53 protein-coding genes (2 of these 53 cut by a window edge) are annotated in these 56,723 nt (G+C 71.5%); 27 read left to right on the top strand and 26 right to left on the bottom strand.

Annotated features, from left to right (window positions below; all coding sequences use genetic code 11):
• Positions 1-78 carry the beginning of a 5-(carboxyamino)imidazole ribonucleotide synthase gene (locus ASG53_RS18255; protein ID WP_442983377.1) on the bottom strand. Its footprint begins 1,059 nt before the window's first position, so the window shows 78 of its 1,137 coding nt (coding positions 1-78); its start codon is at positions 76-78; the stop codon falls past the left edge of the window.
• Between the two features lie 132 nt (positions 79-210).
• Between ASG53_RS18255 and ASG53_RS18250 the strand changes: the two genes are divergently transcribed.
• On the top strand, positions 211-840 hold the full coding sequence (locus ASG53_RS18250) for a GtrA family protein (RefSeq protein ID WP_082544211.1): 630 nt from the start codon (positions 211-213) through the stop codon (positions 838-840).
• Here ASG53_RS18250 and ASG53_RS18245 read toward each other — a convergent pair.
• Together ASG53_RS18245 and ASG53_RS18240 are read right to left on the bottom strand one after the other, a co-directional pair.
• Complete coding sequence (locus ASG53_RS18245; protein ID WP_056136731.1) at positions 818-2,143, bottom strand: ATP-binding protein; 1,326 nt, start codon at positions 2,141-2,143, stop codon at positions 818-820. The two genes, ASG53_RS18250 and ASG53_RS18245, sit on opposite strands and share 23 nt — an antisense overlap.
• Positions 2,144-2,222: 79 nt before the next feature.
• Positions 2,223-2,906: a response regulator transcription factor gene (locus ASG53_RS18240; protein WP_012865871.1), complete on the bottom strand. Its 684-nt coding sequence runs from the start codon at positions 2,904-2,906 to the stop codon at positions 2,223-2,225.
• Between the two features lie 257 nt (positions 2,907-3,163).
• Here ASG53_RS18240 and ASG53_RS18235 point away from each other — a divergent pair, with 257 nt between their 5' ends.
• From ASG53_RS18235 to ASG53_RS18220, 4 genes are all read left to right on the top strand, one after another.
• Complete coding sequence (locus ASG53_RS18235; RefSeq protein WP_056136729.1) at positions 3,164-4,423, top strand: sensor histidine kinase; 1,260 nt, start codon at positions 3,164-3,166, stop codon at positions 4,421-4,423.
• Positions 4,420-5,133 (top strand): response regulator, encoded by a 714-nt coding sequence (locus tag ASG53_RS18230; RefSeq protein WP_056136728.1) that lies wholly within the window; start codon positions 4,420-4,422, stop codon positions 5,131-5,133. The genes ASG53_RS18235 and ASG53_RS18230 overlap by 4 nt, the downstream gene beginning before the upstream one ends.
• A gap of 213 nt (positions 5,134-5,346) precedes the next feature.
• Positions 5,347-6,174: an ABC transporter ATP-binding protein gene (locus ASG53_RS18225; protein ID WP_056136725.1), complete on the top strand. Its 828-nt coding sequence runs from the start codon at positions 5,347-5,349 to the stop codon at positions 6,172-6,174.
• Positions 6,174-8,786: an FtsX-like permease family protein gene (locus ASG53_RS18220; RefSeq protein WP_082544209.1), complete on the top strand. Its 2,613-nt coding sequence runs from the start codon at positions 6,174-6,176 to the stop codon at positions 8,784-8,786. Before ASG53_RS18225 ends, ASG53_RS18220 begins: the two co-directional genes overlap by 1 nt.
• Before the next feature lie 115 nt (positions 8,787-8,901).
• Here ASG53_RS18220 and ASG53_RS18215 read toward each other — a convergent pair whose 3' ends face one another.
• A complete protein-coding gene (locus ASG53_RS18215) occupies positions 8,902-9,372 on the bottom strand; it encodes a hypothetical protein (RefSeq protein ID WP_056136722.1) in 471 nt (156 codons plus the stop codon).
• A 331-nt stretch (positions 9,373-9,703) separates the two neighbouring features.
• Here ASG53_RS18215 and ASG53_RS18210 point away from each other — a divergent pair, with 331 nt between their 5' ends.
• A complete protein-coding gene (locus ASG53_RS18210) occupies positions 9,704-9,952 on the top strand; it encodes a WhiB family transcriptional regulator (RefSeq protein ID WP_012865865.1) in 249 nt (82 codons plus the stop codon).
• Between the two features lie 392 nt (positions 9,953-10,344).
• On the opposite strand, the gene ASG53_RS18205 is transcribed toward ASG53_RS18210, so the two are convergent.
• Positions 10,345-11,817 carry a sensor histidine kinase gene (locus ASG53_RS18205; protein WP_056137130.1) on the bottom strand — a complete coding sequence of 491 codons (1,473 nt, stop codon included), beginning with the start codon at positions 11,815-11,817 and terminating at the stop codon, positions 10,345-10,347.
• Positions 11,818-11,969: 152 nt separating this feature from the next.
• On the opposite strand from ASG53_RS18205, the gene ASG53_RS18200 reads away from it, so the two are divergent.
• From ASG53_RS18200 to ASG53_RS18170, 7 genes are all read left to right on the top strand, one after another.
• The gene (locus ASG53_RS18200; protein ID WP_056136720.1) at positions 11,970-12,482 is read left to right on the top strand and encodes a DUF2505 domain-containing protein; all 513 of its coding nucleotides are present in this window, start codon (positions 11,970-11,972) and stop codon (positions 12,480-12,482) included.
• Between the two features lie 372 nt (positions 12,483-12,854).
• On the top strand, positions 12,855-14,171 hold the full coding sequence (locus ASG53_RS18195; RefSeq protein WP_056136718.1) for an ABC transporter substrate-binding protein: 1,317 nt from the start codon (positions 12,855-12,857) through the stop codon (positions 14,169-14,171).
• 128 nt (positions 14,172-14,299) lie between these two features.
• Positions 14,300-15,436 carry a carbohydrate ABC transporter permease gene (locus tag ASG53_RS18190; protein ID WP_056136716.1) on the top strand — a complete coding sequence of 379 codons (1,137 nt, stop codon included), beginning with the start codon at positions 14,300-14,302 and terminating at the stop codon, positions 15,434-15,436.
• The gene (locus tag ASG53_RS18185; RefSeq protein WP_056136714.1) at positions 15,433-16,344 is read left to right on the top strand and encodes a carbohydrate ABC transporter permease; all 912 of its coding nucleotides are present in this window, start codon (positions 15,433-15,435) and stop codon (positions 16,342-16,344) included. Before ASG53_RS18190 ends, ASG53_RS18185 begins: the two co-directional genes overlap by 4 nt.
• Entirely contained in the window at positions 16,341-17,828 is a 1,488-nt protein-coding gene (locus tag ASG53_RS18180; RefSeq protein ID WP_056136712.1) for a GH1 family beta-glucosidase, read from the top strand. Before ASG53_RS18185 ends, ASG53_RS18180 begins: the two co-directional genes overlap by 4 nt.
• 48 nt (positions 17,829-17,876) lie before the next feature.
• Positions 17,877-18,935 (top strand): LacI family DNA-binding transcriptional regulator, encoded by a 1,059-nt coding sequence (locus tag ASG53_RS18175; RefSeq protein ID WP_056136710.1) that lies wholly within the window; start codon positions 17,877-17,879, stop codon positions 18,933-18,935.
• Between the two features lie 219 nt (positions 18,936-19,154).
• Complete coding sequence (locus ASG53_RS18170) at positions 19,155-20,540, top strand: Glu/Leu/Phe/Val family dehydrogenase (protein WP_082544208.1); 1,386 nt, start codon at positions 19,155-19,157, stop codon at positions 20,538-20,540.
• A gap of 157 nt (positions 20,541-20,697) precedes the next feature.
• Here the strand turns inward: ASG53_RS18170 and hemQ are convergent, their stop codons facing one another.
• The 3 genes from hemQ to ASG53_RS18155 form a co-directional block, all read right to left on the bottom strand.
• Complete coding sequence (gene hemQ, locus ASG53_RS18165) at positions 20,698-21,450, bottom strand: hydrogen peroxide-dependent heme synthase (RefSeq protein ID WP_056137127.1); 753 nt, start codon at positions 21,448-21,450, stop codon at positions 20,698-20,700.
• A 26-nt stretch (positions 21,451-21,476) separates the two neighbouring features.
• Entirely contained in the window at positions 21,477-22,664 is a 1,188-nt protein-coding gene (locus ASG53_RS18160; protein ID WP_082544253.1) for a ferrochelatase, read from the bottom strand.
• A gap of 80 nt (positions 22,665-22,744) precedes the next feature.
• Positions 22,745-23,515, bottom strand: a complete 771-nt coding sequence (locus tag ASG53_RS18155) for a hypothetical protein (RefSeq protein WP_056136708.1) — start codon at positions 23,513-23,515, stop codon at positions 22,745-22,747.
• 286 nt (positions 23,516-23,801) lie between these two features.
• Between ASG53_RS18155 and ASG53_RS18150 the strand changes: the two genes are divergently transcribed.
• From ASG53_RS18150 to ASG53_RS18135, 4 genes are all read left to right on the top strand, one after another.
• Positions 23,802-25,682, top strand: coding sequence for a beta-N-acetylhexosaminidase (locus ASG53_RS18150; protein WP_082544207.1), 1,881 nt, complete (start codon positions 23,802-23,804; stop codon positions 25,680-25,682).
• Complete coding sequence (locus ASG53_RS18145) at positions 25,679-27,430, top strand: N-acyl-D-amino-acid deacylase family protein (protein ID WP_082544206.1); 1,752 nt, start codon at positions 25,679-25,681, stop codon at positions 27,428-27,430. The genes ASG53_RS18150 and ASG53_RS18145 overlap by 4 nt, the downstream gene beginning before the upstream one ends.
• Entirely contained in the window at positions 27,427-28,848 is a 1,422-nt protein-coding gene (locus ASG53_RS18140) for an alanine racemase (protein WP_082544205.1), read from the top strand. Before ASG53_RS18145 ends, ASG53_RS18140 begins: the two co-directional genes overlap by 4 nt.
• 162 nt (positions 28,849-29,010) lie before the next feature.
• A complete protein-coding gene (locus ASG53_RS18135) occupies positions 29,011-29,424 on the top strand; it encodes a RidA family protein (protein WP_056136706.1) in 414 nt (137 codons plus the stop codon).
• Positions 29,425-29,622: 198 nt separating this feature from the next.
• Here ASG53_RS18135 and ASG53_RS18130 read toward each other — a convergent pair whose 3' ends face one another.
• On the bottom strand, positions 29,623-30,801 hold the full coding sequence (locus ASG53_RS18130) for an AAA family ATPase (protein WP_056136704.1): 1,179 nt from the start codon (positions 30,799-30,801) through the stop codon (positions 29,623-29,625).
• 171 nt (positions 30,802-30,972) lie between these two features.
• Positions 30,973-31,734 carry an isoprenyl transferase gene (locus ASG53_RS18125; RefSeq protein ID WP_056136702.1) on the bottom strand — a complete coding sequence of 254 codons (762 nt, stop codon included), beginning with the start codon at positions 31,732-31,734 and terminating at the stop codon, positions 30,973-30,975.
• A gap of 271 nt (positions 31,735-32,005) precedes the next feature.
• Between ASG53_RS18125 and trhA the strand changes: the two genes are divergently transcribed.
• The gene (gene trhA, locus ASG53_RS18120; protein WP_056136699.1) at positions 32,006-32,737 is read left to right on the top strand and encodes a PAQR family membrane homeostasis protein TrhA; all 732 of its coding nucleotides are present in this window, start codon (positions 32,006-32,008) and stop codon (positions 32,735-32,737) included.
• Between the two features lie 294 nt (positions 32,738-33,031).
• Here the strand turns inward: trhA and ASG53_RS18115 are convergent, their stop codons facing one another.
• The 3 genes from ASG53_RS18115 to mca are packed head-to-tail and all read right to left on the bottom strand — an operon-like array spanning position 33,032 to position 35,146.
• Positions 33,032-33,901: a nitrilase-related carbon-nitrogen hydrolase gene (locus ASG53_RS18115; protein ID WP_056136697.1), complete on the bottom strand. Its 870-nt coding sequence runs from the start codon at positions 33,899-33,901 to the stop codon at positions 33,032-33,034.
• Between the two features lies 1 nt (position 33,902).
• Entirely contained in the window at positions 33,903-34,259 is a 357-nt protein-coding gene (locus tag ASG53_RS18110) for a hypothetical protein (protein WP_056136695.1), read from the bottom strand.
• Entirely contained in the window at positions 34,259-35,146 is an 888-nt protein-coding gene (gene mca, locus ASG53_RS18105) for a mycothiol conjugate amidase Mca (protein WP_056136693.1), read from the bottom strand. Before mca ends, ASG53_RS18110 begins: the two co-directional genes overlap by 1 nt.
• A 223-nt stretch (positions 35,147-35,369) precedes the next feature.
• Between mca and ASG53_RS20465 the strand changes: the two genes are divergently transcribed.
• Both ASG53_RS20465 and greA read left to right on the top strand, forming a co-directional pair.
• Positions 35,370-36,008 (top strand): DUF4307 domain-containing protein, encoded by a 639-nt coding sequence (locus ASG53_RS20465; protein WP_056136690.1) that lies wholly within the window; start codon positions 35,370-35,372, stop codon positions 36,006-36,008.
• Between the two features lie 307 nt (positions 36,009-36,315).
• Positions 36,316-36,798: a transcription elongation factor GreA gene (gene greA / locus ASG53_RS18095; RefSeq protein ID WP_056136687.1), complete on the top strand. Its 483-nt coding sequence runs from the start codon at positions 36,316-36,318 to the stop codon at positions 36,796-36,798.
• 223 nt (positions 36,799-37,021) lie between these two features.
• Here greA and ilvA read toward each other — a convergent pair whose 3' ends face one another.
• Positions 37,022-38,272 (bottom strand): threonine ammonia-lyase, encoded by a 1,251-nt coding sequence (ilvA, locus tag ASG53_RS18085; protein WP_235533995.1) that lies wholly within the window; start codon positions 38,270-38,272, stop codon positions 37,022-37,024.
• Positions 38,259-39,647: an AI-2E family transporter gene (locus ASG53_RS18080; protein WP_056136683.1), complete on the bottom strand. Its 1,389-nt coding sequence runs from the start codon at positions 39,645-39,647 to the stop codon at positions 38,259-38,261. The genes ilvA and ASG53_RS18080 overlap by 14 nt, the downstream gene beginning before the upstream one ends.
• Positions 39,648-39,882: 235 nt before the next feature.
• Between ASG53_RS18080 and msrA the strand changes: the two genes are divergently transcribed.
• Positions 39,883-40,551, top strand: coding sequence for a peptide-methionine (S)-S-oxide reductase MsrA (msrA, locus tag ASG53_RS18075; protein WP_056136680.1), 669 nt, complete (start codon positions 39,883-39,885; stop codon positions 40,549-40,551).
• Between the two features lie 203 nt (positions 40,552-40,754).
• Here msrA and ASG53_RS18070 read toward each other — a convergent pair whose 3' ends face one another.
• Positions 40,755-41,615 carry a LysR substrate-binding domain-containing protein gene (locus tag ASG53_RS18070; protein WP_235533994.1) on the bottom strand — a complete coding sequence of 287 codons (861 nt, stop codon included), beginning with the start codon at positions 41,613-41,615 and terminating at the stop codon, positions 40,755-40,757.
• Between the two features lie 40 nt (positions 41,616-41,655).
• Here ASG53_RS18070 and ASG53_RS18065 point away from each other — a divergent pair, with 40 nt between their 5' ends.
• Complete coding sequence (locus ASG53_RS18065) at positions 41,656-42,063, top strand: DUF5997 family protein (RefSeq protein WP_056136679.1); 408 nt, start codon at positions 41,656-41,658, stop codon at positions 42,061-42,063.
• A 62-nt stretch (positions 42,064-42,125) separates the two neighbouring features.
• On the opposite strand, the gene ASG53_RS18060 is transcribed toward ASG53_RS18065, so the two are convergent.
• The 3 genes from ASG53_RS18060 to ASG53_RS18050 all read right to left on the bottom strand — a co-directional run bounded on the left by ASG53_RS18060 (position 42,126) and on the right by ASG53_RS18050 (position 44,614).
• Positions 42,126-43,103: a hypothetical protein gene (locus tag ASG53_RS18060; protein ID WP_056136677.1), complete on the bottom strand. Its 978-nt coding sequence runs from the start codon at positions 43,101-43,103 to the stop codon at positions 42,126-42,128.
• Between the two features lie 215 nt (positions 43,104-43,318).
• Complete coding sequence (locus ASG53_RS18055; protein ID WP_056136675.1) at positions 43,319-43,723, bottom strand: FKBP-type peptidyl-prolyl cis-trans isomerase; 405 nt, start codon at positions 43,721-43,723, stop codon at positions 43,319-43,321.
• Positions 43,724-43,768: 45 nt separating this feature from the next.
• Positions 43,769-44,614 (bottom strand): Bax inhibitor-1/YccA family protein, encoded by an 846-nt coding sequence (locus ASG53_RS18050; protein ID WP_056136673.1) that lies wholly within the window; start codon positions 44,612-44,614, stop codon positions 43,769-43,771.
• A gap of 351 nt (positions 44,615-44,965) precedes the next feature.
• On the opposite strand from ASG53_RS18050, the gene ASG53_RS18045 reads away from it, so the two are divergent.
• The 3 genes from ASG53_RS18045 (at position 44,966) to ASG53_RS18035 (ending at position 48,701) form a co-directional block, all read left to right on the top strand.
• The gene (locus tag ASG53_RS18045; RefSeq protein WP_056137116.1) at positions 44,966-45,922 is read left to right on the top strand and encodes an ABC transporter ATP-binding protein; all 957 of its coding nucleotides are present in this window, start codon (positions 44,966-44,968) and stop codon (positions 45,920-45,922) included.
• A complete protein-coding gene (locus ASG53_RS18040; protein ID WP_056136671.1) occupies positions 45,919-46,737 on the top strand; it encodes an ABC transporter permease subunit in 819 nt (272 codons plus the stop codon). Before ASG53_RS18045 ends, ASG53_RS18040 begins: the two co-directional genes overlap by 4 nt.
• A 266-nt stretch (positions 46,738-47,003) precedes the next feature.
• Entirely contained in the window at positions 47,004-48,701 is a 1,698-nt protein-coding gene (locus tag ASG53_RS18035; protein ID WP_162246169.1) for a sensor histidine kinase, read from the top strand.
• Between the two features lie 54 nt (positions 48,702-48,755).
• Here ASG53_RS18035 and ASG53_RS18030 read toward each other — a convergent pair whose 3' ends face one another.
• Both ASG53_RS18030 and ASG53_RS18025 read right to left on the bottom strand, forming a co-directional pair.
• A complete protein-coding gene (locus tag ASG53_RS18030) occupies positions 48,756-49,154 on the bottom strand; it encodes a biopolymer transporter Tol (RefSeq protein ID WP_235533993.1) in 399 nt (132 codons plus the stop codon).
• 59 nt (positions 49,155-49,213) lie between these two features.
• On the bottom strand, positions 49,214-49,675 hold the full coding sequence (locus tag ASG53_RS18025) for a hypothetical protein (RefSeq protein ID WP_056136667.1): 462 nt from the start codon (positions 49,673-49,675) through the stop codon (positions 49,214-49,216).
• A 171-nt stretch (positions 49,676-49,846) separates the two neighbouring features.
• On the opposite strand from ASG53_RS18025, the gene ASG53_RS18020 reads away from it, so the two are divergent.
• Both ASG53_RS18020 and ASG53_RS18015 read left to right on the top strand, forming a co-directional pair.
• Positions 49,847-50,509: a helix-turn-helix domain-containing protein gene (locus ASG53_RS18020; protein ID WP_056136664.1), complete on the top strand. Its 663-nt coding sequence runs from the start codon at positions 49,847-49,849 to the stop codon at positions 50,507-50,509.
• Entirely contained in the window at positions 50,506-50,799 is a 294-nt protein-coding gene (locus tag ASG53_RS18015) for a hypothetical protein (RefSeq protein WP_056136662.1), read from the top strand. Before ASG53_RS18020 ends, ASG53_RS18015 begins: the two co-directional genes overlap by 4 nt.
• A 36-nt stretch (positions 50,800-50,835) precedes the next feature.
• Here ASG53_RS18015 and ASG53_RS18010 read toward each other — a convergent pair whose 3' ends face one another.
• The 5 genes from ASG53_RS18010 to ASG53_RS17990 form a co-directional block, all read right to left on the bottom strand.
• Positions 50,836-52,764 (bottom strand): heavy metal translocating P-type ATPase, encoded by a 1,929-nt coding sequence (locus tag ASG53_RS18010; protein ID WP_082544203.1) that lies wholly within the window; start codon positions 52,762-52,764, stop codon positions 50,836-50,838.
• 117 nt (positions 52,765-52,881) lie between these two features.
• The gene (locus tag ASG53_RS18005) at positions 52,882-53,685 is read right to left on the bottom strand and encodes an energy-coupling factor transporter transmembrane component T family protein (protein WP_056136660.1); all 804 of its coding nucleotides are present in this window, start codon (positions 53,683-53,685) and stop codon (positions 52,882-52,884) included.
• Positions 53,682-55,439, bottom strand: a complete 1,758-nt coding sequence (locus ASG53_RS18000) for an ABC transporter ATP-binding protein (protein WP_056136658.1) — start codon at positions 55,437-55,439, stop codon at positions 53,682-53,684. Before ASG53_RS18000 ends, ASG53_RS18005 begins: the two co-directional genes overlap by 4 nt.
• Positions 55,436-56,077, bottom strand: coding sequence for an ECF transporter S component (locus ASG53_RS17995; protein ID WP_082544202.1), 642 nt, complete (start codon positions 56,075-56,077; stop codon positions 55,436-55,438). The genes ASG53_RS18000 and ASG53_RS17995 overlap by 4 nt, the downstream gene beginning before the upstream one ends.
• Positions 56,074-56,723, bottom strand: the 3' portion of a protein-coding gene (locus tag ASG53_RS17990) for a Ykof family thiamine-binding protein (protein WP_235533992.1). 250 nt of this gene lie beyond the right edge of the window; only the last 650 of its 900 coding nucleotides appear in the window; the start codon falls outside the window, past its right edge; its stop codon occupies positions 56,074-56,076. Before ASG53_RS17990 ends, ASG53_RS17995 begins: the two co-directional genes overlap by 4 nt.

The following is a 56,723-nucleotide window of genomic DNA, read 5'->3' as shown; positions in this document are numbered from 1 at the left end:
CTGGGCCGCGCTCGACGCAGGGTCCTCGACGAGCACCCGCAGGTGCACCCCGAGCTCTGCCGCCGCAGGGGCCATCATCCGGGCAAGCTGCCCGCCACCAACTACTGAGATCACCGGAGCTGCCACGAGAGACCACCCTAGTCGACACCGGCACCCGAGTCCTCGGCCGTCGCACAGGTGGACGGCAGGCTTCCGGGATACTCTTCCACGATGACCTCGCACGTCCGTCAGGCCACGTCGCCGGCGGGATCCCCGGACCCGGACGGACCAGCCGCCGCGCCCGAGGGCCGCGCGCCCTCGGCTCCCCCCGCGGGGCGCACCGAGCCGTCCGCCCCCCAGACAGCGTCAGCCCAGGTCCCCGCCGTCGAGCCTCGCAGGTCACGGCGCAGCGCGCTCGTCGCGCGGGCCGCAGAGCTGCTGCGCTTCGGGACCGTCGGCGGGGTCGCCTTCGTCGTCGACACGGGACTGTTCAACCTCTTGCGCTTCGGCCCGGGCGACCTGCTCGCCGACAAGCCGCTGACCGCGAAGGTGCTCTCGGTCGCTGTCGCCACGATCGTCGCGTGGCTCGGCAACAGGTACTGGACCTTCTCAGACCGCAAGACCCAGACGCAGCTCCGCGAGTTCATCGGCTTCGTGGTCGTCAACATCGGTGGCATGGGGATCGCCCTGGGCTGCCTGTGGTTCTCCCACTACGTGCTCGACCTGCGCTCCCCGCTCGCGGACAACATCTCCGCCAACGGCGTCGGGCTGGTCCTCGGCATGGTGTTCCGCTACCTGGCGTACAGGACCTTCGTCTTCACGGCGAAGCCCGCGGGGGCTACCAAGACCGCCGGCGCTTAGAGCTGCTCGAGATCGCGACACCCCGCGGGATGACGACGTCGGGGTTCATGGTCCGCGGGACCCCGGCGAGGAACACCGAGAAGATCGGCGGCTGACGCTGCGTGAGCTCGAGGCGTCCGCCGTCGGCCGCCGCGAGGTCGCGGGCGAGCGCCAGACCGAGCCCGGTTCCCTTGCCTGACGTGACCTCGCGCTCGAAGATCCGTGGTGCGAGGTCGTCGGGCACACCGGGGCCCTCGTCGGTCACCGTGATGACCATCGCCTTGCTCGGGCCCGACTGCTTGGCGCGGACCGTCGTGGTCCCGCCACCGTGCTTGAGCGAGTTCTCGATGAGGGTGGCGAGCACCTGGGCGAGAGCCCCGGGGGTCGCGAGGACGTGGATCTCGTCCGACACGTCGATGACGAGCCTGCGGCCCTGCGCCTCGAAGGTCGGACCCCACTCCTCCTCCTGCTGCTGGAGGACCTCGACGAGGTGCACGGCCTCGGTCGTCCCGCCCGAGGTGCGCGAGCGGGAGAGCAGGTCGTCGACGACCCGGACGAGGCGCTCGACCTGCTCGAGGGAGATCCGTGCTTCTTCCTGCACCTCGGGGTTCTCGGGGGCCGCCATGGCGATCTCCTCGAGGCGCATCGACAGCGCTGTGAGGGGCGTCCGGAGCTGGTGGGAGGCGTCCGAGGCGAACTGCCGCTCGGCGGCGAGCCGACCGGCCATGCGGTCGGAGCTGCGGCCGAGCTCGGCGGCGACGAGGTCGATCTCCTCGACCCCCGAGGGCTCGATCCGCGGGCGGACCTGACCAGAGCCGAGCTGCTCGGCGGAGGCCGCGAGGTACACGAGGGGCGCGGAGAGCCGGTTCGCCTGCCAGACGGCCATGACGATCCCGGCACCGAAGGCCACGACCGCCGCGGCGACCACGAGGACCACCACCTGCGCGCTGCGCAGGTAGAGCGCCCAGGTCGACACCTCGATCTGCACGATCCAGTTGGACTGCGTGCGGATCGGCCGCGACTCGGTGCGACCCTCGATGGGTTCGCCCGCGGTGATCTTGTCGCCCACGCCGAACACCTGCACGTAGCCCGTGAGGTTGCCGTCGTCCCCGCCGACGTAGCGCTCGAGGAGGTCGGGGGTGATCTGCTCGTCGCGCGCCAGACGGTTCTCGATCGAGCGTCCGAGCTCGGAGGTGCGGGCCTGGAGCGAGCGGATCTCGTTGTCGCGCACGAGGGTCGCGCCGATGAGCGCGAGCGGGAGCCCGAGCAGGATGACGGCGACAGCCACGGCAGACACCGTGGCCATCAGTACTCGACGTCGCATGTCAGTCCTCGCTCATGGGGTCCGTCGGCGCACCGGGGTGGCCGGGCGCTGACGGACCCGCGTCAACCAGCGGGAGGGCTCAGCCCTCGCCGTTCTCGAACCTGAAGCCGAGGCCGCGCACCGTGGTGATGTAGCGCGGCGAGTTGGCGTCGTCACCGAGCTTGCGGCGCAGCCAGGACACGTGCATGTCGAGGGTCTTGGTCGAGCCGATCGGCTCGGAGCCCCAGACCTCGCGCATGAGCGCGTCGCGGACGACGACGGTGCCGGCACCCTGGACGAGCACGCGGAGCAGCTCGAACTCCTTGGTGGTCAGGTGGAGCTCGCGCTCGCCCTGGAAAGCACGGTGCGCGGCGACGTCGACCTTGACGTCCTGCGCGTGGAGCTCTTCGGCCTCGGTCGGGTCGCCGTGGGTGCGACGCAGCAGCGCGCGGACGCGGGCGAGCAGCTCGGCGAGCCTGAAGGGCTTGGTGACGTAGTCGTCGGCACCGGCGTCGAGACCGACCACGAGGTCGACCTCGTCGGCACGGGCGGTGAGGACGAGCACGGGGGTGGTCAGGCCGAGACCGCGGATCGCACGGGCGACCTCGAGTCCGTCCATGTCCGGGAGCCCGAGGTCGAGCACGACCAGGTCGGCGACAGACGCGTTGTCGATCGCGCCTTGACCTGTTCCTTGCACGACCACGTTGTATCCCTCACGTGAGAGGGCGCGCGCCAAAGGTTCGGCAATGGCCGGGTCGTCCTCAGCCAGAAGTACGTGGGTCATTCGCCCATGCTAGGTCATGAAAGCCCCCTGCGGGTGATGAAGTTCGCGCGTCCCCCGGGCGAGTGCATCACACATCGCGTCGGCCGTCGCGGCTCCGGCACCAGGGGCCGCCGGGTCAGAGCGCCGCAGGTCAGGCGTGCCGCCGCGAGACCGGCCGTGCCCCGCGGACGCCGTCAGCCCGCAGGGGCGCTGACGACGCCGGGGCTCCGCCCTGGGGCTGACGCCGCTCCCCCCGAGGCGTCTCTAGGCTGTCCCCCATGAACTGGTACGACAAGGCAGGCCGCTGGGCCGAAGAGCACCGCGCGCAGGTCGACGTCGTCGGGACCCTGCTCACGCTGCTCGTCGTCGTGCCGCTGTCGACGGCCATGTCCTCCGGGTACATCGACTACGGGCTCGGCACCGTGGGGACCGCGCCCGTCCTCGCGCTCTTCGCGCTGCTGACCGTCGGGCCGCTGGCTGTGCGCCGTACCCGGCCGGTGCTCTCCGTGACCCTCGTCTACGCCGCCACCCTCGTCCAGATGCTGCTCGGCATGCCTCTCGTGCTGCCGGCCAACTTCTTCGTCCTCGTGGCCCTGTTCTCCGTCACCGTCTACGGCCCGCGCTGGGCGCACCTCGTCGCGATCGCGACAGGTCTCCTCGGCTCGGCGCTGCTGGGGGCCATGCTCGGCCTGCAGAGCGGCGCCGGGAACACGATCTTCGGCATGATCCTGTCGGTCGTCTTCGTCGGGCTGCTCTTCGTCGCGACCTGGGCCTTCGGGCTCGTGCGCCGCGCCCGGAGGGAGACCCTCATCGCGCTGCGTGACAGGACCCGCAGCCTCGAGGTCGAGCGCGACCAGCAGGCCCGCATCGCGACAGCCGCCGAGCGCTCGCGCATCGCCCGCGAGATGCACGACATCGTCGCCCACTCCCTCTCGGTGATGATCGCCCAGGCCGACGGCGGGCGCTACGCCGCCAAGGCCGACCCCGAGGCCGCGGCCCGCACCCTCGGGACCATCTCCGAGACCGGTCGCGCAGCCCTCGCCGACATGCGCAGGCTCCTCGGCGTGCTCCGCGACGAGCCCGACGACGAGCGGGGCAACGGCGGGGCCGCCGAGCGCACACCACAACCTGCTGCAGGAGACGTCACAGCCCTCGTCGAGCAGGTGCGCGCCTCGGGGATGCGGGTCTCGCTCGTCCGCATGGGCGTCGCCAGGACGCTGCCCCCGGGCACAGGCCTGACGCTGTACAGGATCTGCCAGGAAGCGCTGACGAACATCCTCAAGCACGCAGGCCCGGACCCCTCGGTGACCGTCGTGGTCACGTGGGAGCGCCGCAGCGTCAAGGTCGAGATCGACGACGACGGGCGCGGCGCCTCGGCCGACAGCGACGGCGCCGGTCAGGGTCTGCTCGGCATGCGCGAGCGCGCCGCGATGTTCGGCGGGACCGTGACCTCGGGACCACGCCCAGGCGGCGGCTTCCGTGTGATGCTTGACCTTCCGCTGCCCGAGCCACGTACCGAGGAGCTCTCCGCACCATGACGACCGCCCTGCCCGACGCCTCACCGCACATCCGCGTCGCGATCGTCGACGACCAGCAGCTCCTCCGGGCCGGCTTCCGCATGGTGATCGACTCTCAGCCCGACCTCGAGGTCGTGGTCGAGGCCGGTGACGGCGCCCAGGCGGTCCGCCTGCTGACCGACCACCCCGTCGACGTGGTGCTCATGGACATCCGGATGCCGACCATGGACGGGCTCGTCGCGACGGCCCAGCTGACAGCGCTGTGGGCCGCGCACCCCGACACGGCTCCGCGCATCATCGTGCTGACGACCTTCGACCTCGACGAGTACGCCCTCGAGGCGATCCGCTCGGGGGCGAGCGGGTTCTTGCTCAAGGACGCCCCGCCCGAGGAGATGCTCGCGGCCATCCGCACCGTCCACTCGGGCGACGCCGTCATCGCCCCCTCGACGACGCGCCGGCTGCTCGACAGGCTCGTGACGACCCTCCCGGCAGAGCAGCTCGCGGACTCGGGCAAGGCCTCGGCCGTCGACAGCCTCACCGACCGCGAGCGCGAGGTGCTCGTGCTCATGGCGCGGGGCCGAGCGAACCAGGAGATCGCCTCGGACCTGTTCGTCGCCGAGGCGACGGTCAAGACCCACGTCGGCAGGATCTTGGCCAAGCTGGGCGCCCGCGACAGGGTGCAGGCCGTCGTCACCGCCTACGAGACCGGTCTGGTCCGCCCCGGCGAGTAGCCCGGTCCGTCCGCGGACGGCTCGGACGTCGTCACAGGTCAGCCCGGGGGATGACAGCGGGCAGGGCAAGACCAGCCCTCGGCCCGACGCAGCGCGCGAGGCCCCAGAACTAGCGTGGTGATCACGTCGGGGGCGGGTTCCCCAGCTCGTGTGCTCCTCGGAGCGCGTCCGCCCCCGACGTCCATCGTTCCCCCCGCCACCAGGAGACATCTCGTGGACTCGTCCGCAGCACCCCACCCCCGCCCGACGTCCGGCGCGCCCGTACAGCCTGCGGTCCGCGCCAGGTCCCTCACCAAGCTCTACGGCAAGGGTGCCGGGACCGTGCACGCGCTCGACGGGGTCGACGTGGACTTCGCGGCCGGCCAGTTCACCGCGATCATGGGCCCGTCGGGCTCCGGCAAGTCCACGCTCATGCACCTGCTCGCGGGGCTCGACTCGGCGTCGTCGGGGCAGGCCTTCATCGGTGACACCGAGGTCACGAGCCTCGACGACAACCACCTGACTTCGCTGCGCCGCGACAGGGTCGGCTTCGTCTTCCAGTCCTTCAACCTGCTGCCGATGTTCACGGCCGAGCAGAACATCCTGCTGCCGCTGACCCTCGCAGGGTCGCCCGGGGCCGCCGAGGTGAAGGAGTGGCTGAGCACGCTCGCCGTCACCCTGGGCATCCAGGACAGGCTCTCGCACCGTCCCTCGGAGCTGTCGGGCGGGCAGCAGCAGCGCGTGGCGATCGCCCGGGCGCTCATCGCCCGTCCCGAGGTCGTCTTCGCCGACGAGCCCACCGGGAACCTCGACTCGCGCTCGGGCGCCGAGGTGCTGAGCTTCTTGCGACGCTCTGTGCGTGAGCTGGGCCGCACGATCATCATGGTCACCCACGACCCGGCGGCCGCCGCCTACGCCGACCGCGTGGTGCTCATCGCCGACGGCGCGATCGCCGGGGACATCGCCAACCCGACCCCGGAGTCTGTCCTCGCAGGGCTCGACGCGCTGCGCACCTTCGAGACGACCGCTGACACCGGCTCGACCCGGCAGGTGGCCTCCTGATGTTCGCCCTCACCTTCGCCCAGATGCGACGCAGCATCGGGCGGCTCGCTGCCGCCGGTGTCGCGATCGCGATCGGCACAGCCTTCGTGGCCGCCACCCTCCTCGCCTCCGACGTGCTCAAGCGCGCCAGCTACGACTCGGTCGCCGCCCAGTACGGGCAGGCCGAGCTCGTGGTCCGCGCGGCGAGCGGGGCAGGCGGCTACGGCGACGCGACGTCGTTCGCGGCCGACGAGGCCCAGCTCGACCAGATGCGCCAGATCGACGGCGTCGAGGCTGCAGACCCGGTCGAGTCGACCTACCTCCAGCTCCAGAACGGCGCCCGGAGCCTCTACCAGGCCACCATCGCCGTGCCCTCGTCGCCGAAGCTCCAGCCCCTCACTCTCGTGTCCGGCACCTTCCCGGCGTCGAGCGACGAGATCGCGCTCCCCGCGGACGCCGCCGAGCTCCTCGGCGTGGCTCCCGGCGACACGCTCACGGACCTCTCGTGGGGGCCCTCGGCCGTCGAGAGCACGTCAGCCGTCGACGGCGAGAGCACGACCGCGTCCGACGAGCCTGTCGAGACGACGCTCACCGTCAGCGGGATCGTCGACGACCCCTTCAAGGCCTACGCGATGCAGGGCGGGGCTGCTGTGGTGACCGCGGACACCTTCACGGACCGTCGTTGGCCCGACTCCGACCCCATGCACGTCGACATCGCCGTGCTGCTCGAGGCAGGCGCCGACGAGTCGGCGGTGAGCAGCGCGATCCAGTCCGTCGTCGCCGACCAGGGCATGACGGTGGAGACCAAGGACGCTGCCGCCGAGAGCTCGATCAACGCCGTCACCGGGGACCAGCAGGTCTTCACCCTGACGATCCTCTCCTTCGCGGCGATCGCGCTGCTCGTCGCGGCCCTCGTCATCTCGAACACCTTCCAGGTGATCGTCGCCCAGCGGACCCGCACGCTCGCGCTGCTGCGCTGCGTCGGCGCCAAGAAGTCCCAGCTGCGTCAGTCCGTCGTCCTCGAGGCCGCGACCCTCGGTCTGGTCTCGTCGGCGATCGGGCTGGCCGTCGGGTCTGCCTTCGTGCAGATCGCGGTCATGGTGCTCGGTCGGGTCGACCTCGACATCCCGGTCCCCAGCCGTATCTCCTTCTCAGTCGCCGCTGTGGTCTGGCCGCTCGTGGTCGGCACCCTGGTGACTGTCCTCGCCAGCCTCGTCCCCGCGCGGGCCGCGACCCGTGTCGCACCCCTCGAGGCGCTGCGCCCCTCCGAGGCACCGAGCGCGACAGCCGGCGGCGGACGGGTCCGTCTCGTCTTCACCCTGCTCCTCGTGCTCGGCGGCGCGCTCCTCATGGTCGGCGGCATAGCCGCCAGCCAGAACGGGCAGGTCGAGGTCGGACTGCTGGCCGGCGTCCTGGGCGGGGCGACCTCCTTCGTGGGGGTCCTGCTCGGTGCCGTGTTCTGGGTGCCGAAGATCGTCGGCGCGGTCGGTCGGATGCTCTCGTCCGCAGGGCCGAGCACGCAGCTCGCCGCCGCCAACATCACCCGGAACCCGCGGCGCACCGCGGCGACGAGCAGCGCGCTGCTCATCGGCGTGACGCTGGTCGCGATGATGTCTGTCGGTGCCTCTACGGCGCGGGCCTCACTCAGCTCGACCCTCGACGGGTCCTACAACGTGGACGTGCAGGTGCAGGGCCCGTCCTGGTCCGCGGGTTCGGACGTCGAGCCCCTGCCCGCATCGCTGATGTCCGAGGTCGCCGGTCTCGACGGCGTCTCAGAGGTGGCCCCCGTGAGCGAGGTCCTCGTGAGGACCGAGGGCGGCAACGTGACAGCCGACGAGGACACCGTGCAGATCGTCGACCCGGACTCCGCTCGCGCCGCCCTGCGCGACCCGTCGGTGCTCGACGGGCTCGACGCCACGCACGCCGTGGTCTCTCAGGACTACCGCGACTACTTCCTCGGTGGTTCGTCGACCATCACGATCGAGGGTGACGCCGGCGAGGTGACCCTCGAGACGGTCGTCCGGGACATCGTGGGGATGAACGTGATCGTCGACCCGAGCGTCGGGGAGCAGATCGTCTCCTCGACCGCGCCGACCTCTCTGTGGGTCAAGGTCACCGACCTCGACGACGCCGGGAGCACCGTGAACGAGATCCGTGACGCGGTGTCAGGGACCTCCCTCAACGTGACGGGCGCCGCCGTCGAGCGGGCCACGATGCAGCAGGCCATCGACACGATCCTCGCGGTCGTCGTCGGGCTCCTGGGGATCGCCGTCATCATCGCGCTCATCGGCGTGGCGAACACGCTCTCCCTGTCGGTCCTCGAGCGACGTCGAGAATCGGCGACGCTCCGGGCGATCGGACTGAGCAAGCGCCAGCTGCGCTCCACGCTCGCACAGGAGGGCATGCTCATCGCCGGGGTCGGCGCGGTCCTCGGGGTCGCCCTCGGGCTGCTCTACGGGTGGGTCGGGTCGTTGGTCGTCCTCGGCGGGTTCGCCGACGTGGCGCTCACCGTGCCGTTCGCGACGCTGGGGCTCGTCGTCCTGGTCGCTGTCGCCGCCGGCCTGCTCGCGTCGATCGTCCCCGGGCGCTCGGCCGCGAAGACCTCGCCCGTCGAGGCGCTGGCCGTCGACTGACGTCCGCAGCACCGCAGAGGGCGGGCAGGCACCAGGTCTGGCCGCCCTCTGCGTCAGGATGGCTGCCGCAGGCGCTCGTCAGGTGCCGGTGGGGGCAGGCGCGAACCGCGCCGGCTCAGTCCTGGTCGAGGTCGTAGGTGCGACGACCGGTGAAGCTGGAGACCGGACCGGAGAGCAGCCCGACCAGACCGAGGACCGCGACGACGACCAACGCCAGACCGAGGCCCGTCGTGCCGCCCTGGAGGAAGCTCACACCGACCAGACCCGTCAGCACCTGCACGGTGATGACGGGGCCTCGCACCCAGGACCGTCCCACGGACACCCCGTAGGCGGCTGCGAGCATCAGCCAGGCCCCTGCCGCGCACGACAGGGTGAGGGCGATCGCGACCGAGACGACCCTGTCCCGCCCGGGGAGGAGGTCGAGGGCGCCGATCACCGCGAAGACGACGAGCGCCAGACCTTCGAGGGCGAGCAGGACCGACGTGGCCCAGACCGCGGGGTGGCGACGCACCTCGAACCAGCGGCCGAGGGCGCCCCGACCCTCGGGCGTGGGCTCAGACGGCTGGGAGAAACCTGAGGAAGTCATAAGTGCTCCAGACGATAGCGGATAGATCACAGTGCTCTCGACCCTGTCCTTGGTCCTGGATCCGACGTCACAGCGCGCAGAGCGTGCCGATCCTCGCGAATCGGCCCAAGATCACCCTTGACCAGCGCCGTCGAGCATGCTTATAACCCACCTGACGAGTGCGACTGACCAAAAATGTGATCAAGACCTCAGTCGTCACGCAATAGAAACCTCCTGGTAACCCTTGTGCCGGGGATGGTTGAGGTGTGAACTGGTTACCAGCAGTCACAAGCCCCCCTCTCCCTTTGCCGCGCCCTCCCCTGGGCCGGCTCGCCCCTGCCTAGGAGTTCTCATGGATTGGCGTCACCGCGCATCCTGTCTCGACGAAGACCCTGAGCTGTTCTTCCCCATCGGCAACACAGGTCCCGCGATCCTCCAGATAGACGAGGCGAAGGCCGTCTGCCGTCGCTGCCCCGTCGTCGACACCTGCCTCAAGTGGGCCATCGAGTCCGGCCAGGACGCCGGCGTCTGGGGAGGCCTGTCCGAGGACGAGCGCCGCGCCCTCAAGCGCCGCACGGCCCGCGCCCGCCGCGCCAGCTGACGTCACGCTGAGCCGCACCGCAGACTGAGCACCACCCGCTGAACCACGAGGCCCGGATCCCGCCCAGGGACCCGGGCCTCGCTGCATCCCCACCGGCGCACGCCTCCCCCTCCCCCCCGTCGAGGTCGCTCGCGCTACCGAGGTCGTACGGTCACCGCCGAGGTCGCACAGATTCCACCGAGGTCGCACGGACACGCCGGATCACGCCGTCCCGGACTCGATTCTGGCGTGTCTGTACGACCTCACCGCGGAGCAGGCGACCTCGCGGGTGCGAGGGTAGGGCCGGGTGGTCAGAGCAGCGTGATCAGACGGGCCCAGTCAGGCGCGTCCGGCGAGGCCTGCGGTCCGGTCCGGTCAGGTGGTGCGGTCCGTCGGTCCGTCCCGGCCCGTTGTCAGGCCGTCGGGTCATGGGTCGTGACGCCGCGGAGGACGACGGCGACGGCGACGATCGTCCCGCCACCCTCGCGGGGCTCCCACTCGATCGTGCCCTGGAGCTCGTTGGTGACGAGGGTCTTGACGATCTGGGTCCCGAGGCCGCCCGACGGCCCCTTGCCCTCACCCATGCCGACGCCGTCGTCCTCGACAGTGACCGACAGGTGCGCCCCGTCCCGCTCCGCCCTGACCTCGACGGTGCCTCCACCGGCTGCCGACAGCCCGTGCTCGACGGCGTTGGTCACCAGCTCGGTGAGGATCAGCGCGAGGGCCGTGGCGTCCTGCGCGGGCACCATGCCGAAGGTCCCCGTCTGCACCGTGCGCACGCTCACGTCGGCCGAGGCGACGTCGGCCGTGAGGCGCAGCGCACGCCCCATCATGTCGTCGAACTCGACCTCTTCGTCGAGGGTCTGCGAGAGCGAGTCGTGCACGAGGGCGATGGTCGCCACGCGGCGCATGGCCTCTTCGAGAGCCTCTTTGGCCTCGGGCACGGTCATGCGACGCGCCTGGAGACGCAGCAGCGCGGCGACGGTCTGCAGGTTGTTCTTCACGCGGTGGTGGATCTCGCGGATCGTCGCGTCCTTGGTGATGAGCTCGCGCTCACGCCTGCGGAGCTCGGACACGTCGCGGCACATGAGGACAGCGCCGATGCGCTGGCCGTTCTCCGTCAGCGGGACCGAGCGCACCGAGAGGCACACACCGTGCGAGTCGACCTCGGTGCGCCACGGAGCCCGCCCCATGAGCACGAGCGGCATGGACTCGTCGACGGGTACCTGGTGCTCGACGAGCTCGGTCGTCACCTCGATGAGCGACTCGCCCACGAGGGCACCGATCACCCCGAGCCTGTGGAAGCAGCTGAGCGCGTTGGGGCTCGCGTAGAGCACCTCGCCCTCGGAGTTGAGGCGGATGAGCCCGTCACCCACGCGTGGTGCACCCCGCCGCGGGCCCGTGGCGCCGTCGGGCGAGGGGAACTCGCCGGTGGTCACCATGTTCATGAGGTCGTCTGCGGCCTCGACGTAGTTGAGCTCGAGACGGCTGGGGGTGCGCCCGCTGCCGAGGTTGGTCTGCCGGGCGACGACGGCGATCGGTCGGCCCTCGTGCAGGACCGGGACGACCTCCTCGCGGACCGCGTAGGTGCCGAACCATCGGGGCTCGCGCGAGCGCTGCGTGCGCTCCTCCGTGAGGGCACGCTCCAGCTGGGGCAGCAGCCCGCCGGGGGCGAAGGACCCGACGATGTCGTCGTGGTGGACCGTCGCACCTGTGCTCGGTCGGCACTGGGACACGGCCACGAAACCGCCGTCGGTCGTCGGCAGCCACAGCACGAGGTCGGCGAAGGCCAGGTCGGAGATGAGCTGCCAGTCACCCACCAGCAGGTGGAGCCACTCGGCGTCCGCAGGGTCGAGCGCGCTGTACTTGGACACGAGGTTGCTCATGGTCGACACAGAGGAAGCCTACGCGGGCGAGCGCCCCGCGCGTCGTCCGGACGTGCTCGCCCGCGCACCTCGTCCCCACATCGGCAGACGTACACCCGGGCGCACCGTTCGGTAGGCTCGTGCTCACCCGTCACGGCGAAGGAGCACGACCCATGCGCACGAGCATCACCCTGGACCTTCCCCTGCCGACCGACGCCGCGGTCCGGCTGGTCAACGACCCCGAGTTCATCCGCCACAAGGCGGCGCAGGCCGGGTCGAAGGTGCTGACAGTCGACGTGACCTCGGGCACCGACGGCAGCTACACGTCGGCGGTCCGCAGGGTGATCCCGAGCGACCAGATCCCTGCGCAGGCGCGCTCCTTCGTGGGGTCCGAGCTCGAGATCCGCCAGACCGAGGCGTGGGCCGAGCCGACCGAGGGGGCCGACGGGCGTCGCTTCGGCACGGTCTCGGTCGAGATCACCGGCGCGCCTGTGCGCATGACGGGGTCGATCACCCTGGTGCCCGCTGCCGGAGGCTCGACCATGACCTACGAGGGCGAGATCAAGTCCCCGGTCCCGCTCTTCGGGGCGAGCATCGAGAAGGCTGCCGCCGAGGCCATCCGCCAGGCCCTCACAGCCGAGGCCGCGACGGCCTCCGACTGGATCGCGACCCACCCGCAGGACTGACTCGTCAGGCGGTCGACGACGACCGCCTCCCGGGAGCCAGGGCCGCCCTCTCGAGGGCGGCCCTCTCGTGCGTCTGGGCACCGTCCGAACCGGTCACCCGATAACGATTCAGCAACCTTCCACGCGGTCGGCAATGCTCTGACCTGCGACTATGCACTTTGGAGTGCCCGTGGAACCGCTCTCACCCCGACTGGGCATTGACGTGTGGGAGCGATCCCACCATGATCATCCGTGACGCATGGGAGCGTTCCCACAGGCGGGCTACCTCCTCCACATGCAGGTTCGACGGTCACCCCTCACCGGGGAGTCCGACAGTCCTTCACACGCACGGACGGCACCGCAGCCGGACCGTGGACAAAGGAGTCTTCACCTATGTTCAGCACCCCTCGTTCGCGTCGCCTCACCTCCGTGGTGGCCGGCGCCTCGATCATGGCGCTCGCGCTCTCGGCTTGCTCCAGCGACGACGAGGCCAGCGGCTCGTCGACCAACGCGGACGGCAAGATCGAGCTGACCGTCGCCACCTTCAACAACTTCGGCTACACCGACGAGCTCCTCGCGGAGTACACGGCCGCCAACCCGAACGTCGTCGTCAAGCAGACCAAGGCTGCCAAGACCGAAGACGCTCGCTCCAACCTCACGACGAAGCTCGCCGCCGGTGGTGACGGCCTCGCCGACATCGAGGGCATCGAGGTCGACTGGATGCCTGAGCTCGACATGGTCTCCTCGGCCTTCGCCGACCTGTCCGACCCTGAGGTCGAGGGTCGCTACGTCGACTGGAAGCTCAAGCAGGGCACGGCCTCGGACGGCACGCTCATCGGTCTCGGCACGGACATCGGCCCGGCCGGCATCTGCTACCGCTCCGACCTCTTCGAGGCCGCCGGTCTGCCGACCGACCGCGCCGCTGTCGCCGAGCTCCTCGGTGGCGAGGACGCCACCTGGGACGACTACTTCGCAGCGGGCAAGACCTTCACCGCAGCGAGCGACTCCGCCTGGTACGACTCGAGCAACGCGATCATGCAGGGCATGGTCGGCCAGGTCGAGGCAGCCTACGAGGACCCCTCCACGGGCGAGCCGAAGGACCTCGCGTCGAACACCGAGATCAAGGGCTTCTACGACTCGATCCTCGAGGTCGCCCCTGAGCTCTCGGCACACCTCGACCAGTGGAGCCCCGACTGGGACGCTGCGTTCCAGAACGCCGGCTTCGCGACGATGCTCTGCCCCGCCTGGATGACAGGTCCGGTCGAAGAGCGCGCGGGCGGCGTCGACGGCTGGGACGTCGCTGACGTCTTCCCCGGCGGCGGCGGCAACTGGGGCGGGTCCTTCCTGACCGTCCCGAAGTCCGGCAAGAACGTCGAAGAGGCCAAGAAGCTCGCTCTGTGGCTGACCGCCCCCGAGCAGCAGATCAAGGCCTTCGCCAACGCGGGCACCTTCCCGAGCCAGGTCGCGGCATACGACGACGAGACCCTCACCTCGGCGACGAACGACTTCTTCAACGACGCACCCGTCGGCGAGATCTTCATCAACCGCTCCAACGCCGTCAACCCGGTCCCGCCGTTCAAGGGCCAGAACTACTTCGCGATCAACCAGGCCGTCGGCGACGCCCTGAAGCGCGTCGACATCGAGCAGACCCAGAAGGCCGACGAGGCATGGGACCAGGCTCTGAGCGACTTCAGCAACCTGGGCTTCTGACCTCGCTGCACCACCGCGCCTGACCGCCGCGTCGGGCACGGCGCGCCCCACCCGGGGCGCGGCGTGCCCGACGCGGCACCGCCTCTGCTCATCCGCGCCCCGCTGCGGCGTCTGCCCGAAGGATCCTCATGGCTGTCCTGTCCCCACCCAAGCCCTCGACCGACGAGGAGCGCACACCCCGTCGGATCGCCTTCCGTCAGAAGCGCGGCAAGTGGGATGTGAAGCTCTCCCCGTACCTGTACATCTCTCCGTTCTTCGTCCTCTTCGCGATCACCGGTCTGTTCCCGCTGGTCTACACAGCGTGGGTCTCGGTCCACGACTGGAACCTGCTCATCGGGCAGGGCGAGATGGTGGGCCTGCAGAACTACGTGGACGTGCTCCACCAGCCGAACTTCTGGAAGGCGCTGCGCAACACCTTCTCGATCTTCCTGCTGTCCTCGGTGCCGCAGGTGATCATCGCGATCATCCTCGCCGCGCTGCTCGACGCGAACATCCGCGCGAAGACCTTCTGGCGCATGGGCGTGCTGCTCCCCTACGTGGTCGCCCCCGTCGCCGTCGGCCTGATCTTCGGTCGCCTCTTCGCCGACCAGTCCGGCACGATCAACGCGGTCCTGGACATCATCGGCGTCGACCCGGTCCGCTGGCACGCCGAGATCCTCCCCAGCCACTTCGCGATCGCCACGATGGTGAACTTCCGCTGGACCGGCTACAACACCCTCATCTTCCTCGCGGCCATGCAGGCCGTGCCGCGCGAGCTCTACGAGGCCGCGATCATCGACGGCGCCGGGCGCCTGCGCCAGTTCTTCTCGGTCACCGTGCCGCAGCTGCGCGCGACCATCATCTTCGTGGTCATCACCTCGACCATCGGCGGTCTGCAGATCTTCGACGAGCCGCGCATGTTCGACCCCTCCGGCATGGGTGGCGCGGACCGTCAGTGGATGACGCTCACCATGTACATCTACGAGCTCGGCTGGGGCAACCAGAAGAGCTTCGGCCGCGCCGCCGCGGTCGCATGGATCCTCTTCCTGCTCATCGTGGTGATCGGCATCCTCAACTTCCTCATCACCCGGCGGATCTCGTCCTCGGGCACCCGGGCGGTGGCCCGCGCGAAGAAGAAGTCGCTGCGCGAGGCACCCCCCACGCCCCCGGCACCGACAGCACCCCTCGCCCCCACGGGCGTCGGCGTGCCGGCCGCAGCCGACCCGACCACACAGTCAGACGACCTGCCCGACAACGGCACCACGACCACCGGGAGGACGCGATGAGCTCGGTCCCTGTCATCGCCCAGACCGCCGGCAAGGGCGCTGCTCGCAGCGCCGCCAAGCGGCGCCGCAACAAGGTCGGCGGAGCCGACCGCCGCCCCGGGTGGATCACGTACACGCTGCTCGGCATCGTGCTGCTCGTGTCCGTCTACCCGCTGCTCTACGTGTTCCTGCTCGGGTCCTCCGACCAGCTGACGATCTCGCAGAACCCGATCCCCAGCCTCATCCCGCAGGGCAACCTCTTCGAGAACTTCTCCCGCGTCTTCGAGTCGAACATCCCGCTCCTCAAGGGCTTCGTGAACTCGATGATCGTGGCCGTCCTGCAGTCGCTGTCGGTCGTGGTCTTCTCGACCCTCGCTGGCTACTCCTTCGCGAAGCTGCGCTTCCGCGGCCGTGGCCCGCTGCTCGTCTTCGTCATCGCGACCATGGCGATCCCGACCCAGCTCGGCATCGTCCCGCTGTTCATCGTCATGTCCGAGATCGGCTGGTCCGGCAAGCTCATCGCCGTGATCGTGCCCGGCATGGTGACAGCCTTCGGTGTGTTCTGGATGACCCAGTACCTCGAGAACGCCCTGCCCTTCGAGCTCATCGAGGCGGCCCGCATGGACGGCGCGTCGATGATCCGCACGTTCTGGCACGTCGCCATGCCGGCAGCCCGTCCCGCCGCGGCGATGCTCGCGCTCTTCACCTTCATCGGCAGCTGGACGGCGTTCTTCTGGCCGTTCATCATCCTCAACGGGTCCAACCCGACCCTGCCCATGGTGATCCAGCAGCTCCAGGCGAACTACTTCCAGGACTACTCGCTCATCATGGCCGGTGTGCTGCTCTCGACGCTGCCGCTGATCTTCGTCTTCCTCTTCGCGGGCCGCCAGCTGGTCGCCGGCATCATGCAAGGAGCTGTCAAGGGATGACCACCTCGACCCCCACCCCCGGCCAGACCGCGACCACCGCGCCCCTGGTCTTCCCCGAGGGCTTCGTCTGGGGCGCGGCGACAGCCGCGTTCCAGATCGAGGGCGCAGCGCACGAGGACGGCCGCAAGGACTCCATCTGGGACACCTTCTGCCGCGTGCCCGGCGCCGTGCTCGACGGCCACACCGGCGACGTCGCGTGCGACCACTACCACCGCTACGCCGACGACACCCGGCTCATGAAAGAGCTGAGCATCGGCGCGTACAGGTTCTCCTCGTCGTGGGCACGCGTGCGCCCCGACGGCGTCGCCGGTCCGGCCGGGGTCAACCAGAAGGGGCTCGACTTCTACTCGCGCCTCGTCGACTCCCTCCTCGAGCAGGACATCCTGCCGTGGATCACGCTGTACCACTGGGACCTCCCCCAGGCCCTCGAGGACAAGGGCGGCTGGACCAACCGCGACACCGCGTACCTCTTCGCCGAGTACGCCGTGACGATGCACGAGGCGCTCGGCGACCGCGTCGGCGTGTGGACCACGCTCAACGAGCCGTGGTGCTCCTCCTTCCTCAGCTACACCGCCGGGGTGCACGCACCGGGCCGTCAGTCGCGGCCCGACGGCCTCGCGGCAGCCCACCACCTGCTGCTCGGCCACGGCCTGGCCACGCAGGAGCTGCGCGCTCGTGCGCCCGAGGCGAACCTCGGTCTCACGCTCAACCTCACGGTCGCCGAGCCCGTCGACCCGACGAACCCTGACGACGTCGACGCCGCGCGCCGCATCGACGCGCAGTTCAACAGGGTGTTCGCCGACCCGATCTTCCACGGCGCCTACCCCGTCGACCTGCTCGAGGACCTCGACGAGCTCGGCCTGGCCGAGGGCTTCCTCGAGCACGTGCACGACGGCGACCTCGAGATCATCTCGACGCCGATCGACACCCTGGGCGTGAACTACTACCACGGCGAGAGCGTGTCGAAGACGCCTGCAGCACCGACCGAAGAGCTGCACGGCGACGCACCCGTCGCCCGTGAGACCTCGGCCCCGTGGCCTGCCGCCGACGGTGTCTTCTGGCACCCGACGGGCGCGCCCGTGACCGACATGGACTGGGAGATCCAGCCCGAGCTCCTCACCCGCCTGCTGGTGCGCATGCACGAGGAGTACACGGGGCCGAAGGGCATGCGCCTGTACGTGACCGAGAACGGCTGCGCCTACGACGACGTCGCCGGCCCGGACGAGCAGGTCGACGACCAGGACAGGCTCTCGTTCTACGACCTCCACCTGCGCGCGACGCACGAGGCTATCGCGCAGGGGGCCGACGTCGCGGGATACTTCGCATGGTCGCTGCTCGACAACTTCGAGTGGGCCTGGGGCTACAACAAGCGCTTCGGTATCGTCCGGGTGAACTATGAGACCCAGGAACGGACCGTCAAGGCGAGCGGTGCGTGGTACGGCGAGGTCGCCCGGACCAGCACAGTCCCGCCGCGCCGCGCCTGAGGCGCAGCGCACCACAGCACCGGGGCCCACGCCCCACGAGGAGATCCGATGAGCATGCAGGTCCCGACGCTCGAAGAGGTGGCCCTGGCCGCCGGGGTGTCACGCTCGACAGCATCACGAGCGATCAACGGCGGCTCACGGGTCTCCGCCGAGGCGCAGGCCGCCGTCGACGACGCCGTCGCCCGGCTCGGGTTCGTCCCGAACCGGGCGGCGAGGTCGCTCGTCACGCGCCGCACCAACTCTGTCGCGCTCGTCGTCCCCGAGCCCGACGAGAGATTCCTCAACGACCCGTTCTTCGCAGCGACGCTGCGCGGCATGAACTCTGTGCTGAAGAACTCCGACCTCCAGCTCGTGCTGCTCATCGCCAAGCTCGACGAGTCCGCCGGGCGGATCGCGCAGTACCTGCGCAACGGGCACGTCGACGGGGCGATCGTCGTCTCCCACCACCGCAAGGACGGCCTCGAGGGGGCCATCGAGGCCTCCAGGCTGCCCGCGGTGTTCGTCGGGCGCCCCTTCCACCCCTTCCCGGGTCTGCGCTGCGTCGACGTCGACAACGTCGGGGGCGGGAAGATCGCGACCGAGCACCTCGTCGCGCGCGGGTGCCGGCGCATCGCCCACATCGCCGGGCCGGGCGACATGACCGCGGGCGAAGACCGTCTCGAGGGCTTCCACGCGGCTCTGCGCGAGGCGGGCCTCGAGCCCGGCCCCGTGGTCCGCGGTGACTTCACGATCGCGACGGGGGCGTCGGCGATGGACCAGATCCTCGCCGAGGACCCCACCATCGACGCCGTCTTCGCGGCCTCCGACCTCATGGCCAGCGGCGCCCTCCAGTCGCTCGCCGCGCACGGGCGCCGGGTGCCCGAGGACGTGGCAGTCATCGGCTACGACGACCTCGGCGTCGCCGACGACACCGTCCCCGCCCTCACGACTGTCGCCAACCCCGTGGTCCGGATGGCACGCCTGGCGACCGAAGAGCTCCTCGTGACGCTCGGTGCGATCTCGGCGGAGGACCTCGCAGACCCGTCCGACACCGAGCTCCCACCCGTCGTGGACCCGACAGGCCGCTCCGTGCTCGCCCCCGTCCTGGTGCTGCGAGCCTCGAGCTGAGGTCCTCCGCTCCCCCGCCCGAGCACGCCCCCATCCCGGCACCCGCCCCGCGGCGGCAGGTGACCCGCGCGTGACGCCGGACGTCGGACGAGGATGCCGAGGTCGGAGCCGAGCCTGGCGCAGGCGCGCGCTGGAGGCCGAGACCCCGGCTCCCCAGGTAGGTTGGTCTGTGACGTGCCGCACAACGGTGCGTCGTCGACAGCGAGGAGACCACCGACGATGTCCACCCAGCAGACCGCCGCGACAGACCACGACACCGCAGCGAGCACCGACGACCTGACGGGCGACGCAGCCCGGACGGGGCGAGCGGCGCCGGCAGCGTCCGCAGAGTCCACGGCGACGAGCCACCCGAGCACGGCCCAGATCTCTGTCCCGTGGGCCAACGCCCTGGGGCAGCTCGCCGGAGCCGTCGAGATCCTCGGCTACGAAGAGGGCCTCCACGAGATGCTCGCGACCCCGCGACGCGAGATCAACGTGGCCGTCCCGCTGCGCCGCGACGACGGCAGGGTCGAGCTGTTCAAGGGTTTCAGGGTGCAGCACAACGTCTCGCGCGGGCCCGGCAAGGGCGGTCTGCGGTTCCACCCCAGCGTCGACGCCGACGAGGTGCGAGCCCTCGCGATGCTCATGACCTGGAAGTGTGCCGTCGTCGACCTGCCCTACGGCGGTGCCAAGGGCGGCGTCGGCATCGACCCCCAGCAGTACAGCGAGCGCGAGCTCGAGCGCGTCACCCGCCGCTACACGAGCGAGATCATGCCGATGATCGGCCCGGAGCGCGACATCATGGCCCCCGACATGGGGACCAACGAGCAGACCATGGCCTGGGTCATGGACACCTACTCGGTGAGCCAGGGCTACACGATCCCCGGGGTCGTGACAGGCAAGCCCCTCGCCGTCGGCGGCTCCCTGGGCCGGGCCACAGCCACCTCGCGCGGGGTCGTACACGTGACCATCTCCGCACTCGCCGAGGTCGGCGAGACGCTCACCGGCGCGACCGTCGCCATCCAGGGCTTCGGCAAGGTCGGTGCCCACGCCGCGTCGATCTTCGCGGAGGAGGGCGCCCGCGTGGTCGCGGTCAGCGACCAGTTCGGCGGGGTCCACAACGCTGCGGGCATCGACGTGCCGCGCCTGCTCGACCACGTGGCAGCGACAGGCTCGGTCGTGGGCTTCGACGGCGCCGACCCGCTCGGCAACGACGCGCTCCTCGCCCTCGAGGTCGACGTCCTCGTCCCTGCGGCCATCGACGGGGTGCTCGACTCCCGCACGGCGCCGTCGGTCCGCGCGAGGTTCGTCGTCGAGGGCGCCAACGGCCCCACGACCTCGGAGGCCGACGCGATCCTCGCCGAGAAGGGTGTCGTGGTCGTCCCCGACATCCTCGCCAACGCCGGCGGTGTGGTCGTCTCGTACTTCGAGTGGGTCCAGTCGAACCAGACCTACTGGTGGGACGCGAACGAGATCGAGCAGAAGCTGGCCGATCGCATGCACTCGGCCTTCCGCGAGGTCGCCGCGACCTCACGTGCGCAGGGCATCACGCTGCGCGACGCGGCACTGGTGATCGGCGTGCGGCGCGTCGCCGAGGCGCACCAGATCCGCGGCCTCTACCCCTGATCTCCGGCCGTCGCAGACCGACGCAGCCCTGCACCCCTCGCGTGAGGGGTGCAGGGCTGCGTCGATGTGGCCGGTGGGCCCAGTCGCCGAGCGGCTGCCTGTCTCTCAGTCGCCGAGCGGCTGCCTGTCTCTCAGTCGCCGAGCGGCTGCCTGTCTCTCAGTCGCCGAGCGGCTGGCGGTCAGCCCAGGCGTGCAGGTCGGTCCGCGGCCCTGTGAAGAAGGGCACCTCTTCACGCACGTGGTGGCGCGCCTCGGTCGCGCGGAGGTCGCGCATGAGGTCGACGATCCGTGCGAGGTCGGCCGCCTCGAAGGCGAGCAGCCACTCGTAGTCGCCGAGGGCGAAGGCCTGGACGGTGTTCGCCCTGACGTCCTTGTAGCCCGCCGCCGCGATGCCGTGGTCGCGCAGCATGGTCGCGCGCTCCGCGGCCGGCAGCAGGTACCACTCGTAAGACCTCACGAAGGGGTACACGCAGATGTACTTCTCCGGGGCCTCGTCCGCCATGAAGGCCGGGACGTGACCGCGGTTGAACTCGGCCGGGCGGTGCAGGCCGACGTTCGACCACACAGGCTCGAGGTGACGTCCCAGGTCGGAGGCGCGCAGGCGCTGGTAGGCCCCCTGGACGGACTCGATCGAGGGCCCGTGCCACCACACCATGAGGTCGGCGTCGGAGCGCAGGCCACCGACGTCGTACCAGCCGCGGATCGTCAGGTCGGTGTCGACCCCCGAGTCCGCGCCACCGACCGAGGCGAGGGCGGCGTCGACGATCTCGGCGCGCTCGGCGGCGTCGGTCGGGAGGGTCTGGACCGTCGAGAAGACCGACCACATCGTGTAGCGCACGGCCTCGTTGATGTCGTCCGTCGGGACGGTCTCGCCGGTGTCGGGACGGTGGTGCAGGTGCTGGTCGCTCATGGCGTGCTGGCTCTCTTCGTCGCGGGTCAGGAGTTCAGGGCTTCCGAGCACAGGGCGGGAACGCCGCTGTCCTCGCCGTCACGGCGACGGCAGCAGCCGGGCCGGCACACGGACCTGTAGGCGGGCAGGGTGCCGACGGTCTGCTGGACGATCTCGTCGCCGCGGGCCAGGGCGGCCCGCTCGAGGACGAGGTCGACCAGACCGGAGACGAAGGGCGCCCGGGTGCTCACGGTCCCGGCGCGCACGGCGGCGAGGCCGAGCTCGGCAGCCGTCGCGATCGCCTCGGTGTCGAGGTCGTAGGCGACCTCCATGTGGTCGGAGATGAACCCGATCGGCGAGATCACGACAGAGCGCACACCCGACTCGGCGAGCTCGCCGAGGTGGTCGTTGACGTCGGGCTCGAGCCACGGCTGGCTCGGCGGGCCGGAGCGCGAGCAGTACGCGAGCGTCCACTCGACGGGGTGGCCGAGGACCGTCGAGACCTCGGCGGCGACCACGGCGGCGAGGTCGAGGTGCTGCTGGGAGTACGTCGCGCCGGAGACTGCCGAGGCGGCCTCCATGGTGTCCGGGATCGAGTGCGTGACGAAGACGAGGCGGGCCTCGGCTGCGAGCTCGGCACCGTCCTTCTCGGCGAGCGCACGGTAGCCGTCCACGACGGCGTCGATGTTGGCCTGGGCGAAGCCGGGGTGGTTGAAGTACGAGCGCACCTTGTCGAACTGGACGCTGCGCGACCCCTCGGGGCCGAGGTCGCCCAGCCCGTCGAGTGTCACGGCGAGGTCTTCGCGGTACTGGCGGCAGCCGGAGTACGAGGAGTACGCGCTCGTGACGAGGGCGACGGCGCGCTGGACACCCATCTCCTTGAGCTGCTCGACGGCGTCGCGCGTGTACGGCTCCCAGTTGCGGTTGCCCCACACGACCGGCAGGTCGATGCCGCGAGCGGCGAGCTCGCCCTCGAGGGCCGCCTGGAGGGCGAGGTTCTGCTCGTTGATCGGGCTCTTGCCGCCGAAGCCGTAGTAGTGCTCGCCGACCTCTTCGAGGCGGGAGTCGGGGATCCCCTTGCCGGCGGTGACGTTGCGGAGGAAGGGGACGACGTCTTCGGGCTTGTTGGGGCCTCCGAAGGAGTACAGCAGGAGGGCGTCGTAGGGCAGCTGGGGGCCGCGGGTGGTCTCGGCAGCCGTGCCGGGAGCAGCCTCGGTGTCTGGGGTGAGGGCCATGTGAGCCATCTTCGCACCGCTGGAGAACCCCGCCACCGCGAGGGTCGGGCTGCGCGGTGTGAGTTTGACACGACAGAACGTCAGGTCGTCTGAGAGCCTGCCGCCGGGCGCGCTGGTGGGTAGCGGCAGTCCTGGTCCTCGTCGTGCGGGGTGACGAGAGCGTGCGCGGCGTGGTGCAGCAGAGCGCTCACGTCGGCGAGGTCGAGGACCACCTGCTGGCAGTGGCCGCACCTGTGGAGATGGCTGTCGTACCGCTCTTCCGACGCCGGCGCGAGCACGCCGCAGGGGCGCAGGTCGATGCGCGGGACCATCCAGGCGCAGCCTGGCGCCGTCGACGGCGCCTCGACGATCTCGGCGAGCCACCGGGTCCGCAGCTCGACCTCGGCGACCCTCTGGAGCGCGTACAGCTCGTCGCCGTGGACACCGGCCATGAGGGCGACCGAGCCTGTCGGCTCGTCCTCGACGACCCTGTACCAGAGCACCGTGCGGGACTGCGCCGACAGAGCGCCGAAGGCACGGACGACGAGCGGGACGTCCGGGTGCAGGTCCCAGGAGCTCTCCGCGAAGAGCCTGCGGTAGAGGTGGAGGCGGAACGGTCCGTCGACGTCGCAGCCTGCCGAGATCTCGAGGAGGACGTCGGCGAAGGCGCGGTTCACGGCGGACTCGGAGGGGCCGTCCGGCTGCGACCACCGGCCTGCGAAGTCGTAGGCGGCCTGCCGGTGACGTCGCCAGAGCTCGAGGAAGGCGTCGACGTCTCCGGTGCTGACGTCCTCGACGAGAGCGGCGTCGGCCGGGCCCGCCGAGCCCGCGGCGAGGTCGGTGTCGGTGTCTGTCGGGACATCGGTGAACATCTGAGACCCCTCCTGCGGCGAGCACCCCCTGCGACGCCGTGCGTCGATCATCCCAGGTGCCGGGCCGGTCGCGCAGAGGGGAACCCGCAGCGGGTCCGACGACGGGCTCCCGGAGTGGTCTCTCTCGCGACGACCTCAGGTCCGCCGTCGGCCTGATGCCGCGGCTGCTCGGGGGTCCGGTCCTCGCCGGACGACATCCGGTGCCGAGACGCTGAGAGGCAGATCACTCTCGACTGCGTTTGTCAGGAGGGTGGACAAACCCTGAAGTCTCGTTAGGCTCGACCTCGTGACCACTGCTGACCACCTCGGGCTCGTCCCTGCTCCAGTCCGTGCCGAGCCCGGCTCCGGAGCCCCGTTCGTGGCCCGAGAGGGCATCGTCATCACCGTCGACGAGGCCCTGCGACCAGCCGCCCGCTGGTGGGCCGGGGTCGTCTCCGCGGCGCACGGGGTCGAGACCGTGCTGGCGGGGTCGGCGGACCCTGCTGCGGGTGCGGGCGGAGCCCGGTGGTCCCGCGCGACCTTCCGGTTCGCGCCTGCGCCCGCGGCTGGCTCAGCAGAGCAAGCAGGGACAGGGCCGGCAGCGCCGAGAACCGGCGGCTACAGGCTCCGCGTGAGCGGGTCCGAGGTCGACGTCGAGGCCGACGACCTGCCCGGCGCCTTCGCGGCCGCCCAGACCCTGCGCCAGCTCGCCGGCCCTGACGCCTTCAGGCGTGCGCCGCTGCGCACCGACCGCAGCGGGCTGACGCTCCCGGCCGTCGAGGTCTCCGACTCCCCTCGTTTCGCCTGGCGCGGGATGCTGCTCGACGTGGCCCGGCACTTCATGCCCGTGCACGACGTGCTGCGCCTCGTCGAGCTCGCCGCCGCCCACAAGCTCAACGTGCTCCAGCTGCACCTGACCGACGACCAGGGCTGGCGCATGCAGGTGCTGCGCTACCCCCTGCTCACGGCGGTCGGGGGGTGGCGCACCGAGACGGGGGTGGGCACCTGGCGCAGCGACCGCACCGACGGGCAGCCGCACGGCGGCTGGTACACGCAGGACGACCTGCGCGAGATCGTCGCCTACGCCCGCGAGCGCGGGGTCGTCGTCGTGCCCGAGATCGACGTCCCAGGTCACGTCGAGGCGGCCGTGGCCGCCTACCCCGAGCTCGGCACCCGCAAGCAGCCGCACACGGTCCGCACCACCTGGGGGGTGAGCACCGAGGTGCTCGACCCCTCCGACGAGACCCTCGAGTTCTTCAGGCACGTGCTCGACGAGGTCCTCGACGTCTTCGACTCCCCCTGGGTCGCCCTCGGCGGTGACGAGGTCCCGACCACCCTGTGGCTCGAGAACCCGGCCATCGTCGAGCGGGCCGCCGCGCTCGGCCTGCCCGACGCGCGCCACCTGCACGGGTGGTTCGTCGACAGGCTGTGCGAGCACGTGATCGCCGCCGGACGTCGCCCCGTCGTGTGGGACGAGGCCTTCACGCCGACGCTCCCCGTCGAGACCGTCGTGACGGCGTGGCGCGGCATCAGCGTGGGTGCCGCGGCGATCGAGGCCGGGCACGACGTGGTCATGGCCCCCGAGCAGGTGGTGTACCTGGACCACCGGGCGGGCGAGCACCCCGACGAGCCGACGCCCGTGGGGTTCGTCCGGACCGTCGCCGACGTCTACGCCTTCGACCCGCTGCCGGGCGCCGTGCGCACCGCGCACCCGGGCCTGGACGACGCGCCCGGGCGGCTCGTGGGTGTGCAGGCCCAGGTGTGGACCGAGCACCTCGACTCTCCCCGACGGGTCGACTTCGCGACCTTCCCCAGGCTCGCGGCCTTCGCGGAGGTCGCCTGGTCGCCCGAGGCGGACCGCGCACCCGGGTCGCCAGCCTCCGAGGCGTTCCTCGAGAGGCTGCGGACCGTGCACCTGCCGCGCCTGGACGCGGCAGGTGTCGAGTACCGCCCGCTCGACGGCCCCTTGCCCTGGCAGGCTCGGCCTGGCGCCCCCGGCTTCCCGCGCGACCTCGCGGCGGAGATGGCCGCTGCGGGGTGGGACGGCGCTGGCGGCTGGCACGAGGGCGACTCGCAGGACGACGTACGCGAGGCGGCACTGTCGGCGACTCCCGCGACTCCCGCGACTCCCGCGACTCCCGCGACTCCCGCGACTCCCGCGACTCCCGCGACTGACGGTCTCGCATGACGGCCAGCGGTGTCGAGACCGTCGTCCACGGCGTCCGCCTGCCGGACGCCTCGTCGACGACAGGGCTGACCGAGCCCGTCGACCTGCACCTCGGCTGCCGGGTGATCGAGGTGTCGCCGGCCGGTCGCCGGCCGACGGGCGTCGACGTGCTCGACGGTGACGGTCGTGTCGCCCTGCCCGGGCTGGTCGACGCGCACGTGCACGGCGAGGCAGCCGTGCTCGACCCCGAGGTGCAGCACGCGATGCTGCGCCAGGGGGTGACGAGCATCGTCGTCGGGCAGGACGGGGTGTCCTTCGCGCCCTCGCACGTGACCGGCGCTGAATCCTCGCGGTCAGCCGGCGCAGCGCTCTCCCACGCAACCGGTACCGGTGCCGGCACCGACCGCATCCCGGCCCGGCACCCGTCCTCGTCCTCGAACGCAGACCTGGATGCGACCACGTGGGCGGGCCGGTACTTCTCCGCGATCAACGGCGAGCACCCGACCTTCCGCGGCGGCGGCGTCGCCGACCTCCTCGCGACCTACGACGGCACCACCCCGGTCAACGTCGCCTACCTCGTCCCGCACGGCACGCTGCGCTACGCCCTGCTCGGCGACAGCGACAGGCCCGCGACCCGCGCCGAGCGCGACCTGCTCGTCGCGGCCCTCGTCGACGGGCTCGACGCCGGTGCTGTCGGCATGTCGACGGGCCTCGAGTACGTCCCGGCCGCCTACGCAGACCGCGAGGAGCTGGTCGCGCTGGCCCGGGTGCTCGCCGGTCGCGGGCTCCCTCACGTGAGCCACATGCGCGGGTACGAGGACAGGGCGGGCGCTGCGATGGCCGAGCTCGTCTCGATCGCCGCCGAGACCGGCGTCGCCACCCACGTCTCGCACTACCACGGACCGGCCGCTGAGCTCGCGGGCTACGTCGACAACGCCCTCGCCTCAGGCCTCGACGTCAGCTTCGACTCCTACCCGTACCTGCGCGGTGCGTCGATCCTCTCGATGGTCGCGCTGCCGACCTGGCTGCCGATCGCCGACCCGGAGCGGACCGTCGCTGCGCTGCGCGACCCTGCGGTGCTGGCCCGCCTGCGCACCGAGCACCTGCCGGGGCTCGTCGACCTGTGGCCCCGCGTGACGATGGCCTCGGTGCCGGGCGAGCACGTGTGGGCAGAGGGGCTGTCCCTCGTCGACGTCGCGCGGCGCCTCGGCCTCTCCCCCGCGGACACCGCCGTCGAGCTCCTGGTCAGCACAGGGCTGCGGGCCGGGTGCGTCTTCGCCCAGCCACCGACCAACTCGGCAGCCTCGGTCCTCGCGCTCTCGACGCACCCTGCTCAGATGGGCGGCTCGGACGCCATCTACGCCGGTGGGCGCCCGCACCCGCGCGGCTGGGGTGCCTTCGCCCGGATGCTCGCCCAGGTGCGCTCGGGCGACTGGACGTGGTCGGAGGCGCAGCACCACCTGTCGACGGCCGCTGCACGTCGCTTCGGGCTCGCCGGGCGCGGGTCGCTCGAGGTCGGGTCGGTCGCCGACGTGGCCCTGGTCGACCCCGGGACCGTCCGGGACCTCGCGACCTACGACGAGCCGCGACGGCTGGCGACGGGTGTCACCGACGTCGTCGTCGCGGGACGGCGGGTGCTCGCCGACGGCGAGCTCACAGGACTCACCCCCGGCCGGTCGCTCCGGCCGTCGACCGCGCCCACGACCGTGACCGCGCCCGCGCCCGCGCCCGCGCCCGCATCAGCGCACCGCACAGGAGGACGAGCATGAGCGATCAGGACGGCACAGCGAGCACGACCACCCACGGCCTGGAGGGTGCCGCCACAGGCACTGCCGAGACCCGTGGGACCGCGCACGGACACGAGCACGGGCGCGGGCGCAGCAGCGACACCGTCGGTCCGCGGACCAAGGGGCTCGCGCTCGGTGCACCGGTGACCCTCGCGGAGGTGACAGCAGACCTCCCGTCGACCACAGGTGACACCTTCGGCTGGCCGCTGCTCACCCTCGACGAGGCGGCCCTCGAGCACAACCTCACCACGATGGCCGAGGTCTGCCGGGCCGCCGGGGTGCTGCACGCACCCCACGTGAAGACGACGATGTCGCGGCAGGTCTTCGCGCGGCAGCAGGCCCACGGTGCCTGGGGTGCGACAGTCGCCAACCCCGCCCAGCTGCACACCGTCGTCGACTGGGGTGTGCGCAGGGTGTTCCTCGCCAACGAGATGGTCGACCCCCGCGAGACCCGCCGGCTGCGGACCCTCGTCGAGACGTCGGACCCTCTCGACCCTCTCGAGGTGTGGCTCTACGTCGACTCCGCCTACGGTGTGCGGCTGCTCGCGACGGCCTTCGCCGACGCCGCACCCGAGGTCCGCGAGCGGGTCGGCGTGCTCCTCGAGGTCGGGGTCGCCGGCGGCAGGACCGGCACCCGCGGACCCGAGCAGGCCCTCGACCTCGCCCGGTCTGTCGTGGGTGCTGGCCTGCGGCTGGTCGGCGTCGCCGGGTACGAGGGGTCTGCCGCCTCGGGCACCACCCCAGACGACCTCGCCCGCGTCGCGGCGTACTGCAGGTCCTTGCGCGAGGTCGCCGGGCTCTTCGTCGAGGCGGGCCTGGTCGGGCAGGACGGCTCCCCCGTCGTGGTCTCCGCAGGGGGCAGCTCCTTCCTCGACGTCGTGGTCGCCGAGCTGCCCGGACCCCTCGACGGCCCCGACGGCCGGACGACACCTGTCGACGTCCTCGTGCGCTCGGGCGCCTACGTCACGCACGACCACGGCTTCTGCGAGCGCATGGACCCCTGGCGGCGCATCCCCGGCGCCGTCCCGATGCGGGCAGCGGCGACGGTCTGGGCCCAGGTGCTCTCGGCTCCTGAGCCAGGGCTCGTCGTGCTCGGCGCGGGTCGGCGCGACCTCGCCTACGACCTCGACCTCCCGGTCGCCCTGTCGGTGCGCCGCGCGGACGACGACGGTGTGCTCGCGTCGCCCGAGCCTCTCGTCGGTGCGCGCGTGACAGGGCTCAACGACCAGCACCTGTTCCTCGCCGTCGACGACCTCGCGCCCGGCACGCCTGCGCTGGGACCCGGCGACGTGGTCGGGCTCGGGATCTCCCACCCGTGCACGCTCTTCGACAAGTGGCGGGTCGCGGCGGTCGTCGACGCCGAGGACCGGGTCGTCGAGCTGGTCACCACAGACTTCTGAGCCGGAGGGCCTGCTCCGCGCCCGGCCCCTGCCCTGTCGCTGTCCACCCCGCACCCCCGCACCCCCGCACCCCCGCACCCCCGCACCCCCGCACCCCCGCACCCNCCACCCCGCACCCCCGCACCCCCGCACCCCCGCACCCCCGCACCCCGAGGAGTCTCCATGACCACCGCCGCAGCCAAGACCCCCATCAGCACCCCGCACGCCCCGGCGCCCGCGCACACCTTCCACCAGGGGGTCCGCAAGGGCCCGTTCGTCCAGGTGTCGGGGCAGGGCCCCGTCGACCCCGAGACCGGCGAGTACCTGTTCCCGGGCGACGTCGCCGCGCAGACCGCCCGGACCCTCGAGAACGTCCGGGCGATCGTCGAGGCGTCGGGAGCAAGCTTCGACGACGTCGTCATGCTGCGCGTCTACCTCACGACGCGTGACGACTTCGCCGCGATGAACGAGGCCTACGGAGCCTTCGTCGCGCAGCACTGCCCCTCAGGCGTCCTGCCCAGCCGCACGACGGTGATGACAGGCCTGCCGCGCGAGGAGATGCTCGTCGAGATCGACGCCTTCGCGATCACCGACTGACGTCGCAGCCTCGGTCGCGGCGTCGCCCGGCCAGCAGACGCGACACTGCGGGCACGGTCGTGCCGAACCCGGTCTTGTCGAGCACGGTCCTGCCGAGCCCGGTCCTGCCGAGCCCGGTCCTGCCGAGCCCGGTCCTGCCGAGCACAGTCGCGCTAGCTCGTCGCCGTCAGGCACGACGTGGCTCCGCACCGACCAGGCTCAGCGTTTCGGCCACGCCCAGCGCGGGCTGTCGAGCGGGCCCTCCCGGCCGTCGACGAGCGTCTCACCGACCGACTTCACGAGGTGCACCCGCTCGACGCTCGGCTGCCAGCGCTGACTCCGGCGCTCGTCGTCGAGCGCGTCGAGGAGGATCTGCGAGTGCGTCACGAGGATGGTCTGAGTCCGCTCGGCGCTCGAGAGCACGAGGCGCGCGAGGGCGGGCAGCAGGTCCGGGTGCAGGCTCGTCTCGGGCTCGTTGAGGACCAGCAGCTCGGGCGGTCGCGGTGACCCGAGGGCTGCGAGCAGCAGCAGGTAGCGCAGCGTCCCGTCCGAGAGCTCGGCCGTCGACAGCGGGCGGAGCAGGCCGGGCTGGTGCAGCGCGAGACGGAAGAGCCCCGCGTCGGAGGTCACCTGGAGCTCGGAGCCCGGGAAGGCGTCGTCGACAGCCCGTTCGAGCTCTCCGTCGGCAGACATCCACTGGATGGTCGCGAGAGCCGCAGCGAGGTCCGCCCCGTCGTCGGCCAGGACGGGCGTCTGCGTGCCGATGTGCGCTGCGCGGGCCGGTGCGTGCGGGTCAGTCCGGAACTGGTCGTAGAACCGCCAGTCCCGCAGGTCGCGGCGCACCCGGAGCATCTCCGGGGCACCGGTGTCGTCGACGAACTCGTCGATCATCGACTCCGAGGTCCGTAGGTTGCGGCTCGACTCCGTCCACCGGCCCGCGTCGTCGCGGGTCCGCACGTGCCCTCGGCGCCGCTCCGCCTGGAGGGTCGCGGGGCGCAGCACGCCGCCCGACCAGACCGTCTCGGTCTTGATCTCCGGGTCGAGGGCGAAGGGCGAGTCCTGGCTGGTCTGCGGCAGACCCAGGTCGATCGCGTACCCGAGGTCAGGTCCGCTGAAGCCCAGGCGCAGCGCGACAGGACCGGTCCGGCGCGTCCCCTCGGTGATCCCGCCCGGCCGCGTGCCGTGCTGCGGGCCCGCCCACAGGGTCGAGGGCAGTCCGCCCTCGGCAGCCAGCGCACCGACCACGCGCCCCTGCCCGCACGCGGCGAGCAGCCTGAGCGCCCTGAAGAAGTTCGACTTGCCGCTCCCGTTGGCCCCGGTGACCACGGTCAGCTGCCCGAGGTCGACCACGAGGTCGCGCAGCGTGCGGTAGCCCTCGACGGCGACAGTCTGGATCATGGGCCGAGCCTACGAGGAGGCGGTGACACCCGGACTTGCGTCGGTCTGCGCCCGTCAGCGCCGTCAACGCCGTCAGTGCCGTCAGCGCCGTCAACGCCTTCAACGCCGTCAGCGCCGTCAGCGCCCGAGGCGACGTTCGCGCCGTCAGCGCCCGAGGCGACGTTCGCGCCGTCAGCGCCCGAGGCGACGTTCGCGCTGGGAGTAGGCGCGCAGCGCGCGGAGGTAGTCGACCCTGCGGAAGTCGGGCCAGTAGGCCTCGCAGAAGTAGAACTCCGAGTGGGCCGACTGCCACAGCAAGAACCCGCCGAGGCGCTGCTCGCCCGAGGTGCGGATGACCAGCTCCGGGTCGGGCTGGCCGCGGGTGTAGAGGTGCTGGCCGATGTGGTCGACGTCGATCGCGGCCGCGACCTCGTCGAGGGTGTCCCCGGCGGCGGCCCGCTCGGTGAGGAAGGCACGGACCGCGTCGGCGATCTCGTGGCGTCCGCCGTAGCCGATCGCGACGTTGACCTGAAGCCCTTCGACGTCGTCCGTCTGTGCCTGGGCGGCGCGCAGACGCTCGGCGAAGGCCTCGGGCAGCAGGTCGAGCCTGCCCACCACGCGCAGGCGCCAGCGCCGGCTGCGGGACAGGGCGTCGACCGAGTCGCCGATGATCCCGAGCAGGGCGTCGAGCTCTTCGGCACCGCGGGACAGGTTGTCCGTCGAGAGCATCCACAGGGTGACGACCTCGATGCCGAGCTCTTCGCTCCAGCCGAGGAACTCTTCGATGCGGTCGGCGCCGCGGCGGTGGCCGTGGGCCGCGGGCTCGCCGAAGGACTTGGCCCAGCGACGGTTGCCGTCGAGGATCACGCCGACGTGGCGCGGGAGCGGCTGCGAGGAGAGTGCTGCGGCGACGCGTCGTTCGTAGAGCCCGTAGAGCAGGTGGGGCATGCGCACGCGGATTCCTCCGGGAGAGACAGGACAGTGTTTCCACGGTACCGGAGGCGGTGGTGGGAGATGCGCAGCGTCGGCGAAGATGTCTTCACAGGACGCCCGTCCCACGGCGGCTAACCTACGGCAGCGTAGGTTAGGGTCGGGGATGTCCGGACGGGCACCTGCAGCACCCCCTGCTCGTCCGCCTGCCCGTCCGCCGAGAACCCCGGAGCACCCCGCTCCGTGCGCCCGCCCGAGCAGCGCCGCGAGCACCGACGACCACCAGGAGCCCCTCATGGCCAAGACCTCCCCGGCCGACGCACCCGGCCCGTCCACCGAGCCCGACGGCCCGCTCGAGCGTGTCGCCGACGCGGCCGAGGCCGTCGTCGACGCCATCAAGCCGCGGCTGCGCGGATGGATCCACGCCGGCATGTTCCCCGTGGCGCTGGTCGCCAGCATCGTCCTCGTCGTGCTCGCCCCGCCCGTCGCCGGCAAGGTGGCGACGGCGATCTTCGGGTTCACCGCGATCTTGCTCTTCGGCACCTCGGCGGTCTACCACCGCGGGACCTGGTCCCCCCGGGTGCACGCCGCGCTGCGCCGGGCAGACCACTCGAACATCTTCCTCATCATCGCCGGGACGTGCACGCCCCTCGCGGTCCTGCTGCTGCCGAAGGCCTCGGCGATCACGCTGCTCGTCACCGTGTGGGCCGGGGCTCTGCTCGGGCTAGCCGCGCGGATGATCTGGATCGGCGCGCCGCGCTGGGTCTACGTGCCCGTCTACATCGCGCTCGGCTGGGTGGCCGTCTTCTACATGCCCCAGTTCGCCAGCAACGGCAGCCCGGCGATCGTGTGGCTCGTGGCCGTCGGCGGCCTCGCGTACAGCGTCGGAGCGCTCGTCTACGGCCTCAAGCGCCCCAACCCGAGCCCGCAGTGGTTCGGCTTCCACGAGATCTTCCACGTGCTCACCGTGGTCGGCTACGGCTGCCACTACGCAGCGATCCTCGTCGCCGTCCTCATCGTCCGCTGACCCCCGGGTCACGCGACCCGCCCGACCCACCGTCCGCACACCCCGGTCCCACCACTACCCGTACCCACCGCGCACCGCCCACCGCGCCCCAGGTCGCACGCTCTGCCGCGAGGTCGTCTGGACACTCCAGATCTGGGGCTGAGGACGGTCGATCCGGCGTGTCTGTACGACCTCGTTGACCACCGGACGACCTCGTGTGCGGGCAGGCGACCTCGTCGTCACGCGTGCGACCTCGTGGGCGGGCAGGCGGCTCGCCGGCTGGCTCCCACCCGCCGGGGAGTCCTAGCCGCCGGGTCAGGCCTGCTGCGGCGGGTCGACCGGGACCGTCGTGTAGCGGCGGTTCGCCAGCGAGGGGTTGCGGTCACGCTCGACGGCCACGCCGTCGGGGTCGACGTCTGCAGTCCGGTACGCCGGGGTGTCACCGAGCTCGATCGCGACCGAGCCGTCGGGACCCACCAGCAGCGAGTGCCCGGAGACCCCCTTGCCAGCCTGGCCCACGGCCACCACGGCGCTGACGTTCTCGATCGCGCGGGCCTGCGCGAGGATCCGCCACTGCTCGACCTTGCCGCGCCCCGCTGCCCACGCCGCCGGGACGACGAGCACCTGCGCGCCAGCGTCGACAAGACGGCGGGCGCTCTCGGGGAACCGCAGGTCGTAGCAGGTCATCACGCCGACCTGCAGACCGGCGACGGTCACGACCAGGGGCGCCGCCTCCGGGTCGCCCGCCGCAAGACGGTCGGACTCACGGTGACCGAAGGCGTCGTACAGGTGCACCTTGCGGTACGTCCCGACGACCTCGCCGCCACGGACCACGACGACGACGTTGCCAGGCAGACCACCGTCGGTCGCCGCGAGCACCATCCCGGCCACGACGGTCAGCAGACCACCTGCGGCGGCCTCACCCTCGCCCCGGGTGGCGGCCCCGCCGGCTCGAGCAGGGGCGACCTGCCGGGCGGTGAGCTCGCGCAGCATGCTGACGAAGGGCCCGTCGAGAGTCTCGGCGTGCTCGACGCCTACCCCGGCCGGGTCGTACCCGCTCGCGTACTCAGGCAGGACGAGCAGGTCGCTCGACACCCGCAGCGCCTCGGCGACAGCGTGCCGCACGACCACGAGGTTGGCGGAGTGGTCCCCGCTCACCTCGGTCTGCGCGATGGTGACGCGCACGTCAGCCCCGGTCGGTGCGCTGGTCGGAGCTGATCCTGTCGTCGAAGACCGCCGAGGCCTGCGGGTCGGCGCCCTGGGAGTGGTTCACCTTGCGCAGCTTGCGGGTCATCGAGAGCATCAGCAGGATCGCGGCGACAGCCACCACGAAGATCGCGAGGAACCCGGCGAGCCCGGGCGAGACGTCCGTGACCTCGAGGTCGGGGCGCATCGTCGGGATCCCCGGCGTGGTCGAGGTGGTGGCGGGCTCAGGGTCCGTCGTGGTCGACGCCGTGACCGCTGCGGAGGACGCCGGGGCGTACCCGAGGGCAGCCGCCTCGACGGGGTCGACCACGGTGAGCGTGCCTGCGGCGAGCGTCATCAGTGCGTCTCCTCGTGCGTGCGGATCCCGGCGAACAGGTCGTCCTCGGGCAGCGTCGTGGCCACGCGCGACTCGGCGAGCTCGTACTCCTCGAAGGGCCACTCGTCGAGCTCGAGGTCACGCGGGACCGCGAAGAAGAAGCCGTCGGGGTCGATCTGCGTGGCGTGCGCGCGCAGCGCGGCGTCGCGGGCGTCGAAGTAGTCCGCGACGGGGACGCGGGTGGTCACCTCGCGCTCGGGGATCTCGCGGGCGGCACGGGACTCGACCCACTCGCCGAAGGGCGACTCGAGCCCGGCCCCGAGCATCGCCTCGTGGACGGCACGGATGCGGGCCATCGAGAAGCCGTGGTTGTAGTAGAGCTTGAGCGGCGTCCAGGGCTCGCCGCGCCCGCGGTAGCGCTCGGCGTCCCCCGCGGTGTCGAAGGCCTCCTTCGACACCCTGTGGCACATGATGTGGTCAGGGTGGGGGTAGCCGCCGGTCGGGTCGTAGGTGGTGATCACGTGCGGCCTGAACTCCCGGACCAGCTCGACGAGCGGCGCGGCGGCCTCCTCGAGCGGCGTCAGCGCGAAGCAGCCCTCGGGCAGGGGCGGCAGCGGGTCGCCCTCGGGCAGACCCGAGTCGACGAAGCCCAGCCAGCGGTGCTGGACCCCGAGAGCCCGGGCGGCCTCGGCCATCTCGACCGTGCGGACCTCACGCATCTCGTCGAGGTCGGTGATCTCGCGCCCGTAGCTCGGGTTGAGGATGCTCCCTCGTTCCCCGCCGGTGCAGCTGACGACCAGCACCTCGACGCCCTCCGCGGCGTAGCGCGCCGTGGTGGCTGCTCCCTTGCTCGACTCGTCGTCGGGGTGAGCATGCACGGCCATGAGCCGCAACGGTGCTGTGGTCACCGCGTCCTCCTAGGGTTCGCCTGTGTGTGCCTGAGTGCGTGTGTGTGCCTGAGTGCGTGCGCGCGACCGTGCGCGTGCAGACGCACCCGTGGATTTCGGCTGTGCGCCGTTCGCGACAATAATCGACAACGACCATGATCCCATCGATGACCGACACCGACCGCCCGAGGGGGCCTCGACGTCGTCACACCGACCGCACCACCGACGCCGGAGAGGCGCACCCGTGACCGAGCACCCGAGCACCCGACCGGACGACGCGCGCCGTCACGACTCCCCCACCGAGCCGACCGCAGCGGCTGGTCCCGCCGACAGCGCGACCTCGGCCCAGGACGCCGGCCTCCAGGCCGAGGGCGGCCTCGGCTCCCCGCGCGATGCAGCGCCCACCCGACCGGCCGGCTCTGCCCGACCGGCCGGCTCGACCCGACCGGTCCGGCTCACCGACGACGAGGCCTCCGGCACCGCCGCGGGCTCGGCAGCGCCCGTCGCCTCGGGCCGCTACGACACGCGCCGCGGGATCAGCAGGACCACGCAGGTCCGCCTGGCCGTCGCCGCCGTGACCGTCGCGGTCCTCTCGATCGCCTGGGTGACGATGGGCCCGACGGCCAGCACTGTCCGCGGCAAGGACTTCGGGTACTCGGTGAAGGGGCCCGAGGCCGTCGACATCACCTTCGACGTCGCCAAGCCCAAGGACTCGACAGTCGTGTGCACGGTCGAGGCGCTCAACGAGAACTACGCGCAGGTAGGCACCAAAGAGGTGACGATCGGCCCCGCGGAGGTCTCCGAGGCCCGCTACACCACGACCATCGCGACGACCGAGCTCGCGGTGACCGCCGTGGTCGACGAGTGCGTGCTGGTCGACTGACCCTCGGCGAGCCGGTCGGCTGGCTGACCCGTCCCGCCTGACCGGCTGATCATCCGTCCCCGCCGGTCCGATGCCGTGCCCGGTTCTTCTGCATTGCTATACTGACGGATTCAGACGCTGACCCGGCTCGTGCCGATCGTGCTCAGGCGCACTGAAGCCGGGAGCCACTGACGTCACCAGCTGACGCAGACGATCGACGGGTCCCTGCCCACGTGCACGCTGTGCCGACAGGCCCGCGCCTGGGCAACCCACCACTCGAGTCATCGCGGCCGCGCACCACGCGTCCGTGACAAGGAAGGAGCGACCTGTGGCAGAGAACGACGTCACCTGGCTGACCCAGGAGGCACACGACCGACTCCAGGCTGAGCTCGCGCACCTGACGGGTGAGGGCCGCACGGACATCACCGACCGCATCGCGGCAGCCCGCGACGAGGGCGACCTCAAGGAGAACGGCGGCTACCACGCGGCACGCGAGGAGCAGGCCAAGAACGAGGCCCGCATCCGCGAGCTCACGGAGAAGCTGCGGTCTGTGCGCATCGGCACCCCGCCCGACGACGGCGTCGTCGAGCAGGGCATGGTCGTGACCGCCGAGGTCGCCGGAGACGAGATGGTGTTCCTGCTCGGCTCGCGCGAGATCGCCGACACGACGGACATCGACGTCTACTCCGAGAAGTCGCCGCTCGGCGCCGCGATCCTCGGCAAGAAGGTCGGCGAGACCGCCTCGTACACGGCGCCCAACGGCAAGGACATCGCGGTCTCGATCAAGGACGCCAAGCCGTACAGCGGCTGACTCCTTCGGTGACCGAGCCCGTCGACGGCTCGGTCACCGAGGACCAGGGCAGCAGCCAGGCACCCGCCAGACGACAGGAGGGGCCGCACCGGACGGTGCGGCCCCTCCTGTCGTCTGCTCTGGCGTCGCACGCACGGAGCCGGACAGGCACCGAGCACGTCAGACAGCCGAGCCGTCAGACACCGGACGCCTAGGCAGCGGGGGCGCCCCGGTGCCTGGCCTCTCACTCGGAGAGCCTGTACCCCTCGCCCCGCAGGTGGTCGAGGAGCGCCGCGCAGTGCTCGGGTCCCTTGGTCTCGACCTGCATGGTGACCTCGACCTCGTCGATCGCGAGGTCGACGCCCGTGCGCACGTGGTCGACGTGCATGATGTTCCCGCCCGAGCGGGCGAGGTCCTGCAGCAGGTCGGCGAGGGCGCCGGGCCTGTCGACGAGCCGCACCCGCAGCTGCATGTACCGACCGGCCGCGGCGAGCCCGTGACGCAGCACGCGGAGCAGCACGAGAGGGTCGATGTTGCCGCCCGACAGCACGGCGACCACAGGCCCCTCGTACTCCTCGGGGTGCGCCATGAGCGCAGCCACCCCCGCCACCCCGGCCGGTTCGACGATGAGCTTGGCGCGCTCCGCGACGAAGAGCAGCGCGCGGGAGATGTCCTCCTCGGACACCGTGCGGATGTGACCGCCGCCGTCCTTGATGATCTGGAAGGGCACGGCACCCGGTGTGCTCACCGCGATGCCGTCGGCCATCGTCGAGGCCGTCACGGTCTTGACGGGCTCTCCGGCCGCGAGGGACTGGAGGTAACCCCCTGCGCGGGCCGCCTGGACCCCCACGACGCGCACGTGCGGGGCGACCGCAGCCATCGCGGCCACGACGCCGGCCCCGAGCCCACCGCCGCCGACAGGCACGACGATCGTCTTGACGTCGGGGACCTGCTCGAGGATCTCGAGGGCGACGGTCGCCTGCCCGGCCACGACGTCGACATGGTCGAAGGGGTGGATGAGCACGGCACCTGAGCGCTCGGACTCCTCGCGGGCCGCCGTGAGGACGTCGTCGACCGTGGTCCCGACGAGCCGGACCTCGGCCCCGTACTCCCGGGTCGCCGCGACCTTGGGGAGCGCAGCGTCGGTCGGCATGTAGACCACGGCGCGGATGCCGAGCAGCCGCGCGGCGAGCGCGACACCCTGCGCGTGGTTGCCGGCGCTCGCCGCGACGACGCCGCGGGCACGCTCGTCGGCATCCAGGCGTGACATGCGCACGTAGGCGCCACGGATCTTGAAGGACCCGGACCGCTGGAGGTTCTCGCACTTGAGGTAGACGGGCGCGCCGACGATCCCGGCGAGCGCGCTGCTGCGCTCGACGGGGGTGACCGTCGCGACGCCCTCGAGCGCGCGGGCGGCGTCACGGATGTCCTCGATCCCGACGGCGAGCTCGTGGTGGGGACGCTCGGGCACAGTCGACAGGTCAGTGCTCGTCACGATCCCCCTTGCTCAGGTCGGGGGCGGAGGCCGGTGCCGACGTCGTCTCCGTCGTCGTGACGGTCTCGGTCGCCGTGGTGGTCCGGGTCGTCGCGGGGACGCCCGCGGCGAGCATGTTCTCGGCGCTCATCACCATGACCGCCCGACGCCCTGCGGGCCTGACGTCGACGTGGTCGTCGAAGCCGAGCTCAGGGAACTTGTCGTGCCCGTGGAAGTACAAGAACACCGTGTTGAGCACAGCGACGACCGGCACGGCGAAGAGCGCACCGACGATCCCGGCGGTGAGCGTCCCGGCGGTCACGACGAGCAGGACCGCGACAGGGTGCAGCGAGACCGCGTGCCCCATGAGCCACGGCTGGAGGACGTTGCCCTCGATCTGCTGCACCAGCAGCACGACACCGAGCATGATGAGCGCCTGCCAGGGCCCGAGCGCGACGAGCGCGACCAGGACAGCCATCGAGCCCGTGACGATCGCGCCGACGAAGGGGATGAACGAACCGATGAACACGAGCACACCGAGCGGCAGCGCGAGCGGGACGCCGATGATCGCGGCCCCGATGCCGATGCCGACGCTGTCGATGAAGGCGACGAGGATCTGCGTGCGGGCGTAGGACGCGAGGGTCACCAGTCCGCGACGACCGGCCTGGTGCGTGCGCTCGCGGGCGCTGCGCGGCAGCAGGCCGACCAGCCACGACCAGATGCGCCGTCCGTCCATGAGGAAGAACAGCGTGCAGAACAGCGCGATGACCGACCCGGCGAGCACCTGACCGACCGTCGTGGTGACCGACAGAGCGCCGGACAGCAGCGCCGAGGAGTTCTCCTCGAGGGCTGCGAGACCGCTGTCGAGGTAGCCGTTGAGCGCCTCGTTGTCGATGTGCAGCGGGCCGTCGGCCAGCCACGTGAGAGCCTTCTGGAAGCCCTGGACGGCCTGGTCGCTGAGGTCGCTGATGCCCGAGACGATCGAGCGTCCCGCGACGACCACGAGCAGGACGATGCCGGCGACGAGCAAGATCACCGAGGTCGCGGCAGCGAGGGCCGGCGAGAACCTCGCGCGGCGACGCAAGAAGCTCGAGACCGGCTGCAGCAGCACCGTGAGCAGCAGCGCGACCGCGACCGGGATGATGACGACCTTGAGATACGCGACGAGCGAGAAGACCACCGCGAGCGCTGCGGCGATCGCGAGGAACCTCCACGCCCAGGAGGCAGCGGCCTGGACGCTGTGCGTCACGACCGACGACTCGGCGTCTCGAGGACGCGCGGCCGTCGACGACGCGAGAGTCGTCGAGGTCACGCGGACCGCGTGCGCGCCGTCGTCGACGGCGCCGGACGCGTCGGGGCTGCTGGGCTGCTGTGCTGGGCGCCCGGAGTCGCTCATGTGCTGGAGACCTCTCGTCGTGCGTGGTCGGAGGGCGGCCGATGAGTCGGCCGGCTCTGAGACTAGGTGCGCGGGGCGCTGCCCCGGGTGCTGGTCCACGCCTCACGCCCGCGAGCGTCCTGCGTGGTACCGAGGCAAGGCTACGTCGGACGGGCGTCGGGAACACTGCGAACACCCCGGGTGTTGACGCTCGCGGGGAGCTCTCCCTACCCGTCGCACCCAGTTGGAGGCCCGCATGTTCGGCTCGTTGTTCGGCTCGTCCCTCAAGACGACCATGGTCACGCCCGAGCGCGCCCTGTCTGGCCGCGCCGACGCCGTGTACTCCGTCCCCGAGACCCATACCGTCCTGGGCACCCCGCTCGCCGGCCCCTGGCCCGAGGGCACGCGGGTGCTGTACCTGGGCCTCGGCTGCTTCTGGGGCGCCGAGAAGGAGTTCTGGCAGCTGCCCGGCGTCGTCACGACGGCTGTCGGCTACCAGGGCGGGTTCACCCAGAACCCGACGTACGAAGAGGTCTGCACGGCCATGACAGGCCACACCGAGACCGTGCTCGTCGCCTACGACCCCGCTGTCGTCAGCGACACCGAGATCCTGCGGATGTTCTGGGAGTCCCACGACCCGACCCAGGGCTTCCGCCAGGGCAACGACGTGGGGACGCAGTACAGGTCCGCCGTGTACTGGACCACGCCCGAGCAGGAGGTCGCGGCACGCACGACGCTCGACGTGTTCCAGCAGAATCTCACGGCGCGCGGCTTCGGCCAGATCACCACAGACCTGCGCCCTGCCGAGGCGGCCGGCCCGTTCTACTACGCCGAGGGCTACCACCAGCAGTACCTCGACAAGAACCCGTCCGGCTACTGCCCCGTGCACTCGACAGGCGTCGCCTGCCAGCCCGCAGACGCCTGACGCTCCCCGGGGCCCAGCCCCCCGCGAGGTCGCACGACTGACAGCGAAGTCGCACGAACACGCCAGATCTGAGCCTTCACGCCCATGATCTGGCGTGTTCGTACGACCTGAGTGTCAGAGGGACGACCTCGACGTCGAGACAGGGGGCGTCGTCCGAGGTCCGGGTGGTCGCTCAGGGCGCCGTCACGCCGAGCGGCTACGACTCAGCGGTTCCCGCGCTTGCCGAGGCGCTTGCCGGTGAGCTTGCCGCCGCGGGTCCCCGCCTTGCGGGCTGCGGCGGCCTTGCGGTCGGTCTCGCGTCGGGCTGCGGCGGCCTTCTCCTGCGCCTTGGTGCGCGGCTTGGGCTGCTGGTCGCCCGACGCCTTCGAGGCGTCCTGCTGTGCCGCTCGCCCGCGCGAGCTGTTCGCGGTGCGCCCGCGCACGATGCCGATGAACTCTTCGACGAGCTCGGTCGTCTCGTCCTCGGGCCACACGAAGCCGATCCTCGACTGCGGGCCGTCGGACACCAGACGGTAGGTGAGGTCCTTGCGGTGGTGCAGGCGCGCGACAGACTGCGGCACGACGACCACCCCCACGCCGGCGGCGACGAGCTCGATGGCAGCCGCGGTGGTCGCGGGGCGTTCCTGGGCCGGTGTCCCCGGGAGCGTCTCCCACTCGAGCAGGTCGTCGAGCGGGTGCAGGAAGACCTCGTCGGCGAGCTCCTCGGAGCTCACCTCGTCGAAGGCCGCGACCACGTGGTCCTTCGGGACCACGACCACGGGGATCTCTGTGTACAGCGGGATGACGCTCAGGCCCTCGCGGCCGAGCGGGAGCCTGAGCAGCCCGGCGTCGACAGTGCGGTCCGTCACCACGGCACCGCGGTCGAGCACGTCCACCTGGACGAGCTCGAGGGGGACGTCGGCGAGACGGGTCCGCCACACCCCGACCCACTTCGCAGGGGTCACGCCAGGCGCGATCGCGAGCCTGAAGGACGGCCCACCGGCCTGCTCGGTGATGGGCTGGTCCGCGGAGGAGTCTTGCTCCTCGGGGGCCTGCGGGTCGTCGAGGCTCGGGTCAGAAGGCACGGAGTCAGGCTACCCGGCCTGAGACCGATACCCTTGGAGCATGACGTCCCAGAAGACCCCGCAGACCATGAAGCCCGCCACAGCGGCGAAGAAGCTGGGCGTGTACCTGCCTGCGACACCCGCCGAGTTCCAGGAGAAGGTCATCTCCCGCGACGAGCTCAACGCACTGACCACCAACCCGCCGGAGTGGCTCGTCGAGCTCCGTCGCAACGGGCCGCACCCGCGCCCGACTGTCGCCGCACGCCTCGGCGTCTCGATCGCCGGTCTCGCCCGCGGTGGCGTGACCGAGGCGCTGACCACAGACGAGATCAACGAGATCCGCGACGACGAGCCTGACTGGCTGGTGCGCGAGCGCGAGGTCCAGGCGAAGGTCCGCGAAGAGGAAGAGCGTCTGCGCGAGCGTGACGCCAAGCTCGCCGAGAAGGCCGAGCGCTCCGCCAAGCGCTGACCTCGCCTCCGGTGGTCGCACGACGGCGTGCGCCCACCGACCGGCTGGTCCGGCACGACAGCTCAGAGATAGGCGTTGACGACCGGGGAGTCCCCGCTCACGTCGACCTCGAGGCGCAGCGGCGGCACGTCACCGTCGAGGATCACGTAGACCACCTGCACGGACCCCGTCCGCCCGCAGGGCACCTCGACGGGCGTCATCCGGCCCGATGCTGTCAGGCGGCTGCGCATCGCGTCGCGCAGGTCTGACGACGAGCGGACGCCTCCTTCGAAGGCGTCGACCTCACGGTCGGTCCCAGAGCGCAACGCCCTCACGTAGTCCGACGCCACCCCGAGAGCAGAGTCACCCGAGGTCGGGTCGACCAGCGCGTGGTGACCGTCGTCGTCGTGCACGGCACGGACCTGCTCGAGGACCAGGCGGGTGCCCGTGCCGTCTGGTGTCCCGTCGCCCGGGCCGTCGGTCTCCGCGGGTCCCTGGGCATCGGTCGCACCGGCGGTCGGACCCGAGGACGAACCAGACGTGGAGCCGGGGTCGGAGGCGCCCGGCGATCCCCAGCTGAGGGCGTAGGACGCCCGGGTCGTGGTCGGGTTCCCGTCCACCGGGGTGCGGACGGTGTCGAGGGTCACGAGGGTCACGGGTCCGTCCTGGTCGTCGGCCTCGGTGACGTCGACCACCGCCACGTCGGCGTCGGTGAGGTCGACGGTCCGGGTCTCGCGCTCGACCTGCGAGGTGTGCCCCTCGAAGAAGGCCCGCGCCTGGTTCCCGAGGTCCATCTCCGGGTCGACCAGGGCCGCGACGGTCGAGCGGGCGTCTGCCGGTGCCCCCGTCGGAGCGGTGGTCACCCCGACCTGGTCCTCGAGCTCGGCGAGGACAGCCGCAAAAGCCTCCGCAGCGTCCACCACGTCGGCCGAGGCGGCCCTGTCGTCGGCCAGGCGCTCGAGCGGGTGGTCGGGTCCGCACCCGGTCATGAGCACGCCGAGCAGCAGCGCCGTCACGAGCGCGACGCCGCGTCGAGCCTTGCTCCCCTGTCTCGTGCTCACCGGTCCATCCTGGCGGACCACCTGCCCTCCCCGCATCAGCCCGAGGGCTGACTCCGTGGGAGCCGCGGATCGGCCGAGGGACCGAGCAGACGACGAAGGCCGCCCTCCGGAGAGGACGGCCTTCGTGTGCCATCTGCCCCCGCGACCGAGGGGTGGCTGCCTGGGCTCCAGACGTGCGGAGCCTGCAGGGCGGGCGGTGCTGGTGGTGCTGGTGGTCAGCCGACGCCGACGATGTCGACGACGAAGACGAGCGTGGCGCCCGGGCCGATGCCGGCCTGCGGCACGCCGCGAGAGCCGTAGCCGAGCTCCGGCGGGATCGAGAGCAGGAGGCGCGAGCCGATGTTCTGGCCGACGAGACCCTGGTCCCAGCCGCCGATGACAGCCCCGATGCCGATCGGGAAGTCGATCGTGGCACCACGGTCGTAGGAGTTGTCGAAGACGCCGCCGTCCCAGGACTGGCCCAGGTAGTGCACGACGATGTTGTCGCCTGCAGCGACCTCAGCCCCGTCGCCCTGGCTCAGCACCTGGACGTGCAGGCCCTCGGGGGCGCCGCCAGCCGGGAAGGTGATCTGGGGCTTGTCACCGAAGGATCCGGTGGCCTGGGGAAGTTCGATCGTCATGCGGGTACCTCTCAGGAGTGGGGAGTGCGAAGGGTGCGAGGACTGCTACTCGCCGCGGAGGATCGCGAGGAGGCGCAGGAACTCGAGGTAGAGCCAGATGAGCGTGACCATCAGGCCGAAGGCTGCGGACCAGGCGTACTTCTTGGGGACGCCGTTGCGCACGCCGCGCTGGATCGCGTCGAAGTCGACGATCAGCGAGGCCGAGGCGAGGCCGACGGCGATGAGACCGACGGCGATGCCGAGCGGGCCCTCACGCAGGGGGCCGAAGCCGCCGTCGCCCACGCCGGCGAACATCATGACGACGTTCACGAGGGAGAAGACGAGGTAGCCGACCATCGCGAAGAGCAGCCAGCGCGTGAAGCGCGGGGTCACGCGGACGCGGCCCGAGCGGAACAGCCAGAGGCACGCCGCGAAGGTGGAGACCGTCGCGAGGACGGCCTGGAGCACGATGCCGCTCCACTGCGCCTCGAAGGCCTGGGAGATGCCACCGAGGAACACGCCCTGCGCAACCGTGTAGGCGACGATGAGCGCCGGGCTGGGCTCGCGCTTGAAGGCGTTGACCAGACCGAGGACGAGGCCGACGATCGCGCCGACGAAGAAGAGCTGCGGGAACATGACCCACGTGACGGCACCCGTCGCGACGAGGAGGGCGAGCAGCCCACCGGTCTTGACGATGACGTCGTCGTAGGTCAGACGCCCGGTGTCGGCCGTCGTGGCCGACGGCGAGCTGTACATGGTGTTGAGGGTCGCGGCGTCGGTCGCTGCGTAACCAGCCCCGTACTGCTGCTGACCGTACTGGGCCTGCTGGCCCTGCGCGCCTGCAGGCGCGCGGCCTGAAGCGTTCGCCTTCTCACCGAAGACGTCGCTCCGGGCAAAGATGGGACTTCCCACTGGGTACCTCCTGGTCGCGGTTCCGGTCCGACGCCGTGGCGCCAGCCGAGGGGCTCTCGCTGGCCGGATGATGACTCGTCGTTCCACTGTAGTCAACGCACCGAGCAGCGCCAACGTTCCCGCTGCGCTGTGGACGAACGGTGCAGGAGACGTCGCCCGGACGACCGACAGGGCGTCAGCGGAGCATCTCTCCTGTAGCCGATCGGCCGACCGACCAGGCCGAGGATCGGCCGGACGACCGTAGGCGCAGCCCCCCTCCTCTCCGTAGGCTCGGACCAGCAGCAGCCACCGGACCGGCAGCCCGGACCGGTGGACCTGACCCTGAACCACCACGACAGGAACGAGCACCTGATGATCGAGGTACAGAACCTCACCAAGAGGTACGGGCAGAAGACGGCGGTCGACGGAGTCTCCTTCACGGTTCGCCCCGGGATCGTCACCGGGTTCCTCGGCCCGAACGGCGCCGGCAAGTCGACCACCATGCGCGCCATCGTCGGGCTCGACCGCCCGACGTCGGGCTCGGTCACCGTGAACGGCAAGCCGTACGCGCAGCACACCTCGCCGCTCACCCAGGTGGGTGCGCTCCTCGACGCGAAGGCCGTCCACACCGGCCGCAGCGCCTACAACCACCTCCGCGCCATGGCCGCCACGCACGGCATCCCGCTGAGCCGCGTCAACGAGGTCATCGAGATGACGGGCCTCGAGAGCGTCGCCAAGAAGCGTGTCGGCGGGTTCTCGCTCGGCATGGGCCAGCGCCTGGGCATCGCGGTCGCCCTGCTGGGCAACCCCCGCACCCTGCTCCTCGACGAGCCCGTCAACGGTCTCGACCCCGAGGGCGTCGTCTGGGTCCGTCAGCTGACCCGGGCGCTCGCCGCCGAGGGTCGCACGGTGTTCCTCTCGAGCCACCTCATGAGCGAGATGGCCCAGACCGCCGACCACGTCGTGGTCATCGGCCGCGGCAAGATCCTCGCGGACGCCCCGGTCTCCGACATCGTCGCCCGTGCCAAGGGCAACGGGGTGCGCGTGCGCAGCCCGCAGGCCGCGCAGCTCGTCGAGCTGCTCCGCCCGACAGGCGCCGAGATCACGAGCGACGAGCCAGGCCTGCTGTACATCAACGGCGCGCAGTCTGCGCAGATCGGCGAGACCGCGGCCGCGGCCGGCATCGTCCTGCACGAGCTCTCCCCCGTGAGCTCGACCCTCGAAGAGGCGTACATGGAGCTCACCGCAGACTCCGTCGAATACCACTCGGCCACCGCCTCTGGCGCGAAGGCCACCACGACCGCAGCACACGCCGGAGGCACCCGATGAGCACCGAGACCCTCAGCCGCACCGCGGCGACCACCCCTAAGGACGAGCGCTACAAGGTGACGTTCCCGCGTCTGGTCAAGAGCGAGATCATCAAGCTCACCACGGTCCGCTCGACCATCTGGTCGCTCGCCGTGATGGTGTTCATCGTCCTGGGCTTCGCGGCCCTCATGTCCTTCGCCCTCCGCTCGCAGGACATCTCCGACTTCGGGAGCGACCTCCCGCTCGGCGCGTCCGTGGCCACCTTCGGCATCAGCTTCGGCCAGCTCGTCATCGTCGTGCTCGGTGTCATCTCGATCGGCTCCGAGTACAGCACCGGGATGATCCGCTCGACCCTCAGCGCGGCACCGACCCGCATCCCGGCGCTGCTCGCCAAGATGCTGGTCATCGCCATCGTGTCCTTCGTGGTCTCGCTCGTGGCGCTCTTCGCGGCCTTCTTCATCGCCCAGGCGATCTTGCCGTCGACGCAGACCGCCTCCCTCGGTGACCCGCAGGTCCTGCGGATGATCGTCGGCGGCGCGCTGTACCTCGCGGTGATGTCCATGTTCGCCGTCGCCGTCGGTGCGATCGTGCGCAACACCGCGGCGGGCATCTCGATCATCGTCGGTCTCGTCCTCATCCTCCCCGGGATCCTCGTGTCGATCCCGTGGGAGTGGGTCAAGACCATCGGTCGTTACCTCCCCGACGCAGGGATGTCGGTCTTCTCCGAAGAGGGGTCGATGTACCACGGCACCTGGACCGGGTTCGGCATCCTCGTGATCTGGACCGTCGCGGCCGCGATCGTCGCCTCGATCCTCCTGAAGCGCCGGGACGCCTGACCTCAGGCTCGTCCCCAGGGGCGCTGAGCCAGCGCTCGTCTCCACCCCAGACCACCCCCTCGCCCCTCGTGTCACGGGAGGCCAGGGGGTGGTCTGCTGTCGGGACGGACAGCGGCACGGGCACCGGCCGGCCTGCGTCACCCCTGAAGACCCTCACGCTCGGCGCTCGCGTGCCGATGGGACCGGAGAGTGACGACGGTCGACCACGACCGCCGCGACGTCGTGGGGCAGCGGCAGACCGGTCGTCTGGACGCGAGGAGCGACGAGTGAGCGGGCTAGCAACCGTGGTCGGAGACCCTCCGGGGATCTCCCGGTGGTCGGCGGCGCTCGCGTCCATGGTCGTGAGGTCGTCGGGCGGCTCGCTCCTGACGCTCCAGATCCCCCTCACCCTGGTCGTCGGGCTCGTCGTGGCGCTCTTCGCGGTCGCGGCCTCGCAGATCCTCGTCCACCCGGCGATCGTCCTGTCGGTCCTGCTCATCCTCGGCGGGTGCGCCTACGCGCGGTGGGCGCCAGCCCGTCGTATCGGGTCGCGCTGGGCACCTGTGGTGATCTGCCTCGTGGACTTCGCAGCCATCGGTCTGCTGCGGTACGGGACGCACCTGGAGTTCGGCATCCTCGGGGTCCTCTCGGTGTTCCCCGCCGCGTGGCTCGCCCACACCTACCTGTGGCGCGGCGCGGCGCTCGCGGGGGCCGCGACCGTCGCGGTCACCGTCGTCCCCGAGCTCGCTACGTCGACGGCGCTGACAGTGCACGTCGGGGTCCGCCTGATCCTGCTGCCGCTCATCGTGGCCGCCGTGATCGTCGCCGTCGTGGTCATCACCGAGCACACAGCGTTCCAGGAGCGCGAGCTGCAGCGCGAGCACGCCCGCCTGGACGCAGCACTGACCGAGAGCGAGTCGACGTCGCTCCTGCTCGACGCGATGCTCGAGTCCCTCGACACAGGTCTGCTCGCCATCGACTCCTCGGGCGAGACGATCCGGATGAACACGACGACGCGCGAGCTCTACGACCTCACGCTGCCCTCGACAGGCGCGCGGGCGGTCTTCGCCGCGGACCGCACGTCTCCCCTGGGGCGCGAGCTGATGCCAGCGGCCCTCGCGCGGCGGGGCGAGCAGGCCACGGGACGGCTCATGTGGTTCGGTCTGCCGAGCGGACGGCAGCGGGCGATCTCCGCCAACATCGTGAGGATCGTCGACTCCGCAGGGGTCGACCGCGGCGCGCTCGTCGCCCACCACGACGTCACCGAGCTCATGGAGGCGATCGAGTCCAAGGACAGGTTCGTCGGGACCGTCTCGCACGAGCTCCGCACGCCCCTGACGTCGATCATGGGATATCTCGAGCTGATCGCCGAGGACGACAGCGCGGGCGACCACCCGCTGTCGCCCGAGACCCGGGAGTACGTGTCGATCGCCCGGCGCAATGCCGAGCAGCTGCTCTCCCTCGTCTCCGACCTCCTGACGACGGCGCAGATCGACTCGGGCGCCCTGCGGCTCACGACGGACGAGACGTCCCTCAGCACGCTCGTCTCCGAGGCCGTCGAGGCCGCGCGACCACGCTTCGACGAGGCGCAGATCCGTCTCACCGCGAACGTCGTCCCCACAGTCCCGCAGGAGATCGACCGTCGCCGCATGGCGCAGGTGATCGAGAACCTGATCTCCAACGCGCTCAAGTACACCCCTGCCGGCGGGTCGGTGACAGTCGCGACCTCGACGGTGCTCGACGCGTCTGTCCTCACCGTGAGCGACACGGGCATCGGCATGAACCGCGCAGACCTCGGCAAGATGTTCACCAAGTTCTTCAGGGCGGAGTCGGCCCGTGAGAACCGGATCCAGGGATTCGGTCTGGGCCTGGTGATCTGCCGCGCGATCGTCGAGGCGCACGGGGGCAAGCTCCGGATCGACAGCGCGCTCGGGCGCGGCACCAAGGTGTCTGCGGTGCTGCCCGTCGGGGTCGTCGAGGACTGAGGAGGGCGCGGACCGCATCGGTCCCGCGCCTGCGCCTGCACCTGAGTCGTCCTGCTAACCGGGCGACGCGTGCTCGTCGAGCACCTCGAGCTCACGGAGGGCGTCGCGGGCCCGAGCCAGCCGGGCGGCCTCGGGCCCGTCCCACCAGTACGGACCGCGCTCCCCGAGACCAGCCTTCGCCAGCCCGACCCGCCGACGCGATGCGGTCACCCGCTCGTCGTCGCCAGCCTTCTTGCCGGCCCGCACGCCTGACCGGCCCTTCCCGAGGTGCGAGGTGAGCGCCTCGACGACGTCGGCGGGCAGGCTCGGGTCGGTCCGACGCCACCGCCTGCCGTGGACCACGAGCCAGCGCTCCTCGTCGGGCACCGAGGTGCCGGGCCCCTGGGCTTCCTGAGACGCTGTGGTCGAGGTGCCCGGGGCCCCGGCCTCAGAGGTCTTGTCGTGAGAGGTCATCTCCCAGAGATCTCACACTTCCGTGCCGTCGGCCTCTCAGAGGGTGCAGCGCACAGGTATCAGCCCGCTAGGCGGACACCTGGCCGACCAGGGCCCGTCGACGTCACGACCACCGTCGTCGCACCGTCGACAAGCCCAGCCACGGTGCACCCGTCGACCTGGACGACGAGCGCCCCAGCAGGTGAGCCGTCGAGGTCGACGGCGTCTGGCCGGTCCTCGGGGACGATGCTCGCCGCATCGCGGACCGCCGCCGTGAGCTCGTCGCGCGGGACGGCGCGCTCCATCCCTCGGACCATCACGAGCCCGAGGGCCTCCGCCTGCACGAGCGACGCCGTGGGCACCTGAGCATCTGTCGTCAGGGTGGTGACCTCGACGTCCGAGGCGGCATCTGTCGCCCATCGCCTGACGGACTGAGGCGTGCCGTCCTCACCGTCGGTCTCGGTGTCCTCCACCAGCACGAGGCTCCTGCCGTCGACCGTGACCTCCACGGCGTCGCGCCGGGTCTGCGGGGGCTTCTCCATCTGCACATCTCCTCTGTCGTGACCTACCAGCGTAGAGCGGGCCTCGCTCGAGGCGTCGACTCTTCCCCGGCGCGACGACTCTGGCCCCCCGGACGCGCACACACCGTCATACAGAGACTTGTTTGCAAAGGAACCCTTGCAAAGATTCCTCTGCACTCGTACAGTCGAACCATGACCACCCGCGACGAGCCCTCGACCACCGAGCACGCACCAGCTCCAGACCTCGGCGCCTCGACGGCGGCGGCCCCTGCCGAGCAGCGGATGCTGGACATCGAGTCGCTGCGGGGTCTCGCGCACCCGCTGCGCATCCAGCTGCTCGAGATCCTCGGGTCGCGGGGACCGCTCACCGCGAGCGGTCTGGCCCACCTCACCGGTGAGTCGAGCGGCACCACCAGCTATCACCTCCGTCAGCTGGAGCGGCACGGCTTCATCCAGGAGGAACCCGGACGCGGCACGGCCCGCGAGCGCTGGTGGCGGACCCGTCCGGGTGGCTTCGCCGTACCGACGGCGTCGTTGTCGGAGTCGAGCCCGGCCAACCGCGAGGCGGTCTCCCTCGTCAACCGGGAGTTCGTGCAGGCCCAGCACCGTCACCTCATGGCGCACGTGGAGCACGGCACGACCGAGCTCCCCGAAGACTGGGCCGAGGCCAGCACAGTCACGACCGTGAACCTGCGGGTCACCGCGGAGGAGCTCGAAGAGATCTCCGCAGAGCTGCACGAGCTCTCGCAGCGCGTCGTCGCCCGCTACCGCGCGGGACGCGACCGCCCCGAGGCACGGCCGATCCAGATGAACCTCAACGCCTTCCCCCTCATGTTCTCCGAGGAGACACCATGACCCCCGCCACCGCCGGACCGCTCCACGGCCCCCGGACGCTCCACGCTGCCGAGCACGTCCCGCTCTTCCCCTCGCCCTCCGCCCTGCACGCCCGTGGCCTGACCGGCCTGCTGGTGAGAGCGAGCCTGGCGGTCGCCGCCTGGGGCGAGGACCGAGCGGTCCGGCGCGCCGACGCCGCTCTCGTCCGCCCTGCTCGGCGCCACCGCGGCGCGGTCCAGGGATGGTCGGACCTGGACCAGGCCCGCGAGCGCTACGCGGACCGGCGTGCTGCCGGGTTCCTCGAACCCTGACGCCCGGTCCGCCCGGGGTCCGCTGTCAGACGAGCGTCAGACGAGCGCGTCTCGGCGCTGCTGGGCCTCACCCGACGCCGTGGGCGCCGTGGGCCTCGCGGACCGCACCCGGGCGGCCCCGCTGGTCTCACCCGCCGGCCCGCCGAGCGCGCGCAGCGCGTTGAGGATCGCGACGAGGTCGACGACCTCTTGCAGCCCTGCGCCCACGATCGCGGGGATCGCCCCGAAGGCGGCCAGGACCATGAGCACCAGGCTGAGCCCGATCCCCAGGCCGATGCTCTGCAGGGCGATCCTGACGGTCCGCCGGGAGATCGCGACGGCGTCGGCCACCCTGCTGATCTCGTCGACGAGCACGACCACGTCGGCCGACTCGCTCGCGGCGGACGCACCGCGGGCCCCCATCGCGACACCCACGTCGGCGACGGCGAGGACCGGGGCGTCGTTGATGCCGTCGCCGACCATCATCACCGGTCGGCCGGCGAGCCCGGCGACGGCGTCGACCTTGCCCTGCGGCAGACGCGCTGCCCGGACGTCGTCGATCCCGACCTCTGCGGCCACGGCGTCGGCGGTCGCCTGGGCGTCACCGGTGAGGACGACGACGTGCTCGACGCCCGAGGCGCGCAGCCTCGAGACCGTCGAGGCGGCGTCGGCACGGACCTCGTCGGAGAGCGTCACGGTCCCGGCGTAGCGACCGTCGACGCCGACCATGACGGACATCTCCCCGGGGACCAGGTCGGGCCTGACGACGTCGGCGGAGGACTCCGCGACCAGGTCGTAGGAGCCGACGACCACGAGACGCCCGTCGACGTGGGCGCGCAGCCCGCGCCCGGGGAGGTCGTCCACGGTCACGTCGGTCGAGAGGTCGAGGCCTCGGCCCGTCGCCTCGTCGACGATCGCCTGGGCGAGCACGTGCGAGGAGAGCCTCTCGGCGGAGGCGACGAGGGCGAGCAGCTCGTCGGCCGTGCGCCCCTCGGGCAGCACGCGGGAGACGCGCGGCTCACCGTGGGTGAGGGTGCCGGTCTTGTCGAAGGCCGCGGTGCGGACCCGCGCGAGGCGCTCGAGGGTGCCGCCGTCCTTGACGATGACGCCGTCCTTCGCAGCGCGGCTCATCCCTGCGATGAAGGAGACCGGCGCGGCGATGAGCAGCGGGCACGGGGTCGCGACCACGAGCACCTCGGCGAAGCGCACGGGGTCGCCGGTGATCGCCCAGGCGGCACCGGCGATCGCGAGGGCGACGAGCGTGAAGGGCACGGCGTACCTGTCGGCGAGCCTGACGAAGGGCGCTCGGCTCTCTGCGGCACCCTCGACGAGCGCGACGATCTGCTGGTACTGCGAGCCCGCAGCGGTCGCTGTCGCACGGACCGTCACGGCGGTCGAGCCGTTGACCGCGCCCGAGAGCACGGTGTCCCCACGGTGACGGACGACGGGCAAGGACTCCCCCGTGGTCGAGGACTCGTCGAAGTCTGCGGCCTCGTCGACCAGGACGGCGTCGACGGGGACCATCTCACCCGGCTTGACGAGGAGCAGCTGCCCGACGGTGACGTCGTCGACCGCGACGTCGAGCACCGACCCCTCGCCCAGCACGAGGTGCGCGGAGCGCGGGGCCCGTGAGAGCAGCGTCGTGAGCTCGTCCCGGGCGCGGTGCTCCGCGTAGTCCTCGAGGGCCTCGCCTCCCGTGAGCATGAGGACGATCACGAGGGATGCCCAGTGCTCACCGACGGCGAGGGTGCTGAGGATCGCGACGAGGGCGAGCACGTCGAGACCCCACTGGCCGCGGCGGGCGTCCTGCACCATGCCCCACCCCTGCTGCGCGGCCACGACGAGCGCGAAGGTGGTGACGAGCACCCGCGCGACGGTGGGGCCGGAGCCCGGCAGCGCGAAGAAGGCGAGCAGGGCGACGAGCCCGACGGAGACGGTGAGGGCGACCGTCGGGTACCGGCGTGAGAACTCCAGGACTCGTGTCATATATCCAGTGATACACCTCTGAAAATGCTTGTTCAAGCAAGCAAAGGCTTCCCTCAGCCGCAGGATCCTGCGGTTCCTGAGGCAAGCCTCACCAGAGTGAGGTCGACCTGGCCGTCGTCAGAAGAGCGCTCCAGGACCCTCCAGCACGCCCGCCGCCGATGCTCCGACGAGCACGAGGCCGAGCACGCCGAGGACGACCACAGCGAAGACCGCGTCCCTCCTGTCGAGCGGCACGGGACGCCAGGTCGTCCGCTCTCCGTCGCCGAGGCCGCGGAGCTCGAGCGTGCCCGCGACACGGTCCCCGCGGCGCACGGAACCGACGAGCAGCGCGAAGGCCGACGCCGCGTGACCCCGCAGACCGACCCGGGGCCGCCCGCGCCGACCGAGGGGTGCCCGCACGGACTGGGCCCGCCGGATCGTCTGCCACTCCGCTCCCATCTGCTGGAGCAGCCTGTACCCGGCGAGCACGGCGAAGGTCACCTTCGCCCCGAGCCGGGCGTGCTGGTGCAGGCTCGTGACGAGGGCGACGCCGTCGGTCGTCGCGACGAAGGCGACCGACAGCAGACCCATCAGCAGGGTCCGCCCGGCCAGGCCCGCGCCCACCCAGATGCCCTCGGTCGTGACGCGCAGCCCGGCCCCCTGCCACACGACCTCCCCCGGCCGGCTCAGCATGTTGACGAGCAGCACTCCCACGGCGAAGGCGACGAAGGGCAGCTGCGCGACGAGCAGTGCCCGTGGCCGAACGCCCGCCCCGACGAGGACCGCCCCCGCCACGAGGACGTACAGCACCGCGGGTGTCACCGGGTCGAGCACCAGGAGCAGCACAGCGGAGACGACGAAGAGCAGCGCGAGCTTCACTGTCGGGTTCCGCCGGGCGAGCGGCGAGGCCAGAGCGAGCGCGTCGGGCTGCAGGACGCTCATGCCCTCACCCCTGCGGTGGTCGCCGGTTCCGGGTCGTGCGCAGCAGACCCGGCCACGGGGTGACGGCCCAGGGCCCGGAGCGCCGAACGCAGCGCCGCTGTGGTCGAGCACCGCTCGACGAACCACCGCACGATCGCGGGCAGCTCGAGGCCCGCGCCGGTGAGCGCATCCGCGTCGGACAGGACGTCGTGCGTGGACCCCCAGGCGAGCACCCGACCCTGGCCGACGACGACCACCTCGTCGGCGACCTCGGCCGCGAGGCGGAGGTCGTGGGTCGAGAAGACGACCGCCCCGCCACCGTCCGCCACCGAGCGCAGTGCGTCGGCGACCACCACGGTGTCGCGCCTGTCGAGCCCGAAGGTCGGCTCGTCGGCGAGCAGCACGTGACGACCGTGCGCGAGCATCGCCGCGAGGCTCAGCCGTCGCTTCTCACCACCCGACAGCTGGTGCGGGTTGCGGTCCGCGCAGTGCTCGAGGCGGTGCTCCCGGAGCATGCGGGCCACCGTCGGCGCAGGGTCGGCGAGGCCGTGCGCGATCTCCTCCGCCACGGTGTGCGCGACGAGCTGGTGCTCGGGGTTCTGGAACACCATCCCCGGGCGCTCGCCCGCCACCCTCCCTGCGAGAGGCCGGGCGAGGCCAGCGAGAGCGTGCAGCAGGGTCGACTTGCCGGTCCCGTTCTCCCCGAGGACGGCCACGACCTGCCCCGCGCGCACGTCGAGGTCGACGCCGTCGAGGACGGTCTGACGACCGTGGCCGACAGCCAGCCCGTGGGCCCGCAGCAGGACGCGAGGCACCCCGGTCTCGGCTGGCGCCGGGAGAACCTCGTCGCACGGCACGAGACCGGCGAGGAGCTCGTCGTGCGCCCCCGAGGTGAGGTCCCCGACCTTCCCGCTGAGGGCCGTGAGCTCGGCCTCGAGAGGCAACCAGCAGCCGAGGGCGTGGAGCGCCCCGGCGTGCTCTCGCAGCACCTGGGGGGTCGGGCCGTCCGCGACGACAGTCCCGTCGGCGTCGAGCACGACGGCCCGGCCGGGCAGCCCGTCCAGCCCGGCCTCCCCGGCGTAGTCGTCGAGCCTGTGCTCGACGAGCAGCACTGTGAGCGACGCGTCGCGGGCGACCTCCTCGACGGCAGCCCGCACAGCCCGCACCCCGCTCGCGTCGAGCATCGAGGTAGGTTCGTCGAGCAGCAGCAGCCCGGGCCGACCGATCACCGCCGCCGCGAGCGCGACCCGCTGGGTCTGACCGCCGGACAACCGCGCCGTCTGCCGCTGAGCCAGGTCCCCGACGCCGACCTGCTCGAGGGCCACCCCGACCCGCGGACCGATCTGGGCGGGCGGGAGGGCACGGTTCTCGAGGACGAGGGCGAGCTCTGCGTCGACCTGCGGCAGGCAGACCGAGGCCGAGGGGTCCTGCCCGACGACCCCGAGCAGAGCCGAGCGCTCGTGGACAGGGCTCGACAGGTCGAGGGGCTGCCCGCCTCCCCCGAGGACCAGCGTCCCCTCGACCTCCGCGGGGGTGCTGTGCGGCACGAGCCCGGCGACGAGGTGCAGCAGGGTCGACTTGCCCGCCCCCGAGGGTCCGAGGACGACGACCCGCTCCCCCGCGGCGAGGTGCAGGTCGACCCCGCGCAGTGACGGGCGGTCCCTGCGCGGATAGGTGACCGTGACGCCCGAGAGGGTGATCACCGCGGGACCCGAGCTGGTCGTCACCGCGAGACCCGAGCCGGTCGTCACCGCGAGACCCGAGCCGGTCGTCACCGCGAAGCCGTGCGACCGACGGCAAAGCTGTCGACGACACCTGTGCGCACGAGCGCGTCGACGACCACCTTGGCGAGCAGCCCGCCGAGGACGACACCCGAGACCACCTGGATGGCCAGACGCGTCCAGAACAGGTCGGTGCCGTACCAGCCGGACCTGAAGGCGCTGAAGAAGAACACCGCGAAGGCACCCAGCCCACCGGACAGTGCGTAGGTGAACCAGGAATAGCTGCGGTAGCGGGTCAGCGCGAAGGGCAGCTCGCTGCCAGCCCCCTGGATCGCCGCGGCGACGAAGAGCAACGGCCCGACGGCCGACCCGAGGAACACGACCTCGATGACCGAGGCCAGCACCTCGGCGACCACCCCGGCACCGGGGCGCTGGATGATCGCGACAGCGACTGGCGCGACGATCAGCCAGCCGCCGAGCAGCACGTGCTGCGTGAGGTCACCGAAGGGCCCGGTGACCGCGGCGAAGGCGATCCACCCCTGGACGAGCGCCCAGTACAAGAACCCGAAGACGATACCCAGGACGACGACGAGCATGAGCTCTTTGAGGCTCCAGGGCGCACGTCGCGAGCGGGTAGGGCGGTCCTGGCCCACGTCCTGCGCGGCCTTGCCGGCCGCCTGCTCGGGGGTCATCGGGCAGCCTCGCCGTCGGTCTCGGTGTCGGTGTCTGTGTCTGTCGTGCCAGGCTGCGGGCTGCCGGCGGTCCTGGTGCCATCTGTGCGGTCTGTACCGTCGGTGCCTGCGCGGAGGCTGGGGCTGTTGACCGAGAGCGTCAGGTGCGTGGTCACGTGCTGGACCGTCCTCCCGACGCTCTGCCACGCACCGACCACAGTGGTGAGGATGTCCGCGACATCCCCAGCGAGCCGGGTGACGTAGTGGTCGCTGCCGACGACGGTCCCGGCTGCGCGCGCCTGCTCGATCGCGGCATAGATGTCACGCATGTGGTCCGGCGCGCGCGAACCTGCGAGCGGCTGGTCGGCCAGGGGGTACAGCGCCCACTGGGCGACGGCCTCCACCCCCGTCGCCTCCAGGACGGCCGAGGGCGCCGCCGGCAGCACCTGACCCGCGGGAAGGTCGCAGGTGACCTCCCCAGGGCACCCCCGGGACAGCATGATGCTCGCCGAGACGTGCTCCCCGCTGCGGCCGGCTGCTGCGACCAGGGCGGAGAGGTACTCGGCGATCCGCTGCTCGGGCCCGGCGACCCGGGTGCTCACGGGGTCGGTCTCGACGGTCAGCCCGTCGGTCGACGTCTGGGCGAGGGCGCCGGTGATGATGCGGA

The sequence above is a fragment of the Sanguibacter sp. Leaf3 genome, assembly GCF_001425965.1.
Classification (GTDB): Bacteria; Actinomycetota; Actinomycetes; order Actinomycetales; family Cellulomonadaceae; genus Sanguibacter; species Sanguibacter inulinus.
The sequence above is the reverse complement of the archived record's forward strand: the minus strand, read 5'-3'. Positions and strand labels throughout refer to the sequence as shown.

Coding starts and splice junctions, on each gene's coding strand:
- ASG53_RS18250 (WP_082544211.1), top strand. CDS start 211: ATGACCTCGCACGTCCGTCAGGCCACGTCGCCGGCGGGATCCCCGGAC.
- ASG53_RS18245 (WP_056136731.1), bottom strand. CDS start 2,143: ATGCGACGTCGAGTACTGATGGCCACGGTGTCTGCCGTGGCTGTCGCC.
- ASG53_RS18240 (WP_012865871.1), bottom strand. CDS start 2,906: ATGACCCACGTACTTCTGGCTGAGGACGACCCGGCCATTGCCGAACCT.
- ASG53_RS18235 (WP_056136729.1), top strand. CDS start 3,164: ATGAACTGGTACGACAAGGCAGGCCGCTGGGCCGAAGAGCACCGCGCG.
- ASG53_RS18230 (WP_056136728.1), top strand. CDS start 4,420: ATGACGACCGCCCTGCCCGACGCCTCACCGCACATCCGCGTCGCGATC.
- ASG53_RS18220 (WP_082544209.1), top strand. CDS start 6,174: ATGTTCGCCCTCACCTTCGCCCAGATGCGACGCAGCATCGGGCGGCTC.
- ASG53_RS18215 (WP_056136722.1), bottom strand. CDS start 9,372: ATGACTTCCTCAGGTTTCTCCCAGCCGTCTGAGCCCACGCCCGAGGGT.
- ASG53_RS18210 (WP_012865865.1), top strand. CDS start 9,704: ATGGATTGGCGTCACCGCGCATCCTGTCTCGACGAAGACCCTGAGCTG.
- ASG53_RS18205 (WP_056137130.1), bottom strand. CDS start 11,817: ATGAGCAACCTCGTGTCCAAGTACAGCGCGCTCGACCCTGCGGACGCC.
- ASG53_RS18200 (WP_056136720.1), top strand. CDS start 11,970: ATGCGCACGAGCATCACCCTGGACCTTCCCCTGCCGACCGACGCCGCG.
- ASG53_RS18195 (WP_056136718.1), top strand. CDS start 12,855: ATGTTCAGCACCCCTCGTTCGCGTCGCCTCACCTCCGTGGTGGCCGGC.
- ASG53_RS18190 (WP_056136716.1), top strand. CDS start 14,300: ATGGCTGTCCTGTCCCCACCCAAGCCCTCGACCGACGAGGAGCGCACA.
- ASG53_RS18185 (WP_056136714.1), top strand. CDS start 15,433: ATGAGCTCGGTCCCTGTCATCGCCCAGACCGCCGGCAAGGGCGCTGCT.
- ASG53_RS18180 (WP_056136712.1), top strand. CDS start 16,341: ATGACCACCTCGACCCCCACCCCCGGCCAGACCGCGACCACCGCGCCC.
- ASG53_RS18175 (WP_056136710.1), top strand. CDS start 17,877: ATGAGCATGCAGGTCCCGACGCTCGAAGAGGTGGCCCTGGCCGCCGGG.
- ASG53_RS18170 (WP_082544208.1), top strand. CDS start 19,155: ATGTCCACCCAGCAGACCGCCGCGACAGACCACGACACCGCAGCGAGC.
- hemQ (WP_056137127.1), bottom strand. CDS start 21,450: ATGAGCGACCAGCACCTGCACCACCGTCCCGACACCGGCGAGACCGTC.
- ASG53_RS18160 (WP_082544253.1), bottom strand. CDS start 22,664: ATGGCCCTCACCCCAGACACCGAGGCTGCTCCCGGCACGGCTGCCGAG.
- ASG53_RS18155 (WP_056136708.1), bottom strand. CDS start 23,515: ATGTTCACCGATGTCCCGACAGACACCGACACCGACCTCGCCGCGGGC.
- ASG53_RS18145 (WP_082544206.1), top strand. CDS start 25,679: ATGACGGCCAGCGGTGTCGAGACCGTCGTCCACGGCGTCCGCCTGCCG.
- ASG53_RS18140 (WP_082544205.1), top strand. CDS start 27,427: ATGAGCGATCAGGACGGCACAGCGAGCACGACCACCCACGGCCTGGAG.
- ASG53_RS18135 (WP_056136706.1), top strand. CDS start 29,011: ATGACCACCGCCGCAGCCAAGACCCCCATCAGCACCCCGCACGCCCCG.
- ASG53_RS18130 (WP_056136704.1), bottom strand. CDS start 30,801: ATGATCCAGACTGTCGCCGTCGAGGGCTACCGCACGCTGCGCGACCTC.
- trhA (WP_056136699.1), top strand. CDS start 32,006: ATGGCCAAGACCTCCCCGGCCGACGCACCCGGCCCGTCCACCGAGCCC.
- ASG53_RS18110 (WP_056136695.1), bottom strand. CDS start 34,259: ATGACGCTCGCCGCAGGCACGCTCACCGTGGTCGACCCCGTCGAGGCG.
- ASG53_RS18080 (WP_056136683.1), bottom strand. CDS start 39,647: ATGAGCGACTCCGGGCGCCCAGCACAGCAGCCCAGCAGCCCCGACGCG.
- msrA (WP_056136680.1), top strand. CDS start 39,883: ATGTTCGGCTCGTTGTTCGGCTCGTCCCTCAAGACGACCATGGTCACG.
- ASG53_RS18065 (WP_056136679.1), top strand. CDS start 41,656: ATGACGTCCCAGAAGACCCCGCAGACCATGAAGCCCGCCACAGCGGCG.
- ASG53_RS18055 (WP_056136675.1), bottom strand. CDS start 43,723: ATGACGATCGAACTTCCCCAGGCCACCGGATCCTTCGGTGACAAGCCC.
- ASG53_RS18045 (WP_056137116.1), top strand. CDS start 44,966: ATGATCGAGGTACAGAACCTCACCAAGAGGTACGGGCAGAAGACGGCG.
- ASG53_RS18040 (WP_056136671.1), top strand. CDS start 45,919: ATGAGCACCGAGACCCTCAGCCGCACCGCGGCGACCACCCCTAAGGAC.
- ASG53_RS18030 (WP_235533993.1), bottom strand. CDS start 49,154: ATGACCTCTCACGACAAGACCTCTGAGGCCGGGGCCCCGGGCACCTCG.
- ASG53_RS18025 (WP_056136667.1), bottom strand. CDS start 49,675: ATGGAGAAGCCCCCGCAGACCCGGCGCGACGCCGTGGAGGTCACGGTC.
- ASG53_RS18020 (WP_056136664.1), top strand. CDS start 49,847: ATGACCACCCGCGACGAGCCCTCGACCACCGAGCACGCACCAGCTCCA.
- ASG53_RS18015 (WP_056136662.1), top strand. CDS start 50,506: ATGACCCCCGCCACCGCCGGACCGCTCCACGGCCCCCGGACGCTCCAC.
- ASG53_RS18010 (WP_082544203.1), bottom strand. CDS start 52,764: ATGACACGAGTCCTGGAGTTCTCACGCCGGTACCCGACGGTCGCCCTC.
- ASG53_RS18005 (WP_056136660.1), bottom strand. CDS start 53,685: ATGAGCGTCCTGCAGCCCGACGCGCTCGCTCTGGCCTCGCCGCTCGCC.
- ASG53_RS17995 (WP_082544202.1), bottom strand. CDS start 56,077: ATGACCCCCGAGCAGGCGGCCGGCAAGGCCGCGCAGGACGTGGGCCAG.